Annotated in this window: 55 protein-coding genes, 1 other RNA gene and 1 pseudogene (1 of these 57 running past the window's edge); 27 read left to right on the forward strand and 30 right to left on the reverse strand. The window is 73.4% G+C overall.

Annotated elements, in window-relative coordinates:
* Positions 1-78: 78 nt before the first annotated feature.
* The 4 genes and pseudogenes from ACIGO8_RS23495 to ACIGO8_RS23510 form a co-directional block, all read left to right on the forward strand.
* The gene (locus ACIGO8_RS23495) at positions 79-897 is read left to right on the forward strand and encodes a Nif3-like dinuclear metal center hexameric protein (RefSeq protein WP_399733919.1); all 819 of its coding nucleotides are present in this window, start codon (positions 79-81) and stop codon (positions 895-897) included.
* Positions 894-1,637, forward strand: coding sequence for a zinc ribbon domain-containing protein (locus ACIGO8_RS23500; RefSeq protein ID WP_399734275.1), 744 nt, complete (start codon positions 894-896; stop codon positions 1,635-1,637). Before ACIGO8_RS23495 ends, ACIGO8_RS23500 begins: the two co-directional genes overlap by 4 nt.
* Before the next feature lie 12 nt (positions 1,638-1,649).
* Positions 1,650-3,293 carry a bifunctional RNase H/acid phosphatase gene (locus ACIGO8_RS23505; protein WP_399733922.1) on the forward strand — a complete coding sequence of 548 codons (1,644 nt, stop codon included), beginning with the start codon at positions 1,650-1,652 and terminating at the stop codon, positions 3,291-3,293.
* A 448-nt stretch (positions 3,294-3,741) separates the two neighbouring features.
* Positions 3,742-4,167 (forward strand): annotated as a pseudogene (locus tag ACIGO8_RS23510) (GNAT family N-acetyltransferase); the annotation flags it as partial.
* Positions 4,168-4,220: 53 nt separating this feature from the next.
* On the opposite strand, the gene eda reads toward ACIGO8_RS23510, so the two are convergent.
* The gene (gene eda / locus ACIGO8_RS23515; RefSeq protein ID WP_399733924.1) at positions 4,221-4,862 is read right to left on the reverse strand and encodes a bifunctional 4-hydroxy-2-oxoglutarate aldolase/2-dehydro-3-deoxy-phosphogluconate aldolase; all 642 of its coding nucleotides are present in this window, start codon (positions 4,860-4,862) and stop codon (positions 4,221-4,223) included.
* 72 nt (positions 4,863-4,934) lie between these two features.
* Complete coding sequence (gene yaaA, locus ACIGO8_RS23520; protein WP_399733927.1) at positions 4,935-5,702, reverse strand: peroxide stress protein YaaA; 768 nt, start codon at positions 5,700-5,702, stop codon at positions 4,935-4,937.
* A gap of 445 nt (positions 5,703-6,147) precedes the next feature.
* Here yaaA and ACIGO8_RS23525 point away from each other — a divergent pair, with 445 nt between their 5' ends.
* Entirely contained in the window at positions 6,148-7,590 is a 1,443-nt protein-coding gene (locus tag ACIGO8_RS23525; RefSeq protein WP_399733929.1) for an RNB domain-containing ribonuclease, read from the forward strand.
* On the opposite strand, the gene ACIGO8_RS23530 is transcribed toward ACIGO8_RS23525, so the two are convergent.
* A complete protein-coding gene (locus ACIGO8_RS23530) occupies positions 7,535-8,419 on the reverse strand; it encodes a hypothetical protein (protein ID WP_399733932.1) in 885 nt (294 codons plus the stop codon). The two genes, ACIGO8_RS23525 and ACIGO8_RS23530, sit on opposite strands and share 56 nt — an antisense overlap.
* Positions 8,416-9,303 carry a MerR family transcriptional regulator gene (locus ACIGO8_RS23535; RefSeq protein ID WP_399734278.1) on the reverse strand — a complete coding sequence of 296 codons (888 nt, stop codon included), beginning with the start codon at positions 9,301-9,303 and terminating at the stop codon, positions 8,416-8,418. Before ACIGO8_RS23535 ends, ACIGO8_RS23530 begins: the two co-directional genes overlap by 4 nt.
* Positions 9,304-9,463: 160 nt before the next feature.
* Here ACIGO8_RS23535 and ACIGO8_RS23540 point away from each other — a divergent pair, with 160 nt between their 5' ends.
* Positions 9,464-10,042 carry a Uma2 family endonuclease gene (locus ACIGO8_RS23540; protein WP_399734281.1) on the forward strand — a complete coding sequence of 193 codons (579 nt, stop codon included), beginning with the start codon at positions 9,464-9,466 and terminating at the stop codon, positions 10,040-10,042.
* 44 nt (positions 10,043-10,086) lie between these two features.
* Positions 10,087-10,485, forward strand: an RNA gene (gene rnpB, locus ACIGO8_RS23545) — RNase P RNA component class A.
* A 69-nt stretch (positions 10,486-10,554) separates the two neighbouring features.
* On the opposite strand, the gene ACIGO8_RS23550 is transcribed toward rnpB, so the two are convergent.
* Positions 10,555-10,881 (reverse strand): hypothetical protein, encoded by a 327-nt coding sequence (locus tag ACIGO8_RS23550; protein ID WP_399733935.1) that lies wholly within the window; start codon positions 10,879-10,881, stop codon positions 10,555-10,557.
* Positions 10,882-11,106: 225 nt separating this feature from the next.
* Positions 11,107-11,487: a MazG-like family protein gene (locus ACIGO8_RS23555; protein WP_399733937.1), complete on the reverse strand. Its 381-nt coding sequence runs from the start codon at positions 11,485-11,487 to the stop codon at positions 11,107-11,109.
* A 34-nt stretch (positions 11,488-11,521) separates the two neighbouring features.
* Here ACIGO8_RS23555 and ACIGO8_RS23560 point away from each other — a divergent pair, with 34 nt between their 5' ends.
* Positions 11,522-11,851 (forward strand): nuclear transport factor 2 family protein, encoded by a 330-nt coding sequence (locus tag ACIGO8_RS23560; RefSeq protein ID WP_399733938.1) that lies wholly within the window; start codon positions 11,522-11,524, stop codon positions 11,849-11,851.
* Between the two features lie 159 nt (positions 11,852-12,010).
* Here ACIGO8_RS23560 and ACIGO8_RS23565 read toward each other — a convergent pair whose 3' ends face one another.
* Entirely contained in the window at positions 12,011-12,754 is a 744-nt protein-coding gene (locus ACIGO8_RS23565) for an SDR family oxidoreductase (RefSeq protein WP_399733941.1), read from the reverse strand.
* A 135-nt stretch (positions 12,755-12,889) separates the two neighbouring features.
* Here ACIGO8_RS23565 and ACIGO8_RS23570 point away from each other — a divergent pair, with 135 nt between their 5' ends.
* From ACIGO8_RS23570 to ACIGO8_RS23580, 3 genes are read left to right on the forward strand one after another with little or no spacing between them, the layout of a single operon-like run.
* On the forward strand, positions 12,890-14,521 hold the full coding sequence (locus ACIGO8_RS23570) for an alkaline phosphatase D family protein (protein ID WP_399733944.1): 1,632 nt from the start codon (positions 12,890-12,892) through the stop codon (positions 14,519-14,521).
* A 44-nt stretch (positions 14,522-14,565) separates the two neighbouring features.
* Entirely contained in the window at positions 14,566-15,870 is a 1,305-nt protein-coding gene (locus ACIGO8_RS23575; RefSeq protein WP_399733947.1) for a multidrug effflux MFS transporter, read from the forward strand.
* A 9-nt stretch (positions 15,871-15,879) separates the two neighbouring features.
* Positions 15,880-16,860, forward strand: a complete 981-nt coding sequence (locus ACIGO8_RS23580; RefSeq protein WP_399733949.1) for a small ribosomal subunit Rsm22 family protein — start codon at positions 15,880-15,882, stop codon at positions 16,858-16,860.
* Between the two features lie 8 nt (positions 16,861-16,868).
* On the opposite strand, the gene ddaH is transcribed toward ACIGO8_RS23580, so the two are convergent.
* A complete protein-coding gene (ddaH, locus tag ACIGO8_RS23585) occupies positions 16,869-17,699 on the reverse strand; it encodes a dimethylargininase (protein ID WP_399733952.1) in 831 nt (276 codons plus the stop codon).
* 186 nt (positions 17,700-17,885) lie between these two features.
* On the opposite strand from ddaH, the gene ACIGO8_RS23590 reads away from it, so the two are divergent.
* Together ACIGO8_RS23590 and ACIGO8_RS23595 are read left to right on the forward strand one after the other, a co-directional pair.
* A complete protein-coding gene (locus tag ACIGO8_RS23590; protein WP_399733955.1) occupies positions 17,886-18,512 on the forward strand; it encodes a TetR/AcrR family transcriptional regulator in 627 nt (208 codons plus the stop codon).
* 98 nt (positions 18,513-18,610) lie between these two features.
* Entirely contained in the window at positions 18,611-19,381 is a 771-nt protein-coding gene (locus ACIGO8_RS23595; RefSeq protein ID WP_399733958.1) for a bifunctional DNA primase/polymerase, read from the forward strand.
* A gap of 96 nt (positions 19,382-19,477) precedes the next feature.
* Here ACIGO8_RS23595 and ACIGO8_RS23600 read toward each other — a convergent pair whose 3' ends face one another.
* The 4 genes from ACIGO8_RS23600 to efeO are packed head-to-tail and all read right to left on the reverse strand — an operon-like array spanning position 19,478 to position 23,875.
* A complete protein-coding gene (locus ACIGO8_RS23600) occupies positions 19,478-20,488 on the reverse strand; it encodes a hypothetical protein (RefSeq protein WP_399733960.1) in 1,011 nt (336 codons plus the stop codon).
* Positions 20,448-21,332, reverse strand: a complete 885-nt coding sequence (gene efeU / locus ACIGO8_RS23605) for an iron uptake transporter permease EfeU (protein ID WP_399733963.1) — start codon at positions 21,330-21,332, stop codon at positions 20,448-20,450. The genes ACIGO8_RS23600 and efeU overlap by 41 nt, the downstream gene beginning before the upstream one ends.
* Positions 21,333-21,367: 35 nt before the next feature.
* Positions 21,368-22,699 carry an iron uptake transporter deferrochelatase/peroxidase subunit gene (gene efeB, locus ACIGO8_RS23610; protein ID WP_399733966.1) on the reverse strand — a complete coding sequence of 444 codons (1,332 nt, stop codon included), beginning with the start codon at positions 22,697-22,699 and terminating at the stop codon, positions 21,368-21,370.
* A gap of 18 nt (positions 22,700-22,717) precedes the next feature.
* Positions 22,718-23,875: an iron uptake system protein EfeO gene (gene efeO, locus ACIGO8_RS23615; protein WP_399733969.1), complete on the reverse strand. Its 1,158-nt coding sequence runs from the start codon at positions 23,873-23,875 to the stop codon at positions 22,718-22,720.
* 317 nt (positions 23,876-24,192) lie between these two features.
* Here efeO and ACIGO8_RS23620 point away from each other — a divergent pair, with 317 nt between their 5' ends.
* Entirely contained in the window at positions 24,193-24,861 is a 669-nt protein-coding gene (locus tag ACIGO8_RS23620) for a PhzF family phenazine biosynthesis protein (protein ID WP_399733972.1), read from the forward strand.
* Positions 24,862-24,961: 100 nt separating this feature from the next.
* Here the strand turns inward: ACIGO8_RS23620 and ACIGO8_RS23625 are convergent, their stop codons facing one another.
* A complete protein-coding gene (locus tag ACIGO8_RS23625) occupies positions 24,962-25,615 on the reverse strand; it encodes a heme oxygenase (biliverdin-producing) (RefSeq protein ID WP_399733975.1) in 654 nt (217 codons plus the stop codon).
* A 126-nt stretch (positions 25,616-25,741) separates the two neighbouring features.
* Complete coding sequence (gene map, locus ACIGO8_RS23630; RefSeq protein ID WP_399733978.1) at positions 25,742-26,599, reverse strand: type I methionyl aminopeptidase; 858 nt, start codon at positions 26,597-26,599, stop codon at positions 25,742-25,744.
* 58 nt (positions 26,600-26,657) lie between these two features.
* Between map and ACIGO8_RS23635 the strand changes: the two genes are divergently transcribed.
* A complete protein-coding gene (locus tag ACIGO8_RS23635; protein WP_399733981.1) occupies positions 26,658-26,927 on the forward strand; it encodes a hypothetical protein in 270 nt (89 codons plus the stop codon).
* Between the two features lie 45 nt (positions 26,928-26,972).
* Here ACIGO8_RS23635 and ACIGO8_RS23640 read toward each other — a convergent pair whose 3' ends face one another.
* Positions 26,973-27,680, reverse strand: coding sequence for an anti-sigma factor family protein (locus ACIGO8_RS23640; RefSeq protein WP_399733984.1), 708 nt, complete (start codon positions 27,678-27,680; stop codon positions 26,973-26,975).
* A complete protein-coding gene (locus tag ACIGO8_RS23645; protein ID WP_399733987.1) occupies positions 27,677-28,276 on the reverse strand; it encodes an RNA polymerase sigma factor in 600 nt (199 codons plus the stop codon). The genes ACIGO8_RS23640 and ACIGO8_RS23645 overlap by 4 nt, the downstream gene beginning before the upstream one ends.
* Positions 28,277-28,410: 134 nt before the next feature.
* Between ACIGO8_RS23645 and ACIGO8_RS23650 the strand changes: the two genes are divergently transcribed.
* Positions 28,411-28,872, forward strand: a complete 462-nt coding sequence (locus tag ACIGO8_RS23650; protein ID WP_399733990.1) for a plastocyanin/azurin family copper-binding protein — start codon at positions 28,411-28,413, stop codon at positions 28,870-28,872.
* A gap of 22 nt (positions 28,873-28,894) precedes the next feature.
* A complete protein-coding gene (locus tag ACIGO8_RS23655) occupies positions 28,895-29,383 on the forward strand; it encodes a hypothetical protein (RefSeq protein ID WP_399733992.1) in 489 nt (162 codons plus the stop codon).
* Here ACIGO8_RS23655 and ACIGO8_RS23660 read toward each other — a convergent pair.
* Together ACIGO8_RS23660 and ACIGO8_RS23665 are read right to left on the reverse strand one after the other, a co-directional pair.
* Complete coding sequence (locus tag ACIGO8_RS23660; RefSeq protein WP_399733995.1) at positions 29,373-30,668, reverse strand: MFS transporter; 1,296 nt, start codon at positions 30,666-30,668, stop codon at positions 29,373-29,375. The genes ACIGO8_RS23655 and ACIGO8_RS23660 overlap by 11 nt on opposite strands.
* A 257-nt stretch (positions 30,669-30,925) precedes the next feature.
* Positions 30,926-31,531, reverse strand: coding sequence for a hypothetical protein (locus ACIGO8_RS23665; protein WP_399733998.1), 606 nt, complete (start codon positions 31,529-31,531; stop codon positions 30,926-30,928).
* A gap of 101 nt (positions 31,532-31,632) precedes the next feature.
* On the opposite strand from ACIGO8_RS23665, the gene npdG reads away from it, so the two are divergent.
* Together npdG and ACIGO8_RS23675 are read left to right on the forward strand one after the other, a co-directional pair.
* On the forward strand, positions 31,633-32,325 hold the full coding sequence (gene npdG, locus ACIGO8_RS23670; RefSeq protein WP_399734000.1) for an NADPH-dependent F420 reductase: 693 nt from the start codon (positions 31,633-31,635) through the stop codon (positions 32,323-32,325).
* A 77-nt stretch (positions 32,326-32,402) separates the two neighbouring features.
* Complete coding sequence (locus tag ACIGO8_RS23675) at positions 32,403-32,591, forward strand: hypothetical protein (protein ID WP_399734004.1); 189 nt, start codon at positions 32,403-32,405, stop codon at positions 32,589-32,591.
* Between the two features lie 29 nt (positions 32,592-32,620).
* On the opposite strand, the gene ACIGO8_RS23680 is transcribed toward ACIGO8_RS23675, so the two are convergent.
* Complete coding sequence (locus tag ACIGO8_RS23680) at positions 32,621-33,415, reverse strand: site-2 protease family protein (protein ID WP_399734006.1); 795 nt, start codon at positions 33,413-33,415, stop codon at positions 32,621-32,623.
* A gap of 188 nt (positions 33,416-33,603) precedes the next feature.
* Between ACIGO8_RS23680 and ACIGO8_RS23685 the strand changes: the two genes are divergently transcribed.
* Positions 33,604-36,957, forward strand: coding sequence for a BTAD domain-containing putative transcriptional regulator (locus ACIGO8_RS23685; protein WP_399734009.1), 3,354 nt, complete (start codon positions 33,604-33,606; stop codon positions 36,955-36,957).
* Between the two features lie 97 nt (positions 36,958-37,054).
* Here ACIGO8_RS23685 and ACIGO8_RS23690 read toward each other — a convergent pair whose 3' ends face one another.
* The 3 genes from ACIGO8_RS23690 to panB form a co-directional block, all read right to left on the reverse strand.
* The gene (locus tag ACIGO8_RS23690) at positions 37,055-37,915 is read right to left on the reverse strand and encodes an ABC transporter permease (protein WP_399734011.1); all 861 of its coding nucleotides are present in this window, start codon (positions 37,913-37,915) and stop codon (positions 37,055-37,057) included.
* Positions 37,912-38,913, reverse strand: a complete 1,002-nt coding sequence (locus tag ACIGO8_RS23695; protein WP_399734284.1) for an ATP-binding cassette domain-containing protein — start codon at positions 38,911-38,913, stop codon at positions 37,912-37,914. Before ACIGO8_RS23695 ends, ACIGO8_RS23690 begins: the two co-directional genes overlap by 4 nt.
* Positions 38,914-39,135: 222 nt before the next feature.
* Positions 39,136-39,999 carry a 3-methyl-2-oxobutanoate hydroxymethyltransferase gene (gene panB, locus ACIGO8_RS23700; protein ID WP_399734014.1) on the reverse strand — a complete coding sequence of 288 codons (864 nt, stop codon included), beginning with the start codon at positions 39,997-39,999 and terminating at the stop codon, positions 39,136-39,138.
* A 207-nt stretch (positions 40,000-40,206) separates the two neighbouring features.
* Between panB and ACIGO8_RS23705 the strand changes: the two genes are divergently transcribed.
* From ACIGO8_RS23705 to ACIGO8_RS23715, 3 genes are all read left to right on the forward strand, one after another.
* Positions 40,207-41,835 (forward strand): MFS transporter, encoded by a 1,629-nt coding sequence (locus ACIGO8_RS23705; protein WP_399734017.1) that lies wholly within the window; start codon positions 40,207-40,209, stop codon positions 41,833-41,835.
* 36 nt (positions 41,836-41,871) lie between these two features.
* Complete coding sequence (locus ACIGO8_RS23710; protein WP_399734020.1) at positions 41,872-42,858, forward strand: TetR/AcrR family transcriptional regulator; 987 nt, start codon at positions 41,872-41,874, stop codon at positions 42,856-42,858.
* 166 nt (positions 42,859-43,024) lie between these two features.
* On the forward strand, positions 43,025-44,041 hold the full coding sequence (locus ACIGO8_RS23715; protein ID WP_399734287.1) for an endonuclease/exonuclease/phosphatase family protein: 1,017 nt from the start codon (positions 43,025-43,027) through the stop codon (positions 44,039-44,041).
* A gap of 82 nt (positions 44,042-44,123) precedes the next feature.
* Here ACIGO8_RS23715 and ACIGO8_RS23720 read toward each other — a convergent pair whose 3' ends face one another.
* Positions 44,124-45,887 carry an NAD+ synthase gene (locus ACIGO8_RS23720; protein WP_399734023.1) on the reverse strand — a complete coding sequence of 588 codons (1,764 nt, stop codon included), beginning with the start codon at positions 45,885-45,887 and terminating at the stop codon, positions 44,124-44,126.
* Between the two features lie 68 nt (positions 45,888-45,955).
* A complete protein-coding gene (locus ACIGO8_RS23725; RefSeq protein WP_399734026.1) occupies positions 45,956-46,801 on the reverse strand; it encodes a DUF4190 domain-containing protein in 846 nt (281 codons plus the stop codon).
* 343 nt (positions 46,802-47,144) lie between these two features.
* On the opposite strand from ACIGO8_RS23725, the gene ACIGO8_RS23730 reads away from it, so the two are divergent.
* Together ACIGO8_RS23730 and ACIGO8_RS23735 are read left to right on the forward strand one after the other, a co-directional pair.
* Complete coding sequence (locus ACIGO8_RS23730; RefSeq protein WP_399734029.1) at positions 47,145-47,933, forward strand: DUF998 domain-containing protein; 789 nt, start codon at positions 47,145-47,147, stop codon at positions 47,931-47,933.
* Between the two features lie 11 nt (positions 47,934-47,944).
* Positions 47,945-48,760, forward strand: coding sequence for an alpha/beta fold hydrolase (locus ACIGO8_RS23735; protein ID WP_399734032.1), 816 nt, complete (start codon positions 47,945-47,947; stop codon positions 48,758-48,760).
* A 33-nt stretch (positions 48,761-48,793) separates the two neighbouring features.
* On the opposite strand, the gene ACIGO8_RS23740 is transcribed toward ACIGO8_RS23735, so the two are convergent.
* The 4 genes from ACIGO8_RS23740 to ACIGO8_RS23755 all read right to left on the reverse strand — a co-directional run bounded on the left by ACIGO8_RS23740 (position 48,794) and on the right by ACIGO8_RS23755 (position 51,111).
* A complete protein-coding gene (locus ACIGO8_RS23740) occupies positions 48,794-49,216 on the reverse strand; it encodes a CBS domain-containing protein (protein WP_399734035.1) in 423 nt (140 codons plus the stop codon).
* Between the two features lie 129 nt (positions 49,217-49,345).
* Positions 49,346-49,975, reverse strand: a complete 630-nt coding sequence (locus ACIGO8_RS23745; RefSeq protein WP_399734290.1) for a DUF305 domain-containing protein — start codon at positions 49,973-49,975, stop codon at positions 49,346-49,348.
* 2 nt (positions 49,976-49,977) lie between these two features.
* On the reverse strand, positions 49,978-50,655 hold the full coding sequence (locus ACIGO8_RS23750; protein WP_399734038.1) for a DUF3105 domain-containing protein: 678 nt from the start codon (positions 50,653-50,655) through the stop codon (positions 49,978-49,980).
* A 69-nt stretch (positions 50,656-50,724) separates the two neighbouring features.
* Entirely contained in the window at positions 50,725-51,111 is a 387-nt protein-coding gene (locus ACIGO8_RS23755; protein ID WP_399734041.1) for a hypothetical protein, read from the reverse strand.
* 293 nt (positions 51,112-51,404) lie between these two features.
* Here ACIGO8_RS23755 and ACIGO8_RS23760 point away from each other — a divergent pair, with 293 nt between their 5' ends.
* The gene (locus ACIGO8_RS23760; protein ID WP_356700555.1) at positions 51,405-52,766 is read left to right on the forward strand and encodes a glutamine synthetase family protein; all 1,362 of its coding nucleotides are present in this window, start codon (positions 51,405-51,407) and stop codon (positions 52,764-52,766) included.
* A 142-nt stretch (positions 52,767-52,908) separates the two neighbouring features.
* Here the strand turns inward: ACIGO8_RS23760 and ACIGO8_RS23765 are convergent, their stop codons facing one another.
* Together ACIGO8_RS23765 and ACIGO8_RS23770 are read right to left on the reverse strand one after the other, a co-directional pair.
* On the reverse strand, positions 52,909-53,070 hold the full coding sequence (locus ACIGO8_RS23765) for a hypothetical protein (RefSeq protein ID WP_399734044.1): 162 nt from the start codon (positions 53,068-53,070) through the stop codon (positions 52,909-52,911).
* A gap of 151 nt (positions 53,071-53,221) precedes the next feature.
* Positions 53,222-53,713, reverse strand: coding sequence for an SgcJ/EcaC family oxidoreductase (locus ACIGO8_RS23770; RefSeq protein WP_399734047.1), 492 nt, complete (start codon positions 53,711-53,713; stop codon positions 53,222-53,224).
* A 129-nt stretch (positions 53,714-53,842) separates the two neighbouring features.
* Between ACIGO8_RS23770 and ACIGO8_RS23775 the strand changes: the two genes are divergently transcribed.
* Positions 53,843-54,265: the 5' portion of a MarR family winged helix-turn-helix transcriptional regulator gene (locus tag ACIGO8_RS23775; RefSeq protein ID WP_399734049.1), read on the forward strand. Its footprint extends 6 nt past the window's final position; the window shows 423 of its 429 coding nt (coding positions 1-423); the start codon lies at positions 53,843-53,845; its stop codon lies off the right edge, out of view.

Raw genomic sequence — 54,265 nt, forward strand, 5'->3', positions numbered from 1 at the left:
ACAGGCGGCGAGGGTGCGGGGACCGGGTTGTCCACAGGTCAGGACGGCGGGGCGCGCGGGACGGGTAGCCTTTCCTCCGTGCCCCGTCTGTCTGAAGTCATCGCCGAGCTCGACGCCCTCTGGCCGCCGGAGCGGGCCGAGCAGTGGGACGCCGTCGGTACGGTCTGCGGCGATCCCGACGCCGAGATCCGCCGCGTCCTCTTCGCCGTCGACCCCGTCCAGGAGATCGCCGACGAGGCGATCCGCCTCGGCGCCGACCTGGTCGTCACCCACCACCCGCTCTATCTGCGCGGCACCACCACCGTCGCCGCCTCCCACTTCAAGGGCCGCGTCGTCCACACGCTGATCAAGCACGACATCGCCCTGCACGTGGCGCACACCAACGCCGACACCGCCGAGCCCGGCGTCTCCGACGCCCTCGCCGGCGCCCTCGACCTGCGGGTCACCGGACCGCTCGTGCCCGAGAACGGCCTCGGCCGGATCTGCGAGCTGGACCATCCCGAGACCCTCGCCGAGTTCGCCGCCCGCGCCGCGAAGCGGCTGCCCGCCACGGCGCAGGGCATCCGGGTCGCCGGCGACCCCGGCATGACGGTCCGCCGGGTCGCCGTCAGCGGCGGCTCCGGCGACAGCCTCTTCGACGCCGTGCGGGCAGCCGGTGTGGACGCCTTCCTCACCGCCGACCTGCGCCACCACCCCGTCTCCGAGGCCACCCAGCACTCTCCGCTCGGGCTCGTCGACGCCGCCCACTGGGCCACCGAATGGCCCTGGTGCGAGCAGGCCGCCGCCCAGCTCGACACGATCTCCGACCGCCATGGCTGGGACCTTCGCGTCCACGTCTCGAAGACGGTCACCGACCCCTGGTCCTCCCACCACACCTCTTCTGGAGCCCCCAACTGAACGCCGCGCCCGCCGACCAGATCCGACTCCTCGACGTCCAGGGCCTGGACGTGCGCCTCCAGCAGCTCGCGCACAAGCGCCGTTCGCTGCCCGAGCACGCCGAGATCGAGTCGCTGAACAAGGACCTCACCCAGCTGCGCGACCTGCTCGTCGCCGCGCAGACCGAGGAGAGCGACTGCGCCCGCGAGCAGACCAAGGCGGAGCAGGACGTGGACCAGGTGCGCCAGCGCGCCGCCCGCGACCAGCAGCGCCTCGACTCCGGTGCCGTCTCCTCCCCGAAGGACCTGGAGAACCTCCAGCGCGAGATCACCTCGCTCGCCAAGCGCCAGGGTGACCTCGAGGAGGTCGTCCTGGAGATCATGGAGCGCCGCGAGTCCGCCCAGGAGCGGGTCGCCGAGCTGACCGAGCGGGTCTCCGCCGTCCAGGCCAAGGTCGACGACGCGACCGGCCGCCGGGACTCCGCCCAGGCCGAGCTGGACTCCGAGAGCGCCTCGGTCGCCAAGGAGCGCGAGCTGGTGGCGGGCTCGGTCCCGGCCGACCTGATGAAGCTGTACGAGAAGCTGCGCGAGCAGCAGGGCGGCGTCGGCGCGGCCCGGCTCTACCAGCGCAAGTGCGAGGGCTGCCACATCGAGCTCAACATCACCGAGCTCAACGAGGTGCGGGCGGCCGCGGCCGACGCGGTGGTGCGCTGCGAGAACTGCCGCCGGATCCTGGTCCGCACGTCCGAGTCCGGCCTGTAGGGCACGCGGGTCATGACGACGTCGAGGGAGCTGATCGTCGAGGCCGACGGCGGCTCCCGGGGCAACCCGGGACCCGCCGGATACGGCGCGGTCGTCCTCGACCCGGCGACGGGCGAGACCCTGGCGGAGCGGGCCGAGTACATCGGCGTGGCGACGAACAACGTCGCCGAGTACAAGGGCCTGGTGGCCGGCCTGCGGGCCGCGTACGAGCTCTTCCCGGACGCCGCGGTGCTCGTGCGGATGGACTCCAAGCTGGTCGTCGAGCAGATGTCCGGCCGCTGGAAGATCAAGCACCCCGACATGAAGCCGCTCGCCGCGGAAGCGGCGCGCGTCTTCCCGCCGGGCCGGGTCCGTTACGAGTGGATGCCGCGCGAGCGCAACAAGCACGCGGACCGGCTCGCCAACGAGGCGATGGACGCGGGGCGGCGCGGCGAGCAGTGGTCGCCGGCCGCGTCCGACGCCGCCGCGGCCCGTGCCGTCGCCGTCCTGCCGCCGGCCGGCCCGGCCGGCGACGCCACCGCGGGCGCGGCCAGGGCCCGGGCGGCCCTGGCGGGCGCGAGCCCGACGGGCGGCTCGCCCACGCCGGCCGACGACGGCCTCTTCGCCCCCGACGAGGCGCTCGCCGCCCAGGCCCGCGCCTCGCTCTCCGCGGCGGCGACGGCCGACCGCGAAGCGGCCTTGGGCGACTTCGAGGCCGAGGCGGGCCGCCTGGCCCGGACCGGTCCGGACGCCCGCGTCGCGCCGACGGCGACGGGTCCGGATGCCGGGACCGCCCACCGCCCGGCCGCCACGGAGGCGGGCTCGTCGCCCCAGCCCGCGACGGAGACCACCGCGCCGAGCACGCCCCGTGCCGGTGGGCCGACGGGCCTCGCCCCTGCCGGTAAGCCGGCCGGGGCTGAGACGGCCGGGCCGGGCACCGCTGCGGCGCTCGGCGCCCCTGGCGCCGGGCCCGCCGCCCCCGCGTCGGTCGGCGGCACCGCCGGCGCGCCGGGCCGGACGGCCGCCCCGCAGGGGTGGGCGGGGCCCGATATGGGGGCGCCGGCGACGTTTGTGTTGTTGCGGCACGGGGAGACGGCTCTGACGCCCGAGAAGCGGTTCTCGGGCAGCGGCGGTGCGGATCCCGAGCTGTCGGAGGCCGGGCGCCGGCAGGCCGAGGCCGTCGCCGCGGCGCTCGCCGCGCGCGGCACCATCCAGGAGATCGTCAGCTCGCCGCTCACCCGCTGCCGCCAGACCGCCGAGGCCGTCGCCTCCCGCCTCGGACTGGACGTGCGGATCGAGAACGGGCTGCGCGAGACGGACTTCGGCGCCTGGGAGGGCCTGACGTTCGCCGAGGTCCGCGAGCGGTACAAGGACGACCTGGACGCCTGGCTGGCCTCCCCGAAGGCCGCACCGACCGGCGGCGGCGAGAGCTTCGCGACCGTCTCCCGCCGCGTCGCCGCCACCCGCGACCGCCTGACCGCCGCCTACGCGGGCCGCACGGTCCTGCTCGTCACCCATGTGACGCCGATCAAGACCCTGGTCCGTCTCGCCCTCGGCGCCCCGCCGGAATCCCTGTTCCGGATGGAGCTGTCGGCGGCGTCCGTCTCGGCGGTCGCCTACTACGCGGACGGCAACGCCTCCGTCCGGCTCCTCAACGACACCTCCCACCTGCGGTAGCCGCCGGCACCGCGGGGCGCGGCCGGCGCGCCGGAAAACGGCTGGACCCGCGCCCCCGGGGCCGTACAGCATCACGGGCATGACCTGGCATGTCACCGAGGACCCGGACGTCTTCCGGCGCGCCGCGCTGCCCGCGCTGAGCGCCGAACCGGCCCGGAACACCGGCCTGCTCACCCTGCTCGACGGCGCCGGTGCCACCGGCGCTGCCACCGGCGGCGGGCTGCGCGGCTGGTGGGACGGGCCGGGAGGCGGGGCCTTCCTCCTGGCGCCGCGGGGCCTGCTGGTGCTCGGCGCGATGACCGACGGGCCCGCGCGGGCGCTGGGCGCCGCGCTGGCCGACGCCGGCGGGCGGGGGCTGACCTCCGTACGCGGGGAGTCGGGGCCCACCGAGGCGTTCGCCGCGGTGTTCGCCGAAGCCACCGGCCGCACCTGGACCACCGAGCGCCGGATGCGGCTGTTCCGGCTCGGCGAACCGACGCCGCCGCCCGCGCCGCCGGGCCGGGCACGTCCCGCCGGTACGGCCGCGGACCTCGCGCTCGCCGTCGCGTGGACGCGCGCCTACGCCCGCGACATCGGCGAGGACCCGGACGCCGACTACGCGCCGGGCGTGCGGGCGCGGCTCGCCGAAGGCCGGCTCCACTTCTGGCAGGACGCGGCCGGCCGCCCCGTCGCGACGGCCTCCGCCTCCCGGCTGATCGCCGGTCAGGTCCGCGTCTCGTTCGTCTACACCCCGCCCGCCCACCGCAGCCGTGGCTACGGCGGCGCGGTGACGGCCGCGGTCGGCGAGGCCGCCCTCGCGGCGGGCGCCGGACAGGTGCTGCTCTTCACCGACCTGGCGAACCCGACGAGCAACGCGCTGTACCAGCGCCTCGGTTACCGGCCGGTCGTCGACCACACCGCCGTGACCTTTGACGGCCGGCGCGGTGGTCAGCGGGCCGCCGGCCGGCCGGCCAGCGCCGCCGCCTCGCGGGCCAGCGACTCCACCCGCGCCCAGTCGCGGGCCGCGAGCGCGGCCGGCGGCAGCATCCACGTACCGCCCACGCAGGAGACGTTGGGCAGCGCCAGGTAGGACGGCGCCGAGGCGGGACGGACGCCGCCGGTCGGGCAGAAGCGGGCGCGGGGGAGCGGTCCGGCGAGGGACCTCAGATACGGGACGCCGCCCGCCGCCTCGGCCGGGAAGAACTTCATGTCCGTCACGCCGCGTTCGAGCAGTGCCACGACCTCCGAGGTCGTCGAGACGCCCGGCAGGAACGGCACGCCCGAGCCGCGCATCGCGTCGAGCAGCCCGTCCGTCCAGCCGGGGCTGACCAGGAACCGGACCCCGGCGCCGACCGCGTCCGCGACGTCCGCCGCCGACAGGACCGTGCCCGCGCCGACGACCGCCTCGGGAACGGCGTCCGCGACGGCCCGGATCGCGTCGAGGGCGGCCGGCGTACGGAGCGTGATCTCGATCGCGGGCAGGCCGCCGGCGACGAGGGCGCGGGCCAGCGGTACGGCATCGGCGGCGTCGTCGATCACGACGACGGGGACGACGGGGGCGGCGGAGGCAAGGTCGAGCACGCTCGTCATGGCCTCATCCTGCCGACGGCGGGCAGGCCGTGCAACGAGCGTTGCGCATGCTGCAATGCGCCCGCGGCGGGCTCAGTGGATCTCGTCCACCAGGACGTCGAGCACGCCCGGCTTGCCGCCCTCCTCCACGACATGGCCCAGGTCCCGCAGCGCCTCCACCAGCTCCGCCCGGCCCGCCGGCTCGGCGCCCGCCTCCAGCAGGCTGCGCACGATCCGGCCCTTCGTCGCCTTGTTGAAGTGACTGACCACCTTCCGCGTCGGCGCGTGCAGCACCCGTACCGTCGCCGTCCGCTCCGCGACCTCACCCTTCGGCTTCCACGCCGACGCGTACGCCGACGAGCGCAGGTCCAGGACGAGACCGTCGCCGGCGACCTCCGGCAGCACCGAGGCCATCGCCCCGCGCCAGTGCGCGACCAGGGCCCCGATCCGCGGCAGCTTCACTCCCATCGAGCAGCGGTACGAAGGGATCTCGTCGGTCACCCGCACGGCGCCCCACAACCCCGAGAAGACCAGCAGCGCGCGGCCGGCCCGCTCCCGGGCGGCCGCGTCGAGCGTGGCCAGGCCCAGCGCGTCGTACAGGACACCGGTGTAGATCTCCCCGGCGGGCCGCGCGCCGGCCGTGCGCAGCTCGGCGTTCTTGGCGACCTCGCCGCGCAGGCCCTCGCTCAGGCCGAGCACCTCGCGCGCCTTCTCCTCGTCGGCGACGCACAGCTCGACCAGCTCGTCGAGCACCGCCGCCCGCGCCTGCGCGAGCCCGGCCAGCGACAGCGCCTCCGCCTTGAGCGGCGCCCCGGCCCCCGAGGAGGCCTTTCCTTCGGAGGGCGGCAACAGGACGAGCACGGCGGTTCTCCTTCGTACGTACGGGGATGGGGGTGCGGCCCCAGGTAGCCAGCGTACGAGGTCGGGGCACAGGCCCCGGCCGGCCCGGGTCCCGCGCAGGCCGGGGGCGCGGGGCGTGGGGCCCGGGGCGCGGACCCCGGTTGGCCCCGGGTCCCGCGAAGGCCGGGGGCGCGGGGCGTGGACCCCGGCCGGCCCCGGGTGGCCGCCCGACGAGTCGCCCGACGGGCCGCCGCCGTCCGCCGAGGTCCGCCGCCGTCCCGCGTCCCGCGAAGGCCGGGGCGCGCGGACGGGGACGGCCCTTCGGCCCTTCCCGCGTCCCGGCATCCCGGCATCCCGGCATCCCGGCATCCCGGCATCCCGGCATCCTGGCATCCCGGCATCCCGGCATCCCGGCATCCCGGCATCCCGACATGCCGGGCTCCGTGCGGCGGCCTACGCTCGGGCCATGCCCCGCCGCCACATCCATGTGACCGCCGCAGCGGACGATCCGCTGCGGGCCGCCCTGCGTGCGCTCCGCGACGAGCTGGCGATTCCCGAGGCCTTCCCGCCCGCCGTCCTCGCCGAGGCCGACGAAGCCGCCACGACACCCGACCTCCCCGCGGACGACGCCACCGACATCCCCTTCTTCACCATCGACCCGCCGGCCTCCCGGGACCTCGACCAGGCCATGCACCTGGCCCGCCGGCCCGGCGGCGGATACCGCGTCCACTACGCCATCGCCGACGTCGCCGCCTTCGTCACGCCCGGCGGCGCGGTCGACACCGAGGCCCACCGGCGTGCCACGACCCTCTACCTCCCCGACGGCAAGGTGCCGCTGCACCCGGCCGTCCTCTCCGAGGGCGTCGCGAGCCTGCTGCCCGGCAGCACCGTGCCCGCCCTGCTGTGGCGCTTCGACCTCGACGCCGACGGCCGCCCCGTCGGCACCGACCTGCGCCGCGCCCTCGTCCGCAGCCGCGCCAAGCTGGACTACGCCGGCGCCCAGGCCCAGATCGACGCCGGCACCGCCGAGGAGCCGCTCGCCCTCCTCCCGTACGTGGGACGGCTCCGCGAGGCACTGGAGATCGAACGCGGCGGCGTCTCGCTCAACGTTCCCGAGCAGGAGGTCGTCGAGAGCGGCGGCAGCTACTCCCTCGCCTACCGGGCCCCGCTCCCCGTCGACGGCTGGAACGCGCAGCTCTCGCTGCTCACCGGCATGGTCGCGGCCGACCTGATGATCGCCGCCGGCACCGGCATCCTGCGCACCCTGCCGCCCGCCCCGGACGGCGCCGTCGCCCGGCTGCGGCGCTCCGCCAAGGCCCTCGGCATCGACTGGCCCCACCACGTCTCGTACGCGGCGCTCATCCGCACGCTCGACCCGCACAACAGCCGGCACGCCGCCTTCCTCCAGGACGCGACCACACTCCTGAAGGGCTCCGACTACACGCCCTTCACCGGCGGCCACGTGCCCACACCCGCCGTTCACGCCGCCGTCGCCGACGAGTACACCCACTGCACGGCGCCGCTGCGCCGCCTCGTCGACCGCTACACCGGCGCCCTGTGCCTCGCGGCCGTCGCCGGCACCGCGCCGCCCGAGTGGGTCCTGGCCGCGCTTGACGGACTGCCCGAGGACATGGCGAAGGGCACCAGGCTCGCCGGCAAGGCCGAGCGCGAGTGCGTCGACATCGTGGAGGAGGCGCTGATGAGCGGCCGGATCGGCGAGACCTTCGACTCGGTCGTCATCGACGTCAAGGACCACGAACCCGACGTCGGCACCGTCCACCTGGAGGACCCGGCGGTGATCGGCCGCGTCCTGGCCGACGGGGCCGCGCTGCCGCTCGGGGACCGGCTCCTGGTCAGGCTGACGCAGGCGGATCCGGGACGGGCGAAGGTGCAGTTCGCTCCCGCGTGACGGCCTGGGCCGCAGGCCTGTTGGGCGCCCGGTTCAGCGCCGTGCTCAGCGCCCGGTGCAGCGCCTTGGAGTCGTCGGCGTGCAGCCGTACGGTCCGTACGGGCCGGGGCGCGCCGAGCAGCCGGGGCGCGTCGACCGGCTCGGTGAGTTCGAGGGTGAGGGAGGTCTGCGAGCCGACGGCCAGGTTCAGCTCGCCGGCCTTCTCCTCGTGCGTGAAGAGCGACTCGTGGCGCACGGCGGCGATCCGGTCCAGCGGTATCCGCACGTCCACGTGGGCCGCCCGGCGCACCCGCAGCGCGTCGGCGGTCAGCACGTGCGGCCGGGTCACGGAGGCGGCGTGCAGACCGAGGACGAACAGCACGGTGTAGACGTCGAGGACGAGGACGACGGCGTGGGCCACCGGCCAGTCGGCGAGCAGGTACGACATGCCGACGGTCTCCACGCAGCACACGAAGGCGAAGCCGTACATCAGGGCCGCCTGGTCCCGGGCGTGCGCGAACGCCTCGGTGCCCGGCGCGTCCACACCGTGCGGCCGCCGCGCCACCCACCGCCCGAGCCCGGCCAGCAGCCGCAGCTCATGCCGTACGAGCCGCAGCGCGGGCTCCGGTACGAGCGCGCGCACGGCCTCCCGGCGGGACAGGCCGCGCCGCCGCAGCCTCAGACAGGCGACGCCGTGGGCGAGCAGCAGCAGGCTCACGGCCGCCTCCGCGCCGGCGAGGACGGCCGGGGGGATCCGCACACCGGCCACGAGACACACGGCGAGGACCAGCTCGGCGGTGACCAGCGCGCACGCAAGCCAGGTCGACAGCCGGGTCGACAGCCGCCTCACCGCGCACGCTCCGCCACGAGACGGACGGCCTGCCGTACGGCGGCGGCCTGGGCAGGCGCCAGATCGCCAAAGAACACGTCGGCGAGCCCGCCCTCGGGCATCTCCCCTCCCGCCTCGTCGGGCAGCACGGCGGCGAGCGCCGCGGCCGCCTCCGCCACCCGGGGATCGTCGGGCGCGGCCTCGGCCAGGTCGTCGAGCCGGGCGTAGATCTCGGAGGCGTGCCCGGAGGCCGCGCGCATCATCTCCATCAGCCTCGCCCGCTCCTCGGGCGGCACGACGGTGTCGAGCAGTGTCAGCAGCTCCCGGTCCTTCGCGGCCATCGGCGACGCGGCCGCGCCCCCTCCGGGCCTGCCTGCCGGACCAGACCCGCCGGGCCCGCCGAGGCCGCCGGGCCCACCTGCCGGACCAGACCCGCCTGCCGTGCCCGACCCGCCTGCCGTGCCCGACCCTCCGGGCCCGCCAGACCCGCCCAGCCCGCCGGGTGCGCCCAACTCGCCCAGGTCCGCGAGCAGCGCGGCCAGCTCCGGCGACACCGGTCCGTCGGCCGCGAGCCGCCCCTCCCGCGCCTGCGCGAGCAGCTCCGCGAGCCGCGCCCGCCGCTCCCGGATCACCCGCTCCTGCCGCACCAGGTCCTCGTCCAGCTCCTCGAGCACCTCCACCAGCTCCCTCCCCGCCTCGTCCGCGAGCACCGCCGCCACCTCGTCGAGGCCGAGCCCCAGCTCCGTGAGCCGCCTGATCCGCGCGAGCAGCACGGCGTCCCGGATCCCGTACTCCCGGTACCCGTTCGCCCGCCGCGCGGGCTCGGGCAGCAGCCCGAGCCGGTGGTAGTGCCGCACGGCCCGCGGCGTCACCCCGACGAGCCCGGCGAGCTCGCCGATCCGCATGCCCTTGCCGCCGTTGCCGATAGCCATGCCCTCAGTAGAAACGTTGACGCTGCGACAAGGTCAAGCGCGGTCCGTGGCCGCGTCCGGATCATGTGCCACGATCGAGGGAACGACCCCGATCACAGGGACGGCGGGTGCCTTGATGTCCGACGATCACGACATGACTGCCATGCCGCACGCGCCACTCACGCAGGAGGACGTCCTGCTGGAGGGCTTTCTGGCACTGGACACGCCAGAAGGTTTCCGGGCGGAGCTGATCGAAGGGGAGATCGTCGTGACGCCGCCGCCGGACGGGGACCACGAGGACTACATCGGACTGATCGTCGGCCAGGTCCTGCGCCGGTCCCGGGTCGCGATGCAGTTCTCCGGGAACAAGGGGCTGACCCTGAAGGAAGTCTCCGGTGCCCCGAGAGACCATGTCATCCCCGACGGAACCTTCGCAGCGGAGAAGCGCCGCCTCTTTCGCGGCGCCGACCCGTGGATGCCGTGCGAGGGAGTGGCGATGGTCCTCGACGTCACCTCCACCCGCGCGAACGCCGACCGCGACGTCAAGCGCCGCTGCTACGCCCGCGGCGCGATCCCTCTTTACCTGCTGGTCGACCGCGACGATTCCACGGTGTCGCTCTTCACCGACCCGGAGAACGGCGACTACCGCGAGCAGCACCGCGTGCCCTTCGGCAAGACCCTCTCGCTGCCCGAGCCCTTCGGCTTCGACCTCGAGACGGCCGACTTCCTCTGATCCGGCCCGGCCGGAACGCCAGGTAGCATGGTCGGCACGGCAGACGAGCCGGGCGGGCGGCCGCGTGAGGGTCTTCGGATCCTCCCGAGGAACGTCCGGGCTCCACAGGGCAAGGTGGTGGCTAACGGCCACCCGGGGTGACCCGCGGGACAGTGCCACAGAAAACAGACCGCCGGGGATCTCGGTCCTCGGTAAGGGTGAAACGGTGGTGTAAGAGACCACCAGCGCCTGAGGTGACTCAGGCGGCTCGGTAAACCCCACCCGGAGCAAGGTCAAAAGGGGACACCTCGGTGTCCCTGCGCGGATGATCGAGGGCTGCCCGCCCGAGTCCGCGGGTAGACCGCACGAGGCCGGCGGCAACGCCGGTCCTAGATGGATGGCCGTCACCCCGACGACCGCGAGGTCCCGGGGTACAGAACCCGGCGTACAGCCCGACTCGTCTGTCGGCAGTCGTGGAAGGGCCCCTGGTCAGGCGTTTTGCCTGGCCAGGGGCCCTCCTGTCGTCCCGGGGCCTACTTGTCCGGCCAGGCTGCGCGGTTGACCGCCTGGATGACCTGGGCCTGCGTGGCCTGCTGCTGGAACATCCGGGCCTGGACCTGCAGCGCGCTCATGTAGGCCGCGTAGGCCTGCGCGCTGCAGGGAGTCGTGCCGCCGCCGCTGCCCTGGGTGACGAGGTCGCCGGCGGGCGCGACCGGCAGGCCGTGGGCCTTGCACCAGGCGAGCGCCTTCTGGTAGCGGTCGTAGGCCGGATTGCCTGAGGCGGTGGCGCTGCCGGTGGTCCCCGCGACGCAGACGGCGGCCAGCACGGCGCTTCCCACCGCGAGACGTACCTTGCGCATGAAGCACTTCCCTCCGTTTTGGCGTCTGCCACGCCGTGAGCCCGGCCCGGCAGACAAGGTCGGCGCCACTCTCGCAAGCCTGGGCGAGCCCGTGCGGGTGTCGTCGGCGTTCGCGATCGGGTCTGGCTCGAAACATCGGTGAACTGTCCCGAATCGATGGCCTGTGCGACGAGAAGCCCTCCCGCGCGCCCCACCCGCCCCACCCGTCCCAGGAGCCTCACCTCGTCAGGGCGCGCTCACGACCCCGGCACCGGCCCCGGCCTCGGGCTCCGGCAGGGACCGCTCCGCGACCCTGCGGAGGTGGCGGGCGAAGACCTCCGCCGCGTCCGGCGTCAGCGTGCGCAGGGCGACCATCGCCGTGATGACGACGTCGCAGAGTTCGGCCTCCACGTCCTGCCAGGTGTGGCTGCGGCCCTTGCGCGGGTTCTGGCCGGTCGCGCCGATCACCGCCTGGGCGGTCTCGCCGACCTCCTCGGAGAGTTTGAGGACGCGGAGCAGGATCTCCTGGTCCGGCGGCAGTTGCTGATGCTCCGTGAGCCAGGCCTGGAGGCGGCCGACGGTGGTCCAGATGGGCTCGCTCGCGGTGCCGCTCGTGGTGTCGGTCATGAGGGAAGACTGCCCGACCGGGTACGGGTAGGGCATGACCATTCCAGTGGACCGGCTCAGCCAACCCGCGGTGCGGGCCTTCGTCACCGCCCTCAACGCCAACGACCGGCAGGCCTTCTTCGAGGCCCTCACCCCCGACGCCACGATGTCCGACGACGGGTCCGAGCGGGACCTGAAGGAGTGGACCGACCGGGAGATCTTCTCCGCGAACGGGCGGATGGAGGTCGAGGCCGAGACCGACGGCGGGCTGGCGCTCGTCGCCGCCTTCACCAACGACACCTGGGGCTCGATGCGCACCGCCTGGCGGTTCGCCGTCGACGGCGGCAAGGTCTCCCGCTTCGAGACCGGGCAGGCCGGCGACTAGGAGAGGGGGGAGGGGAGAGAGGGGAGAGAGGGAAGAGGGGGAGGGGGCAGAGGGCGGGCCCGAGCCGGGCCTCGCGGCCCGCCCCGCCGGCCCGGGCCCCCGCCGGCCCGCCCGCCCGCGGCCCCGAAGCCGCCCCGCCCGGCCGCGCCGCCCGCCCGCTCAGCCCCGCCCGATGTACGGCATCGTCGTCGCCATCACCGTCGCGAACTGCACGTTCGCCTCCAGCGGCAGGGCCGCCATGTGCACCACCGTCGCCGCCACGTCCGCCGCGTCCATGACCGGCTCCACCGCCAGCTCGCCGTTGGCCTGCAGGATGCCGGTCTGCATGCGGGCCGTCATGTCCGTCGCCGCGTTGCCGATGTCGAGCTGACCGCAGGCGATCCGGTACGGACGGCCGTCCAGGGACAAGGACTTCGTCAGGCCCGTCATCGCGTGCTTCGTGGCCGTGTACGCGATCGAGTGCGGGCGCGGTACATGCGCCGAGATCGAGCCGTTGTTGATGATCCGGCCGCCCTGCGGCGACTGTTCCTTCATCGCCCGGAAGGCGGCCTGCGCGCAGAGGAACGCGCCCGTCAGGTTGACGTCCACGACCGCCCGCCAGGTCTCCGGGTCCAGGTCCTCGACCGGGACGCCGCCGCCCGCGAACGTGCCCGCGTTGTTGAAGAGCAGGTCGACCCGGCCGAACCGGTCCCGTACGGCGGAGAAGAGGGCCGCGACCTGTTCCGCCGACGTCACGTCCGTCGGGACGCACAGGACGCGCTCGGCCGGCAGCGACGCCGCCGTCTCCTCCAGCGCCTCCGCCCGGCGGCCCGCGAGCGCCACCGACCAGCCGGCCTCCACCAGGGCCCGAGCCACGCTCCGGCCGATGCCCGATCCCGCTCCCGTCACCACTGCGATGCTCATGGGCGCGCAGCGTACGGCAGACGCGTGCCCCACGAACTCATCCGTCCGACACATGGATGTTCTGTACCCGACAACGTGAGGTCGTCCCGGCCCCCTGCACTGACGGAAGGACACCATCCGTCAGGGGAGGGGACCATGACCGCCGCACCCACGTATGTCGACGAACTCCACGCCGTCGCCCGCCACCTGGGCCGACGTCGCTTCCTCACCGGCACCGCCGCGGCCGCCGCGCTCGCGTTCGCCGTGAACCTCCCGGCCGCCGGAACGGCCGCCGCAGCCGAACTCGACGCCCGCCGCATCACCGACAACCCGTTCACCCTCGGCGTGGCGTCCGGCGACCCGCTGCCCGGCTCCGTCCTCCTGTGGACCCGGCTCGCGCCGCGCCCGTACGAGGCCTCCGGCGGGCTGCCCGCGAGCCGGGTCGCCGTCGGCTGGGAACTCGCCCACGACGAGCGCTTCACCAAGGTCGTCCGGCGCGGCACCGCCACCGCCCACCCCGAGTACGCCCACACCGTCCACGTCGAGGTCGAGGGCCTCGCCCCCGGCCGCGTCTACTTCTACCGCTTCCGCGCCGGCGCCTGGACCAGCCCCGTCGGCCGCACCCGCACCGCGCCCGCGCCGGGCGCCCTGCCCGCCGCCGTCAGACTGGCCGCCGTCTCCTGCCAGGCCTACCCGGACGGCTACTTCACGGCCCACCGGCACCTGGCGCAGGAGGACCTGGACGTCGTCTTCCACCTCGGCGACTACATCTACGAGTACCCGGTCGACTCCACCGCCGGCGACCGCGCCTACAAGGTGGGGACCCTTCCCGCCGTCTTCAACCACGAGACCACGACGCTGGAGGACTACCGGCTGCGCTACGCCCTCTACAAGTCGGACGCTGACCTGATGGCCGCCCACGCCGCCCATCCCTTCGTCGTCACCTGGGACGACCACGAGACCGAGGACAACTACGCCGACGACGTCCCGCAGAACGGCGTGCCGCGCGAGGAGTTCCTGATCCGCCGCGCCGCCGCGTACCGCGCCTACTGGGAGAACCAGCCGCTGCGCCGGCCCCAGCGGCCCACCGGCCCCGACATGAAGCTCTACCGGCGGCTGTCGTTCGGGCGGCTCGCCCAGTTCGACGTGCTCGACACCCGCCAGTACCGCTCCGACCAGGCGTACGGCGACGGCTGGCAGGTCCCGGGCCCGGAGTCGGAGGACCCGAGGCGCACGCTGACCGGCGCCACCCAGGAGCGCTGGCTGATCGACGGCTGGCGCGCCTCGCACGCGCGGTGGAACGTCCTGCCGCAGCAGGTGATGTTCGCCGAGCGCCGCAGCCTGCCGACCGCCGCGTACAAGCTGTCCATGGACGCCTGGGACGGCTACCCGGCCTCCCGGCAGCGCGTCCTGGCCGGCGCCGCCGCGGCCGGCGTCGAGAACCTGCTGGTGCTCACCGGAGACGTACACGTCTCCTTCGCCCTCGACATCAAGGCCGACTTCCGCGACCCGTCCTCGCGCACCGTCGGCACCGAGATCGTCACCACCTCCGTCTCCAGCGGCCGCAACGGCGCCGACCGGCCGGCCAACCACGCCACCCTGATGCAGGCCAACCCGCACATGCGCTTCTACAACGGGCGGCGCGGCTACGCGAAGGTCACGCTCGGCCGCGACAGCGCCCGCGCCGACTTCCGTACGGTGTCCGCCGTGACGACGCCCGGGGCGCCGGTCACGACGGCCGCGTCCTTCGTCACCGAGGCCGGAAGGCCCGGGCTCCACCCGGCCTGAGCCCCCTACCATCTGGGAGAGGATTCAACGAAACGGAGCAGTCGATGCCGGAGAGCGGCCGGACCACCAGAGCCGAGTCCGAGACCGAGACCGAGACCGAAGGTCACATAGCGAGCCCACCGGCCACCGCCTCCGTACCGAGGACCGGGCTGCTCATCACCCTGGTCCTCGGCGGGCTCACCGCCCTCGCGCCGCTCTCCATGGACATGTACCTGCCTGCCTTGCCGGAGGTCACCGGCGCGCTCCGCTCACCCGCCGCCACCATCCAGCTCACCCTGACCGCCTGCCTCGCCGGCATGGCCGTCGGCCAGCTCGTCGTCGGCCCCATGAGCGACAAATGGGGCCGGCGGCGGCCGCTGCTCGCCGGCATGACCGTGTACGTCCTCGCCACCGCCGTCTGCGCCCTCGCGCCGTCCGCCGCACTCCTCGTCGGCTTCCGGCTGCTCCAGGGCCTCGCGGGCGCGGCCGGCATCGTCATCGCCCGCGCCGTCGTCCGCGACCTCTACGACGGCGTCGCCATGGCCCGCTTCTTCTCCACCCTCATGCTCGTCTCCGGCGCCGCGCCGATCGTCGCGCCGCTCATCGGCGGCCAGATCCTGCGGATCACCGACTGGCGCGGCGTCTTCTACGTCCTCACGGGCGTCGGACTCGCCCTCACCCTGGTCGTCTGGCGCTTCCTGCACGAGACGCTGCCGCCCGAGCGGCGCCACGCCGGCGGCGTCGGCGCGGCCCTGCGCACGATGCGCGGACTGCTCGCGGACCGGGTCTTCACCGGCTACATGCTCACCGGCGGACTCGCCTTCGCCGCCCTCTTCGCCTACATCAGCGCGTCTCCCTTCGTCATCCAGGAGATCTACGGCGCCTCGCCGCAGACCTTCAGCCTGCTCTTCGGCCTCAACTCGGTCGGCCTCGTCGCCGTCGGCCAGATCAACGGCAAGCTGCTCGTCGGCCGGGTCAGCCTGGACAAGGTCCTCGGCTGGGGCCTCGGCGTCATCCTGCTCGCCGCCGCCGCGCTGCTCGTCATGACCAGCGGCGTCCTCGGCGACCCGGGCCTGCCGGCCGTGGCCGCCGGCCTCTTCGTCCTCATGTCGGCGATGGGCACCGCGATGCCCAACACCAACGCCCAGGCCCTGATGCGCACCCCGCACGCCGCGGGCTCCGCCTCCGCCCTCCTCGGCACCTCCTCCTTCCTGGTCGGCGCCGTCGCCTCGCCGCTCGTCGGCATCGCCGGCGAGAGGACCGCCGTCCCGATGGCCCTGGTCCAGCTGACCTGCGCCCTCGCCGCCCTCACCTGCTTCCTCCTGATGTGCCGCCCCTGGCGGACCTCGGCTCCCCAGGCGGACGCCTAAAATGTGCAGGTGAACGACTCCGTGCCCTCCGCCGACACTCTGCGGGCCGCTCTCGGCGCCGTCCTCGACGGGCTGCCGCCGCGGCAGGCCGCGCAGGCCGTCGAGCGGCTGATCGCCAACTACCGGGGCGCCACCCCGACCGACGCGCCCGTGCTGCGGGACCGGTCGGACGTCGCCGCCTACGCCGCGTACCGGATGCCCGCCACCTTCGAGGCGGTGCGCGCCGCCCTGGACGCGTTCGCGGCCGCCGTGCCCGGCTGGACGCCGCTCACGCACACGGACGTGGGCGGCGGCACCGGCGCGGCGAGCTGGGCGGTGGCGGAGGCCTGGGAGGGCGCGGCCCGCACCACCGTCGTGGACTGGGCCGAGCCGGCGCTGACGATCGGCGCGGAGCTCGCCCGCGGGGTCTTCGACGCCGAGTGGCGCCGGGAGCGGATCAGCGGGGCACTGAAGCTCGCCGACACCGACCTCGTCACCGTCTCGTACGTGCTCAACGAGCTCACCGAGGCCGACCGGACCGCGCTGGTCACCGAGGCCGCCCGCGCCGCGCAGGCCGTCGTGATCGTGGAGCCGGGCACGCCCGACGGCTACGAGCGGATCATCGCCGCCCGCACCCTGCTCGTCGAGGCGGGCTTCGCCGTCGCCGCGCCCTGCCCGCACAGCGGCGCCTGCCCGATCGTGCCGGGCACCGACTGGTGCCACTTCGCGGCCCGGGTCAGCCGCTCCTCGCTGCACCGGCGGGTGAAGGGCGGCTCGCTGCCGTACGAGGACGAGAAGTACGCGTACGTCGCCGCCACCCGCCTCCCCGTGGCCCCGGCGCCCTCCCGCATCACCCGCAAGCCGCAGATCCGCAAGGGCCAGGTGCTGCTCGACCTGTGCGGCCCGGACGGGCTGGCCCGGCAGACCGTCACCAAGCGGCACGGGCCCCTGTACAAGCAGGCCCGTGACGCCGACTGGGGCGATGCCTGGCCCACGGCCGAGGAGGACTGAGGACCGGCCTAGGGCCGCAGCTCCTGCGTGCAGCACTTCACGCTGCCGCCGCCCTTGAGCAGCTCGCCCAGGTCCATCCCGACCGGTTCGAAGCCCCGCTCCCGCAGCGGCTCGAACAGGCCGACGGCCGCCTGCGGCAGCAGCACGTGCCGCCCGTCGCTCACCGCGTTCAGGCCGAGTACGGCGGCGTCCTCGGCCGAGACGGTCAGGGCGTCGGGGAAGAGCCGCTCGAGGACGGCCCGGCTGCCGGGCGAGAAGGCGCCCGGGAAGTACATGATCTCGTCGCGGGCGTCGTCCAGGACCGACAGCGCCGTGTCCAGGTGGTAATAGCGCGGGTCCACCAGCTCCAGGCCGATCACCGGCCGGCCGAAGAACTCCTGGGCCTCGTCGTGCGACAGCGGACTGGACCGGAAGCCGCGGCCGGCCAGGATCCAGGAGGCGGTGACGGCGAAGTCGCCCTCGCCCTCGTTGACGTGCTCGGGCGCCCGTACGTCCGCGTCCGCCCAACCGTGTTCGCGGAACCAGGCCAGATGCGCCGCCGCCTCCGCGGAGCGCTCCGGGTAGGCGAACCGCGCGCCCAGGACACGGCCGTCGACCACGGTCGCGCCGTTCGCGGCGAAGACCATGTCCGGCAGGCCGGGGAGCGGCTCGAGCAGTTCGACGGTGTGTCCGAACGCGAGATAGCGGTCGCGGAGGTCCTCCCACTGCGCGAGCGCGAGCGGCAGGTCGACCGGCTTCGTGGGGTCCATCCAGGGGTTGATGGAGTACGTCACCGTGAAGTGCGTGGGTGCGCACATCAGATAACGGCGGGGCGCGGCCTCGCGCGGGGTGTGGCGCAAAGAGGGCTCCTCTACGGTCGCTGGACGTTGAGCCCATGGTCCGCTTTCCGGGGGCCGCGCGCAGTGGACCGTTCGGGTGGTTCGGACGAAGAGCGGGCTACCGGACATGTGGAGGGAAGGACGGGTGGTGCGAGGGAGTCGCCAGGTGGCGAGACGTGGCGTCTCGTCACCTGGTAGCGTGGCCCCATGCCCGACACCAAGGCGCCCGACTCCTCCCGCCGCAGCGACCGTTCCCGCCGCGCCATCTACGCCGCCGCCCTCGACCTCGTCTCCGAGCAGGGCTACGCCCGGACCACCGTCGAGGGCATCGCCTCCCGCGCCGGCGTCGGCAAGCAGACCATCTACCGCTGGTGGCCCGCCAACTCCAAGGCCGCCGTCCTCATGGAGGCCTTCCTCGACCTCGCCGAGCAGGCGAACGAGGCCGCCGGCGGCACCTCCGGCAGTGAGATCCCCGACACCGGCGACCTCGCCGCCGACCTCAAGCTCGTGCTGCGCGCCACCGTCGACGAGCTCGACAACCCGGTCTTCGACCGGCCCACCCGCGCGCTCGCCGCCGAGGGCATGGTCGACCCGGCCCTCGGCGCCGAGTTCACCGCCAAGCTCCTCGAACCCCAGCTCCAGCACTTCGTACGCCGCATCGAGGCCGCTCAGGCCGCCGGCGACATCGATCCCGGCGTCGACCCGCGCACCGCCGTCGAGCTGCTCGTCGGCCCGCTCCACCACCGCTGGCTGCACCGCACCCTGCCGCTCACCCACGCCTACGCCGACACCCTCGTCGACCTCGCCCTGCGCGGCCTGTCCGCCAAGAGGTGAGACCCCGGTTCCCGAGTCCGGTCACCCGAGGCGCAGGATGGTGGGACCATGGAGAGCCCGTGGGACCGAACGGGCGAGCATGAGGTGTGAGGGGATAGATGGGCGACGGCATCGGCCGCTACCGCGGCACGGAGAGCAAACTCGCACAGTGGCTGCGCAGGCGCCCCAGGCGGACCGCGGCCGACATCGAGAACGACCGCGAGAAGGCGCTCCTGGCCGTCGCCGCCGCGGGGATGCCCCTCGCCCCCGCCGCGTACCCGGTCGGCTACCGGTGTTCCTGTGAGCGGATCGGCTGTCCCACGCCCGCCCGCCACCCCGTCTCCTTCGCCTGGCAGACCCAGTCGACCACCGACCGCGCCCAGATCGAGCGCTGGGCCAAGGGACAGCCCGAGGCGAACTTCGTCACCGCCACCGGCATGGTCCACGACGTCCTCGACGTGCCGCTCGCCGCCGGCCGCGCCGCCCTGGAGCGGCTGCTCGCCGAGGGCGTCGACGTCGGCCCCGTCGCCGTCTCCGGCGCCGCGGAGGACCGGGCCGACGAGGGCCGCATGCTGTTCTTCACCGCCACCCGCGGCACGCCCGAGGACGAGGACGAGTGGTGGCCCTGCGAGCTGGACTGCCACCCGGAGACCATGGACGAGCATCCGGGCCTGCGCTGGCACTGCCGCGGCTCCTACGTCCTCGTACCGCCGTCCCGGCTGCCCGGTGACGAGGGCGCCCAGCCGGTGCTCTCCTGGCTCCGCGGCCCCGAACACGCGCTGCCCGAGCCGCTGAACCTCCTCGAGGCCCTCACCGACGCCTGCGCCCGCCACGCGGCCGCCCAGACGGACCACGGCGAGCCCGCGAACCACGAGATCGCCTGGCGCTGAGTCCGGTCGGGCGGGCCGGTTACGTTCGCCGAGCCGGGCCCCTGCCGGGCCCGCAGCGCCGTCGCCCCGGCACGGCCCGGGCCCCCGGCCGGAGGGTTACGAGCCCTCCGCCGCCGTCACGCCCTGGAGGCGGCCCACGATCACCGCGCCGTCGGCCTTCGTGCCGGCCGGCTTCACCAGGGCCGCCTGGCTGGACACCCAGCGCTTGGTGACCGTGTTCGTCACGACGCCGGTCATCAGGGCCTTCACGTCCGCGCCCACCTTCGGGCGGTAGCCCGGGGCGGCCGTCTGGCGCTCGAAGTAGCGGGTGGCGAAGAAGACCAGCGCCCCGCCGTCCTCGGTCGCGAGGCCGACCGGCGCGAAGTCGCCCCGGTTGTCGACCTGGTCGACGTACTGGGTCGCGAGTCCGGGCCGGTTGGCCGCCTTCTGCCGCTCGGTCCGCCACTCGGTGGTGTGCGGCCCGGCCGCGAACGGCCCCTGCTGGCCGTCCTTCAGGAACGCCACGTACCGCTCGCCCAGGTCCTCCGGCGCGACCGCCAGGTCCTCGGTGTCGGCGGCGACCGGCACCGCGTATCCGGCCTCCGTCCTGAACGCCGGGACCTCGTCCGGGCTCAGGATCGACAGATGGGCCACCTGCCAGGGCCGGCCGGCGGCGTCACGCACGAAGACCAGGACCCAGCGGGTGTCGCCAGGGCCCTGGTCGGTGTCCCGGTTGGAGTCGGTGTCCGCGACGAAGAAGCGCGGCCAGCCGGCCTTGCGCGGTATGACGAACTTCGCGTCGGTCAGCTCCAGCGGCCGGTGGTTCTCGTTGCCGTCCGGGTCGGTCACCTGACGCGACTTCAGGCCCGCCTGGTTGATCTCGCCGAGCGGGCCGGTGACCCGGTCCCTGTCGAGGGCCGGGTCGTAGGCCTTGTCCGCCTTGTTGAAGGCGTCCGTGAACTCCTTGAGCGCCTGCGCGGCCTCGCCCGGCGTCGTCGCCGGGATCAGCTCACGCTCGCCGTGCACCGTCACGCAGCCGCTCGCGGTCAGCGCGAGGCCGGCCGCCGTCAGCGCCGCGAGCAGCGTCTCAGCCGGCCGCTTCCGCCCGGTTCGCCTCAGCCTTCTCATCGGTCTCGGTCGCCTTCTGCTTCTCCACCCGCTTGGACGGACCCGACCCTACCGGGGCCAGGAAGATCGCGAGCGTCGGGATCAGATAGAGCAGCCAGACCGTGAGCTGAACGACCGTCGGATCCGGCTGGAAGTTGAACACGCCCTTCAGGAGCGTGCCGTACCAGCTGTCCGGCGGGATCGTGGCGGAGATGTCGAAGGCCTTGTTCTCCAGGCCGCCCAGGAAGCGCGCCTCCTGCAGGTCGTGCACGCCGTACGCGAGCACGCCCGCGGCCACCACGACCAGCATGCCGCCGGTCCAGGTGAAGAACTTCGCCAGGTTGATCCTGAGCGCGCCCCGGTAGAACAGCCAGCCCAGGAGCACCGCCGTCAGCAGGCCGAGGACCACGCCGACCAGCGGCGCGTACGTGCCGTCCGAGGAGGCCCGCACCGACGCCCACACGAACAGCGCCGTCTCCAGGCCCTCCCGCCCGACCGCGAGGAACGCCGTCGCGACCAGCGCGCCGGTGCCCATCCGCAGGGCCGCGTCCAGCTTGCCGTGCAGCTCCGCCCTCAGATGGCGGGCGGTGCGCCGCATCCAGAAGACCATCCAGGTCACGAGCACGACGGCGAGGATCGACAGCGAGCCGCCGAGCAGCTCCTGCGCCTCGAAGGTCAGCTCCTGCGAGCCGAACTCCAGGCCGGCGCCGAAGGCGAGCGCGAGCCCGACCGCGACACCGATGCCGATCCAGATCGGCCGCAGGGCGTCCCGGCGCCCCGTCTTCACCAGGTAGGCGATGAGGATGCAGACGACGAGGCTGGCCTCCAGCCCCTCGCGCAGGCCGATCAGATAGTTCCCGAACACGTCGGTTCCCTTCCTGGGTTACGAAAAGTTCCGAGCTACGCGAACAGCGCCCGGCCCCACCAGTCGTCCTTGTCGCGGACGCCCGGCGGGATCGCGAAGATCGCCGAACCGACGTGCTGGGTGTACTCGTTGAGCGCGTCGTTGCGGGCCAGCGAGGTCTGCACCGGGATGAAGCCGGTACGGACGTCCCGCTGGTACGCGAGGAAGAACAGGCCCGCCTCCAGGCGGCCCAGACCGTCGGTGCCGTCGGTGAAGGAGTAGCCGCGGCGCAGGATCGTCGCTCCGCCGTTGGTGTCCGGGTGCGCGAGGCGCACGTGCGAGTCCGGCTTCATGGCCTTGAGGAACGGCTCGTCGTGCTCCTTGGCCTTGCCGACCGGAGCGCCTTCCTTCTTGTCGCGCCCGAAGATGTCCTCCTGCTCGGAGAGCGGGGTGCGGTCCCAGGTCTCGACGTTCATCCGGATGCGGCGGGCGACGAGGTAGGAGCCGCCGTCGATCCAGGCCGCCGGGCCCTCGGCGGCCTTGCCGGACACCCACACGTGCTTGTCGAGCCGCGCGGTGTCGGTGCCCGCGATGTTGCGGGTGCCGTCCTTGAAGCCGAACAGGTTGCGCGGGGTCTGGGCGTCGGGAGTCGTCGAGGACGTCTTGCCGAAGCCCAGCTGCGACCAGCGCACGGCGACCTTGCCGAAGCCGATCCGGGCGAGGTTGCGGATGGCGTGCACGGCGACCTGCGGGTCGTCCGCGCAGGCCTGGACGCACAGGTCGCCGCCGCTGCGGGCCGGGTCCAGGTTGTCGCCGGGGAACTTGGGCAGGTCCACCAGGGCGGCGGGCCGCTTGTCCGCGAGCCCGAAGCGCCCGTCGAAGAGCGAGGGGCCGAAGCCGATGGTGAGCGTGAGCCGGGACGGCTTGAGGCCGAGCGCCTCGCCGGTGTCGTCCGGCGGGGCCTCCGGCAGACCGCCGTACGCGCCCTCGCCGACCTCGTGACCGGCCGTCATACGCTCGGCGGCCCGGGTCCAGTCCTTGAGGAGCTGGATCAGCTCCGCCCGGTCCTTCGTCTTCACGTCGAAGGCGGCGAAGTGCAGCCGGTCCTGGACGGCGGTGGCGATGCCGGCCTGGTGGGCGCCGTGGAAGGGAACGGCCGCGCCGCTCTCGGCGACCGGCACGGTGGCGTCCTCGCGGCCCCGGGTCAGGGCGACGGCGCCGCCGGCCGCGGCGGCCCCGAGCGCGATCCCGGCGCCGCCCCAGCCGATGACGCTGCGGCGGGAGGGCGCGGAGCCCGCGGAGGGCGCGGAGTCCGCGGAGGTCTCCGTGCCCGGGCGCTCGGACGCGGTGGTCCCGGGCGTGGTGCTCTCGCCGGCGTTCTCGCTCATCTCGGCTTCCCCCTTTTCTTACTTCACGACCGCGGCGGCGAGCTTGGAGAGCGGCTCGGCCAGCGCGTTGACGCCGTCCGACAGCTCCTTGCGCTGCTCCTTGCCGACCTTGTCGTACGAGGTGAAGACGTAGCCGGACGTGTCGGCGCGGTACTTGTCGAGCAGCGCGTTCAGGGCGGCGAACTGCTTGTCGAGGTCGGCGACCAGCTTCGGGTCGTTCTTCTGCGCGACCGGCTTGAGCAGCTCGAAGGACTTCTGGGCGCCCTCGACGTTGGCCTTGAAGTCGACCAGGTCGGTGTGGGAGTAGCGCTCCTCCTCACCGGTGACCTTGCCGGTGGCGACCTCGTCCAGCAGCTCCTTGGCGCCGTTGGCCATGGAGGTCGGCGTGATGTCGGCCTTGCCGACCCGCTTCTGCCAGTCGGCGAGGTCCTTGTCGAGGAGGTCGGCGAGCTGCTTCTCGCGGTCGCCGATCTTCTTGTCCTGCCACAGCGCCTTCTCCAGGCGGTGCCAGCCGGTCCAGTCCTTCGCCGGGTCCTGGCCGGCCTCCAGGCCGTCCTCGCGGACGTCGACCTTCGGGTCGATGTCGCCGAAGGACTCGGCGACCGGCTCGGTGCGCTCCCAGCCGATGCGGGAGTCGGCGTACGCCTTCTTGGCGGCCTCGACGTCACCGGCGCGGACCGCGTCGGTGAACAGCTTCACCTTGGGGAGCGTCTCGTCGGCCTGGGCCTGCACGTACTGGCGGTAGGCGGCGACGGCGGCGTCCATCTCGGGCGAGCGCTTGGCGGCGGCCTTGCCGCCGGTGGCGGTGACCTTCTGGCGGATGCCGTCGCCCTTCATGCCGGGCTTGCAGGCGATCTCGTAGTCGCCGGCCTTGATCTCGGCGGTGACGGTGGCCTTGGTGCCGGGGCCGATGTTCTCGCGCTCGGTGACGATCCGGTCGTCCGGGTAGAGGACGTAGACCTCGGTGACCTTGCTGCCGCGGTTCTCGACGTTCAGCTTGAGGTGGCCGGCCGGGAACTCCTTCTTCGAGACCTCGCAGGAGTCGTCCTTCGCCACCACCTGGACGGCGCCGTCGTCGGCCTTGGCGTCGCTTTTCTGGGTGCAGCCCGTGACGGCGGCCAGGGTCGCCGCGGTCGCGGCGGCGGTGACGACGGAGAGACGGACTGCGGCTCGCATGAATGCTCCACTCGGGGACGGGCGGCGGGGACGGGGTGAGGCGGACCTAACTTAACCGAGGCTTACCTCAGCCATACCCACCCGTCCAGTGATTCAGCTCTCAGCTCCGGCACGCCGGACACGGCCGGATCACAGCCGACTCATGAGGATTTCATGGCTTGGTCAAGGACTGGTAAAGCAGGGTGAATTGCCCCGATTTCGATTACGTGTGAGTAGTGTGGGCGGCGTCTTCCGGCGGCCGCTCCGACGCGGCACGCCTACCCGGCCGATTCCCGGCGAACCCGCCGGGCGGGACGCCTGGATGGTTGAATTCCGCCATGAACACGACCGCCACTGACATCGACGTCCTGCGGGTCTTCTGCGCGGGCGACGGCCGGTACGGCAACGCCCTCGGCGTCGTGCGCGACGGGCGCGGGTATCCGGACGAGGCCTCCCGGCAGGCCCTCGCCAAGGAACTCGGCTTCAGCGAGACCGTGTTCGTGGACGACCCGGAGCGCGGTGACGTCGACATCTACACCCCCGGCCTGCGCCTGCCCTTCGCCGGGCATCCGCTCGTCGGCGCCGCCTGGCTGCTCGACCTCCAGGTGATCTGCCCGCCGGCCGGCGAGGTGTGGGTGCGCGGGGACGGCGAGTTCACCTGGATCGAGGCCCGCGCCGAGTGGGCCCCGCCGCGCACCCTGCGCCAGTACGGCTCCGCCGCCGAGGTCGAGGCCCTCGACGTGCCCGAGCCCGGTGAGTGGATCTACGCCTGGGCCTGGGAGGAGGAGGCCGCGGGCCGGATCCGGGCGCGGGCGTTCCCGGGCCGCGGCGACGGGATCGACGAGGACGAGGCGACGGGCGCGGCGGCGCTGCTGCTCACGGCGCAGCTGGACCGGGCGCTCAACATCACCCAGGGCCTGGGCTCACAGCTGCTCACCGCGCCCGGCCCCGACGGCATCGTGGAACTCGGCGGCCGGGTCCGCCTGGAACGGACGCTGACGGTCTGAGCCGCCGCGCGCCGGGCCCTCGGGGCGCGGGCGCCCGGCGCGGGCCCGGCGTCAGACGTCAGGCGTCAGGCGTCAGGCGTCAGATGTCAGGTGGCAGGCGTCAGGCGGCGGTGAGCGGGAACTCGCCCGCCAGCTCCCGGAACACCGCGCCGTTGAAGTCGAAGGCGCGCTTGCACTCGTCGACGATCCGCTGCTTCTCCAGGTCGTCGGCGTTCACGCCGTCGAGCAGCTCCCGATAGGCCCGCTTGAAGGCGGCCGGGTTGGCGATGTTCTCGAAGACGTAGAAGCGCACGCCGTCGCCCTTGCGCGCGAAGCCCCAGGCGCGCTCGGCCCGGTCGCGGATGATCTGGCCGCCCGACAGGTCGCCCAGATAGCGCGTGTAGTGGTGCGCGACGTACCCGGCGGGCCAGTCGCGGGCGCAGTCGGCGATCCGCGCCGCGTACGCCCGCGTCGCCGGGAGCGCGGAGAGCCCGGCGCGCCAGCCGGGCCCGCGCAGATGGGCGAGGTCCTGCTCCAGGGCGGCGGTGCGGAACAGCTCCGGCTGTATGAAGGGCCCGGCGACCGGGTCGGTCTTCAGCGCCTCGGCGCCGTCCTCCAGGGCGCGGTAGACGAACCAGAGCTGCTCCGTGTAGCGCGCGTAGGCGTCGACGTCGAGTCGTCCGCCGAGGAGGTCGCTCATGAACGTCGACGACTCCGCTTCCGTGTGCTGCTCGTGCGAGGCGGTGCGGATCAGCGTCGAGAAGGGCGTGGCCAAGGCGTGCCTCCGGGACCGTCGGGGACCGTAGGGGTCGGGAACCACGGTCGATCCTGCCCACTTAGGCTTACCTAAGTCAACCGGTTCCCGACGCCCTGTCGGTAAAGACGCTACCCGTCCGGGGCGTCAGGGCAACGTGAGAATCTCGGCCCCGTTCTCGGTCACCACCAGCGTGTGCTCGAACTGGGCCGTCCGCTTGCGGTCCTTGGTCACCACGGTCCAGCCGTCGTCCCACATGTCGTACTCGTGCGTGCCGAGCGTCAGCATCGGCTCGATCGTGAACGTCATGCCCGGCTGCATGACCGTGGTGTGGTGCGGCGAGTCGTAGTGCGGAATGATCAGCCCGGAATGGAAGGACGAGTTGATGCCGTGCCCCGTGAAGTCCCGGACGACGCCGTAGCCGAAGCGCTTGGCGTACGACTCGATGACCCGGCCGATGACGTTGACCTGGCGGCCCGGCTTGACCGCCTTGATCGCCCGGTTCAGCGACTCCCGCGTGCGCTCGACGAGCAGCCGGGACTCCTCGTCCACGTCGCCGCAGAGGTAGGTGGCGTTGTTGTCGCCGTGGACGCCGTTGATGTACGCGGTCACGTCCAGGTTCACGATGTCGCCGTCCTTCAGGACGGTCGAGTCGGGGATGCCGTGGCAGATGACCTCGTTGACCGACGAGCACAGCGACTTCGGGAAGCCGCGGTAGCCGAGCGTGGACGGGTAGGCGCCGTGGTCGCACATGAACTCGTGGGCGACCCGGTCCAGCTCGTCCGTGGTGACACCCGGCGCGATGTGCTTGGCGGCCTCCTCCATCGCCTGCGCGGCGATGCGGCCGGCGATCCGCATCCGCTCGATGGTGTCGGAGTCCTGCACCTCGGGGCCGGAGTAGGGAGTGGGGGCGGGCTTACCGACGTACTCGGGGCGACGGATGGACCCCGGAACGGAACGGTGGGGGGACAGCTCCCCCGGTACGAGAAGCGACTGGCCAGACATGTCAGCGAGTCTAACGACCGCGTCTGGGGCAGCATGGTGACGGAGGAAGGAGCCGAGGATGGCCCTGTTCAAGAAGCGTACGGTCGGCAAGCCGGGCGAGTGGTTCTACTGCCTGAAGCACCAGAAGGTCGAGGAGGGCCCCGACTGTCCGGCCAAGGACCGCTTCGGGCCCTACGGCAGCCGTGAGGAGGCCCTCCACGCCATGGAGACCGCCCAGGAGCGGAACCAGGAGTGGGACACCGACCCGCGCTGGCACGACCGGACGGCCGACGACGAGCGGGACGGGCGGGCGGACGACGACGAGGGCGAGAACGAGCGGACCGACTAGCCACGACCGGTGCGGGACGGGGCGGGCCGGGGCGGGACGAGGCGGTCAGCCCGGGAAGCGGGCCTCGGCCAGCACATGGCCGTCCTGGGCCACCAGACGGGCGCCGGTCACCGTCCCGGCCCCGGAACCCAGGTCCGCGACCGGCGCTCCCCAGTACCCGTAACCGTCCTTGAGCGGGAACGAGCCCACCGGGAACGCCGAACCGTCCGCCCGTACGAGCAGACAGCGCACCGGCCCGCCGCCCGCGCCGTCCAGGTCGACGGACATGTACACCCAGCCGCCCGCCCCGGTCCCGGTGCCGGGGTGGGCGTAGATCCGGCCCACCTCGTGGCCGCCGGCCAGCAGCGCCGCCTCCCTCAGCTCGGTACGCTGCGTGACCGCCGCCGGCGCGCTCCCGACCACCGTCGAGCCGACCGCCCAGCCGCCGAAACCGCAGGCCAGCGCCGCGGCCACGGCGGCCGCCGCGAGCCGCAGCCGGCCTGCCCGCCCACGGCGGCCGCGGGCGGCCGGCGCCGGCGCCATCGCCCGTACGACCCGGCTCTCGAAGCCGACCGGAGGCTCGGCGCCCGGCAGCAGCCCGAGCAGCCCGTCGCCGACCGCCGTCAGCCGCCGCACGTGCTCCCGGCAGTCCGGGCAGCGGTCCAGATGGGCGAGCGCCTCGGCCCGCTCCCGGGCGGGCAGGGCCCCGAGCGCCAGCTCGGCGCCGAGCTCCCGCAGCCGCCCGCAGTCCATGCCGCCCACCGTGCCGCTCACCGCTCCTCCTGGTCCTTGTCCGCCTGGTCCTCGGCCTCCTCCTCGGCGCCGAGGAGGACCCGCACCTTGGCCGTGCCCGCCCGGATCCGGGTCTTGGCCGTGCCCAGCGGAATGCCCTCGAAGCCGGCGATCTCCCGCGCCGTCATCCCGTAGATCCCCGCCATGACCAGCGCCCGCGCCTGCCCCGCCGGCAGCCGCGCCACGGCCCGCCGCACCCGCTCCGCGCTCTCGTCGGCCACCGCCCACCGCTCGGGCGTCTCGGTCACCAGGCCCAGCAGCGCGTCCAGGTCCTCCGGCGCGACCGGGCTCGCACGGCGCGCCCGCACCGCGTCGATCGCCAGGTTGTGGGCGATGGCCGTCAGCCAGGTCCGTACGGAACCGCGCCGCGAGTCGTAGACCTGGGCGTGCCGCCAGGCCCGCTCGAAGGTCTGCTGCGCGACGTCCTCGGCGAGCTGGGGATCGCCGACGACGGCTACGGCGACGCCGAAGACCGTGCGCTGGAAACGGCGCACGAACGCGACCGCGATCTCCGGATCGCCCGTCGTCAGCCCGGAGAGCAGTGCCTCGTCGGACGCCCGCCCGAGGGAAAGGCCCATGCGTCGCACAACCGTGGATACGTTCCGCAGTCCCGAAGGGATTGCCTCATGTCCATTCTCCGCGCCCGTCCGCCGCGCGCCGGGGCGCAATCCCATCCGGCGGCTGCGCCGTATCTCCTGCGGAGGACCGAACCATGACGTATCCACGACCACGACCACGCACGCGCAACCGCGTCGCCCTCGGTCTGTCGGCCGCCGCGCTGGCCGCCTTCCTGGCCGCCTGCGGCGGTGGCGACGACAACGGCGGAGGCACCGGGACCACGGCCCCGCCGCCGAGCGCCACCACGGCGGCGCACCAGGTCGACGCGGCGCTGTCCGACTTCCACATCACGCTCTCGCAGAAGACGTTCGAGCCCGGCGACTACACCTTCACCCTGAAGAACGACGGGCACCACGACCACGCCCTGGAGGTCGAGGGACCCGGCGGCGAGACCCGCAGCAACACGATCGGGCCCGGCGAGTCCACCACCTTCAAGGTGACCCTGAAGTCCGGCACGTACGAGGTCTACTGCCCGGTCGACGGCCACAAGGACCTGGGCATGAAGACCGAGATCACCGTGGGCGGTGGGGGCGGTGCGCCCACCAACGGCTACTAGCGGATCGGCCACCAGCCCGCCGGTGACGGCCGTCCTGCGCGTGACGTCCGCCGGCCTGACCGGGGCGATGGCCGGCATCCATCTGTACCTCTGGGCCACGGGCTATCAGGACCTGGCCACCGTCGGCGCGCTCTTCCTGCTCAACGGCATCGTCGGCGCCGTCCTGGCCGTGGCCCTGCTCGTCACGCCCGTGCGGTGGCTCGGGCCGGTGGCCGCCGTCACGGCGCTGTTCACGGCGGGCACGCTGGGCGCGCTGTTCCTGAGCCTGACGACGGGCCTGTTCGGCTTCGACGAGTCCCTGGACGCGGAGCTGGTGCGGCCCACGCTGGGTGTGGAGACGGCCGGAGTGATCGTCCTGACCACGCTGGCCGTGGCCGCGCTCAGCCACCGCTACCACCTCCCTCACCTGCACCACGGACACCACCGGCAGCGCGGGCGGCACGAGGACCACGGGCGCCCGGCGCGCCCCGGGGACGACGGCGCTCAGGGCTCGCGCCACCTCAGGAGGTGACCGGCTCGGCCCGGCCGGTCCCCTCCGCCCGGGCCGCCTTGCGGGCCAGCGCGTCCTCGTCCGTCTCGGCGTCGTACGCGAGCAGCTTCGGCAGCGCCAGGCACAGCAGGCCCACCGACGCCACGCACGCGACGCCGCCCGACCAGATCGCGGCCCGGGTGCCCGTCCAGCCGGCCGTCGTGCCCGCCCGGACCTGCCCGAGCTGCGGGCCGACGCTGTACGAGAGGACCTCGATGCCCGCGAGACGGCCGCGCAGCTCCTCGGGGATCGTCTGGTTCCAGATGGTGGCGCGGCCGAGGCCGCTCAGCATGTCGCCGGCGCCCGCGAAGGCCAGGCACAGCAGGACCGCCCACACGTTCCCGAACCAGCCCGCCGCCGCGATCGCGAGGCCCCAGCCGGTCGCCCCGGCCACCACGAGCAGTCCGTGCCGCCGCACCCGCGAGGTCCAGCCGCTGGTGAGCCCGAGCACGAGCGAGCCGACCGAACCGGCCGCGTACATCAGGCCCAGCGACCAGTCCGCGCCCAGGTCGTCCGCGAGGAACGGGAAGATCGTGTTCGGGAACGCGAAGAACATCGCGGCGAGGTCGATCGCGTACGTGCCGAGCAGCACCGGCCGCGACCACGCGTACCGCGCGCCCTGCGCGATGCCGCGGAGCGACGGCTTGTCGGCGTCGTGCGCGGGCGGCGCGGGCGAGAGCCGCCGGCACAGCGCGACGGACACCAGATAGCCGGCGAGCGTCACGCCGTACGCGGCCGCGTGCCCCGCGTACGCCACGACCAGGCCCGCGAGGGCGGGCCCGGCGATGGACCCGATCTGCCAGCGCAGCGCGTTCAGCGCGGCGGCGGCCGTCTGCTGCTCGTGCGGCACGATCCGGGCGAGGAGCGAGTCGAGCGCGGGCCGCTGGAGTCCGGCCAGGGCGGAGACGCCGGCGGCGACGACGTACAGCGGCCACAGCAGCGGGTGCGGCAGCGAGGCGTTGACCAGCAGCACCAGCGCGAGCAGCCCGAGCCCCGCCTCGGTGGCGAGGATCACCTTGCGCCGGTCGACGGCGTCGGCGAGCGCCCCGCCGTACAGGCCGAACACCACCAGCGGCACCAGCTCGACGGCCCCCATCACACCGACGGCGAACGGCGACCCGGTCAGCTCCTTGATCTGCAGCGGCAGCGCGACCAGCGCCATGAACGACGCGAAGACGGTGACGGCTCCCTGCACCCACAACAAGCGGAAGTCGAAGGACGCACGCCAGGGCGCGAGATCGGGCAGCAGCCGGGCGAGGGTTTTCACGAGGGGCCATGGTGGGCGGACCGCGTGCCCGGGGCAACCGAATTACCGGGCCGGCGGGGCGGACGCGCAGGCCGGAGGAGCGGGTCGCGCGGGCTGGCGGGGCGCTGGCGCGGGCCGGGTGGGGCGGATCGCGCTGGCCGGCGAGGCCGACCGCACAGGCCGGCGGGCCCGGTCGTGCCGGCCGGCGCGCTGGTCTCCGCGGTCGGTGGGCCCGCCCGCGCAGGTCGCCGAGCCCGATCGCGCGTCGCGGCCTCGCGTCACCAGCGCGGTGGCGGCGGTGCCGTCAGCTGGTCGGCGAGGCGCGAGAGCCGGTCGCGGAAGCGCAGGCGGCCGCGGGGTGCGGGCGGCAGGCAGTTCTCCCCGGTGGCCGCGCTCACCAGGTGCTGAACGGTGTCGAGGTCGACCTCGGCGTCCGGCGCCACCGTCAGCGACTCGTGCGCGAGGCCGAGCAGCTCGGCGTCGCCGCCGTCCAGGGACAGCACCGTGGCGCCCGCCCGCCGGGCGTCGTGGACCCGTTCGAGCAGCGCCTCCTCCGGCCGCGACGGCGCGACCAGCAGCAGCGTCGCCCCGCGCCCCGCCGACTCGATCCTGCCGAGCCCGACCGACAGGTGCGCCGCGTCGCCGGGCCGTACCCGGTGGCGCACCAGGGTCGGCGCCAGCTCGGGACGGCCCGACCAGGCCGACTCGTCGACGAGGTGCGCGGCCAGGTGCCACGGCTCGTACTCCTTCGTGCCGACGAGCAGCAGCCCGCCTCCGTGCGAGACGACCGAGGAGCGCAGCGAGCCCGCGAAACGGCGGGCGGCGCCCGGCCACTCGGTCCCGGCGAGCACCTCGCGCAGTGTGGCGACACGTACGGCGTCCATGGGTCCGCATGGTGCACCGGCGAGACGGCCGCCCGCGGCCGTTCGGCCCGGACTCACCCGGACGGGGTCCTCCGCACCGACCGGCCAGTAATGTCGGGGCCATGACTTCCTCTACCCCTGCACCCAAGGACCCCTGGGACCTGCCGGACGTCTCCGGCCTCGTCGTCGGCGTCCTCGGCGGCACCGGCGACCAGGGCCGCGGCCTCGCCTACCGCCTCGCCAAGGCCGGCCAGAAGGTGATCATCGGCTCGCGGGCCGCCGACCGCGCCCGGACCGCCGCCGCGGAGCTGGGCCTCGGCGTCGAGGGCGCGGACAACGCCGAGTGCGCCCGCCGCAGCGACATCGTGATCGTCGCCGTGCCGTGGGAGGGCCACGCCAAGACCCTGGAGTCGCTGCGCGGGGAACTCGCCGGCAAGCTCGTCGTGGACTGCGTGAACCCGCTCGGCTTCGACAAGAAGGGCGCCTACGCGCTCAAGCCGGAGGAAGGCTCCGCCGCCGAGCAGGCCGCCGCGCTGCTGCCCGACGCGCGCGTCACCGCCGCCTTCCACCACCTGTCGGCCGTCCTCCTCCAGGACGCCTCGATCGACGAGATCGACACCGACGTCATGGTCCTCGGCGAGGTCCGCGCCGACGTGGAGATCGTCCAGGCCCTGGCCGGCCGCATCCCCGGCATGCGCGGCGTCTTCGCCGGCCGGCTGCGCAACGCCCACCAGGTCGAGTCGCTCGTCGCCAACCTGATCTCGGTCAACCGCCGCTACAAGGCCCACGCGGGCCTGCGGGTCACCGACGTCTGAGCCGGTCCCGGCACGGACCGGGGCATGGGGGACACTGGACGGGCACGAAACGCCGTAACCGGACAGGAGCCGACCCCATGCCCCGCCTCGCCCTCTACGCCCTTGTCGTCTGCGCGCTCGCCGTCGCCGCGGCCGTCGTCTCCTTCGCCCAGGGCAGCTTCATCGGCATCGTGTGGGTGCTGCTCGCGGGCCTGTCGTCGAACATGGCCTGGTTCTACGTCAAGCGCGCCCGCCTGTCCGCCGCCCCGGCCGACTCCGAGTCCTAGACCGGCCGGACCGGATCGGGTCCGGTGGGTCAGATCTCGCAGATCTCCGGCGTGCCCCGCCAGAACCGGAACAGCTCCGAGCCGCAGTAGCGGGACAGCTCCGGCACGCCGAGCGCCCGCATGAGCGCGTCGATCGCGTCGAAGAAGGCCCCGTTGATCGCCGGGACGAAGAGCAGCGCGATCACGACGAAGAAGCCGTACGGCGCGTAGGGCTCGATCTGCCGCTTGACGTTGTACGACAGCCAGGGCTCGATCACGCCGTAACCGTCCAGGCCCGGCACCGGCAGCAGGTTCAGCAGGGCCGCCGTGACCTGGAGGAACGCCAGGAAGGCGAGCGCGTACTGGAAGGTGACCGGGACGCCGTCGAGGGCGCCGAGCCAGAACGGCGCGGTGCAGACGAGGGCGAACAGCACGTTCGCCAGCGGCCCCGCCGCCGAGATGAGGCTGTGCTTCCAGCGGCCCCGGACCCGGTCGCGCTCGATGAACACGGCGCCGCCCGGCAGACCGATACCGCCCATGATCACGAAGAGCACCGGCAGCACGATGCTGAGGACGGCGTGGGTGTACGCGAGCGGGTTGAGGGTCAGATAGCCCCGGGCGCCCACCGTGATGTCGCCGCCGTGCAGGGCGGTGCGGGCGTGCGCGTACTCGTGCAGACAGAGCGAGACGATCCAGGCCGAGGTCACGAAGAGGAACACGGCGAGCCCGGGCACGGTCGCGAAGTCCGTCCAGACGGCCCAGCCGGTGACGGCCATGACCGCGAGGATCGCCAGGAAGACGGGGCTGATCCGCCGGTCGTGGTGGCGGTGGGTGGTCGTGGACATGATGAGGCTCCCGGTGCGGTTCGGCGCGGACGTCTTCGGGCAACGTACCGACCCCCGCCCCCGGTTCCTCCTCCGGGTGGGCCACGGGACCCCGGAGGCCAACCCGGGGCCAACCCGGGGCCAACCCGGGGCCAACCCGGGGAGGTGGAAGGGCGGGTGGGCGATCGGCGATCGCGGAGAATGGGGGCGTGCGCTACTGCCTCCTCGGCCCGACCCGGGCCCACACGCCGCAAGGCCCCGTCGCCGTCGGCGGCCCCCGAGTGCGCGCGCTGCTCACCGTGCTCGCGCTGCGGGCCGGGCGGGCGGTGCCCGTGGGCGTCCTCGTCGACGAGGTGTGGGGCATGGAGCCCCCGGCCGACGCCGTCGCCGCGCTCCAGGCCCTGGTGGGCCGGCTGCGCCGGGCCCTCGGCCACGAGCGGGTGGAGTCCGTCGAGGGCGGCTACCGCCTCGCCGCCGCGCCCGACGACGTCGACGCCCACCGCTTCGTACGCCTCGCGGCCGAGGGCGTACGGGAGCTGGACGCGGGCCGTCCCGGGCCCGCCGCCGCGCTCCTCGACGAGGCCCTCGCCCTGTGGAAGGGACCCGCGCTCGCCGATCTGCCCGACCGCGAGGCCGAGGCCGCCCGTTGGGAGGCCCGCCGGCTCGACGCCCGCCGGGCCCGCCTGACCGCGGCGCTCGCGCTGGGCGAGGCGGCCGCGGCGCTGCCCGAACTCGACGCCCTGTGCGTCGCCCACCCGCTGGACGAGCCGCTCCAGGCGCTGCGCATCCGCGCCCTGCGCGACACGGGCCGGCCCTCCGAGGCGCTCGCGGCGTACGAGACCACGCGCCGCACCCTCGCCGACCGGCTCGGCGCCGATCCGTCGCCCGAACTGCGCTCCCTGCACGCCGAGTTGCTGCAGGCACCGGCAGCGCCGCCGGCCGGCGCGCAGGCCCCGGCCGCCGCCGTCGGCAACCTCCGCGCGCGCCTCACCAGCTTCGTCGGGCGCGAGGACGACATCTCCGCCGTCCAGGACGACCTGCGCACCGCGCGCCTGGTCACCCTGCTCGGGCCCGGCGGCGCCGGCAAGACCCGGCTGTCCCAGGAGGCCGCCGAGCGGGCCGGCTCCGCCGCCGACGGCGCGTACCGCGACGGCGTCTGGCTCGTCGAACTCGCTCCCGTCACCGACCCGGAGGCCGTCACCGAGGCCGTCCTCGCCGCGGTCGGCGCCCGCGAGACCGTGCTGCGCGGTGCGGGCGCCGAGGAACTCCGCCTCGGCGAGGACCCGACGGGCCGCCTCGTCGAGCACTGCGCCCGCCGGCGGATGCTGCTCCTGTTGGACAACTGTGAGCATGTGGTGGGTGCTGCGGCGGCTGTGGTGGCGGTGTTGCTGGAGCGGTGTCCGGGTGTGTCGGTGCTGGCGACGAGTCGTGAGCCGTTGGGTGTGCCGGGTGAGGTGGTGCGGCCGGTGGGTCCGTTGCCGCCGGAGACGGCGGTGCGGCTGTTCGGTGAGCGGGGTGCGGCGGTGCGGCCGGGTTTCCGGGTGGAGCGGGACGCGGAGGCGGCGGCGGAGATCGTGCGGCGTCTGGACGGTCTGCCGCTCGCGATCGAGCTGGCGGCGGCGCGGTTGCGGGTGTTGTCGCCGCGGCAGATCGCGGACCGGTTGGACGACCGTTTCCGTCTGTTGACCTCGGGTGCGCGGACGGTGTTGCCGCGGCAGCAGACGTTGCGGGCGGTGGTCGACTGGTCGTGGGACCTGTTGGACGAGGGCGAGCGGGCTGTGCTGCGCCGGTTGTCGGTGTTCACGGGTGGCTGTGACCTGGAGGCGGCGGAGGCGGTGTGCGGCGGGACCGATCCCGGTGCCGCGGGCGCGGGAGCCGTGGGCGCGGGTGCCGCGGGCGAGGGCCTGGGTGGGGGAGCGGTCTCGGGTGACGTCCTCGATCTGCTCGGTTCGCTCGTCGACAAGTCGCTCGTGGTGGCCGCGCCGGTGGAGACCGGCATGCGCTACCGCCTGTTGGAGACCGTCGCCGAGTACGCCGCCGAGCGGCTCGACGAGGCCGGTGAGCGTGCGGTCGTCGAACGGCGGCACCTCGTCCACTACCGCGAACTCGCCCGCCTCACCGACCCCGAACTGCGCACCGGCCGCCAGGTCGCCGCCGTCGCCCGCTTCGGCACCGAGTACGGGAACCTGCGCACCGCGCTCCGGCGGGCGGTGGACGCGCGCGACGAGCACGAGGCGCTGGTGCTCGTGCACGCCCTGCTCTGGTACTGGACCATGCGCGACCTGCGGGCCGACGCCCTGCACTGGGCCGAGAGCGTCGCCGCCCTCGGGCCCGACCCGTTCGGACCGGCCGCCGGCCCCGTCGTACCGCTCTACGAGCCGGTGACCGCCGCGCCTCCGCCGCTCGGCGAGGACCAGCTGTGGGAGGCCAGGCGCGGGGTGCGGCTGATCGAGCTGCTCAACATGGACCACGAGACCGGCCGGTGGACCACGCCCGAGGGCGTCGAGCGGCTGCGGCGCATCAACGACTGCTATCCGCCCGGCCTTCCGCAGACCTGCCGGTTGCCCGGCTCGTTCACCGTCTTCGCCGTGCTCCTCATCGCCGAACCCGGCCTCATGGGCAAGGCCCTGGACGCCCACGTGGAGGCCTGCCGCCACTACGGCTACGAGTGGGAGCTCGGCAACGCCCTCCAGCTGCGCGCCAACATGCTCGCCAACCGCGCCGACCTGGCCGGGCAGGCCGCCGCCGACGCCGAGGAGAGCCTGGAGATCTTCGTACGGCTCGACGACGCCTGGGGCGCGGCCGAGGCGCTGTCGTCCCGGGCCGAGGCCCGCGAGCGGCGGCTGGAGTTCCACGGCGCCGCCGAGGACTTCGAGGCCGCGATCGGCTTCGCGCGCCGGATCGGCGCCCAGTCCCAGATGGCGCTGCTGCGCGCCCGCTACGCCGACATGCTGATCGAGACCGGCCGCGGCGAGGAGGCCGAGCGGATCCTGCGCGAGGTCGTCGAGGGCGAGCACGGGCGCGGGCACGAGCCGATGCTCGCGGCCCGGATCTTCCTGGCGCTGCTGCTCGGCAGGACCGGCCGCACCGCCGAGGCGCGGACGCATCTGCGGCGGCTGCTCGAGGAGTTCAGCTCGGAGACGTTCTCCATCTTCGAGGGCTTCACGCTCGGCAGCCTGGGCTGGGTGGAGAACCTGGACGGGCGGTACGCCGAGGCCTTCGACCTCGCCCGGCGGGCCTTCGAGCGCTCGCTCGGCGGCCTGTCGATCATGGTCGCGCCGCAGATGCCGGCGGTCCATCTGATCACGGCCGCGTGGGCGCTGGCCGGCCTCGGCGGCCCGTCGGCCCGTACGGCGGCGGTCCTGCTCGGCGCGTACGAGGGGCTGCTGCCGCCTGGGCATCTGCCGCCGCCCATGGAGCGGGAGAACCGGGCGCGGGCGACCGAGCTCGCGCGCGCCGCGCTCGGCGACGAGAAGGAGTTCGAGGCCGCGTACGCCGAGGGCGGCGGCCTCTCCTTGGAGGAGGCCGCCGCCCTGCTCGCACGCGCCGCCGACGCGATCTGAGGCGCGCCGAGTACCGATTCCCCGGTCCGGTTCGGTCCGGTCCGGTCCGGTCCGTTCCGGTCCGGACCGGTCCCGGCCGGCTTTCGCCGGCGGGCCGTCAGGTCTTGTTGCGGAACTTGGCGACCGCGAGCGGCGCGGTGACCACGGTGATGCCGACCGCCCAGGCGAGCGTCATCCACACGGAGTGGGCGACGGGACCGCCGTTGATCAGGGCGCGGGCGGCGTCGGCGAGGTTGGACAGCGGGTTGTAGTCGGTGAAGGACTGCAGCCAGCCGGGCATCGTGGTCGGCTTGGCGAAGATCGAGGAGCCGAACTGCAGGGGCATCAGGACGAGCATCGCCATTCCCTGGACCGCCTGGGCCGTCTTCAGCGTGAGACCGAGCAGGATGAAGATCCACATCAGGGACGCGCCGAAGACCATGGACAGGCCGACGGCGGCGAACAGGTCGAGGACCGAGGTGTGGATCTCCAGGCCCAGCAGGAAGCCCATGCCCAGCAGGATCGCGGTGGCGATCAGCATCCGGCCGACCTCGACGACGATCTTCGCGATGAGGACCGAGGAACGGGCGATCGGCATGGTCCGGAACCGGTCCATGACGCCCTTCTTGAAGTCGTCGTTGATGCCGGTGCCGACGGCCATCGCGATGTTCATGCCCATCATGGCCATCAGGCCGGGCACCAGGTAGTTCACGTACTCCTGCTGATTGCCCTTGCCGGCCACGGCGCCGCCGAAGACGTACACGAACAGCAGGATGAAGATGATCGGCATCAGGACGGCGTCGAACATCGACTCCGGGTCCTGCTTGATCTGGAGCGCGTTGCGCCGGGCGAGGGCGCCGATGTGGCGGAGGTTGGCCCGCAGGCCGATCCGTCCGTCCGCGCCGCCGGCGGCGGGCCGCCGGGCGGGGCCGGAGCCCGGGGCGTCCACGGAGGACTGGGGAAGGGTGGTGGTGCTCATGCGGCGACCTCCTCGGTGATCGTGTCGGAGACGGTGGCCTTCTCGCCGGTGATGGCGAGGAACACCTCGTCGAGGCTGGGCAGATGGGTGCCGATGTGGGCGATGCCGAAACCGCGGGCGCCGAACACGCCGACGACGGCGGTCAGCTGCTCGTCGCTGAGGATCGGCACGTACAGCGCGCCCTCGTCGGGTACGACACTGGCGCCGCCGATCCCGTCGAGACCGGTCTCGCGGAGGACCGCCGCCATGGCGGGCAGCTCGGCCGGGTCGGCCGGGCGGACCTTGAGGGTGCGGCCGCCGACGCGGGCCTTGAGATCGTCGACACCGCCCTTGGCGATGACCCGGCCCCGGTCGATGACGGTCAGCTCGGAGGCGAGCTGCTCGGCCTCCTCCATGTACTGGGTGGTGAGCAGCACGGTCGCGCCCTCGGCGACCATCCGCTGCACCTCGTCCCACACCTCGTTGCGGGTGCGCGGGTCGAGACCGGTGGTCGGCTCGTCCAGATAGAGCACGGCGGGCCGGCCGATCATGGAGGCGGCCAGGTCGAGACGGCGCCGCATGCCGCCGGAGTAGTTCATCGCGGGGCGCCTGGCGGCCTCGGTGAGCGAGAAGCGCTCCAGGAGCTCGTCGGCGCGGGAGCGGGCCTCCTGGCGGGAGAGGTCGAGCAGCCGCCCGATCATGTAGAGGTTCTCCCGGCCGGACAGCTTCTCGTCGACCGAGGCGTACTGGCCGGTGAGGCCGATGGTGCGGCGCAGCTGGCGGGGCTGGCGCACCACGTCGTAGCCGGCGACGGTGGCGGTCCCGGCGTCCGGGACGATCAGGGTGGACAGGCAGCGGACGAGGGTGGTCTTGCCGGCGCCGTTGGGGCCGAGGACCCCGAGCACCGTGCCCTCCCGGACGTCCAGGTCGACCCCGTCGAGGGCCTTGGTGTCGCCGAAGTGCTTCACGAGGCCCCGGACCTCGACGGCGTTGGTGTGTGATCGCGTCATGTCCACCATGGAACAGGTGGCCACCGACAGCGCACCGACAGCCGACCGACAGCACCGCCTACAACCACCGACAGCCGCCTACAGTCACCGACGGTCGACAGCCCGCCGACGGTCACCGACGGCGGCGGGCGGACGCCGGGGCAGGGAGAGAGACGTCGCCGCGCATGTCGACAGCCCGCCGACGGGGGACGGTCGGCGGGCTGTCGTCTTACCGCTGTGGCTGGTGGGCGATCAGTGGAAGGTGTGCTCCTCGGCGGGGAACGCCCCGCCGCTGACGTCCTCCGCGAAGGCGCGCGCGGCGTCGCCGAGCGTCTCGCGCAGGTTGGCGTACTGCTTGGTGAAGCGCGGCACCTTGCCGCCGGTCAGACCGGCCATGTCGGTCCAGACGAGGACCTGCGCGTCCGTGCCGGGGCCGGCGCCGATGCCGATGGTGGGGATGTGCAGGGAGCGCGTGACCTCGGCGGCCAGCTCGGCCGGGACGAGCTCCAGGACGACGGCGAAGGCGCCCGCGTCCTGCGCCGCCTTGGCGTCGCTGAGCAGCCGGTGGGCGGCCTCGTCGCTGCGGCCCTGCACCCGGTAGCCCATGGTGTTGACGGACTGCGGGGTCAGGCCGAGGTGGGACATGACCGGGATGCCGGCCTGGACGAGGAGTTCGGTCTGCGGCAGCGACCGCTCACCGCCCTCCAGCTTGATCGCGCCGACGCCCGCGTCCTTGACCAGCCGGGTGGCGCTGCGCAGGGCCTGGACGGGCCCTTCCTGGTACGAGCCGAAGGGGAGGTCGCCGACGACGAGGGCGCGCTTGGTGCCCCGGACGACGGCGGCGGAGAGCAGCGTCATCTCGTCCATCGTGACGGGCACGGTGGTGTCGTAGCCGAGGTGACAGTTGCCCATGGAGTCGCCGACGAGGATCACCGGGATGCCGGCCTCGTCGAAGACGGAGGCGGTCATGGCGTCGTAGGCGGTGAGCATGGGCCACTTTTCGCCGCGGACCTTGGCGGCGGCGATGTCGTGGACGGTGATGCGGCGGGTGCCCTTCCCTCCGTACAGCGCCTTGCTGCTGTCGGCGGGCGGTTTCTGGGCAGCCTGAAGCGTCATGGTGAACGGCTCCTCTGTGTCATCTCGAGGCGCCCTGTGGCGTCCCCGGACCACATCCATGGTGGCACTTCCGCGGGCGGGCGGGGAAGCAGGCCGACGAGTGGGGCGAAGTGGCGCTGTTCACACCGGGCCGCGCACTTCGTAAAGAGATCGTCAGCTTTTTCAATACGAGACGGTCTCGTATCGAAATGGTCGTAGGGTGGAGGCATGTCTCAGCCGTCCCCTGTCTCCGCCGCCTCCGCAGCGCCCCGCACGCCGGGCGTTCCCGAGGCCGTGCACCGCCGCCGCTGGGCGATCCTCGGCGTGCTCATGCTCAGCCTGCTGATCGTCGTCCTCGACAACTCGATCCTGAACGTCGCGGTCAAGACGATCGCCAGCCCGGCGCCCACCGGCATCGGCGCCACCCAGAGCGAGCTGGAGTGGTCGATCAACTCCTACACGCTCGTCTTCGCCGGACTCCTCTTCACCTCCGGCCTGCTCGGGGACCGGCTCGGCCGCAAGAAGGTGCTGCTCTTCGGCATCACGGTCTTCGGCGTCGGCTCGGCGCTGGCCGCGTTCTCCGGCGGCCCCGGCGAGCTGATCGCGTACCGGGCCGTGATGGGCTTCGGCGCGGCGTTCGTCATGCCGGCCACCCTCGCCGTCCTCATGAACGTCTTCGAGCGCAACGAGCAGCCCAAGGCCATCGGCATCTGGGCCGGCGGCGTCGGCCTCGCCATCGCGGTCGGGCCCATCACCGGCGGCGTCCTCCTGGAGCACTTCTGGTGGGGCTCGATCTTCCTGGTGAACGTGCCGGTGGTGCTGCTCGCCTTCGCGCTCATGGCCTGGCTCGTGCCCGACTCCAAGGACCCCAAGCCGGGCCGCATCGACCTGCCCGGTGTGCTGCTGTCGGTCCTCGGGCTCGTCCTGCTCGTGTACGGCATCATCCGCGGCGGCGAGCTGGCCAGCTTCACCGACGTCAGCGTGCTGCTGCCGGCGCTCGCCGGGCTCGCGGTCCTGGTCGGTTTCGTGCTGTACGAGAAGCGCAGCGACCATCCGGCGCTGGACGTCTCCTCCTTCCGCAAGCCCGCCTTCTCCGCCGCCGTCGCCGCGATCGCGCTGGTCTTCTTCGCCCTCATGGGCGTGACCTTCTTCTCCGCGTTCTACCTGCAGAGCGTCCGCGGCTACAGCGCGCTGGACTCCGGGCTGCTCATCCTGCCGCTCGCCATCGCCCAGATGGTCTTCGCGCCGCGGGCCCGCTTCGTCGTGGAGCGCTTCGGCGCGCGCGCCGTGTGCACGGCGGGCATGCTGGCGGTGGCGCTGGGCCTGGGCGCGTTCGCCTTCTTCGAGGCGGACACGCCGGTGTGGGTCCTGGAGGTCGTCTTCTTCCTGCAGGGCGCGGGCATGGCGCACATCATGACGCCGGTCACCGTCTCCGTGATGCAGTCCCTGCCGCGCGAGCGGGCGGGCTCCGGCTCCGCCATCAACAACACCTTCCGGCAGGTCGGCGGCGCGCTCGGCGTGGCGGTGCTCGGCTCGGTCCTGTCCAGCACCTACCGCGGCGAGATCGAGGGGCACCTGGGCGCCGTCCCGGCCGGCCTGCGCGAGGCGGCGGGCGAGTCCGTCGAGGCGACCCTGGCCGTCGCGGAGAAGCTCGGCCCGTCGGGCCGCGGCCTCGTCGCCCCGGCCTACGACGCCTTCCTCGACGCGATGCACGTCACCGCCATCGGCTCCGCCGCCGTCGCCGTCCTCGGCGCCGTCGTCGTCGCCCTCTTCCTCCCGGGCCGCCCGCCGGCCGGCCCCGAGGGACCCACGGTCGAGGACGCCCCGGCCGAGGCGGGAGAATCGGTCGCGAAATAGGGGGTGTCCGGCCCCACGGAACGAAAGGCGGATCCCGTGTCGCACCACCCGGCCCCACCGCCCGATTCCGCCCTGCCCGCCCCCGCGGCGGCTGCCACGCCGTCGGCGCGGGCGGGCGAGGGGCCGTCGGGCCCGCAGCACGAGGAGCGGCCGCCCGCGCCGCCCGGGCCGCCCGCCCCGGCCGGCGGGCTCGGCCCGCTGCTGGCCGGATGCGCCGCGCCCGGCGTCGCCTTTCCTGCTGGTCGGGCCGCCGGCCCGCAGGCGGCGGCCTCGCCCGGCGCGGCCGCCGGCGGCACCGCTCCCGGCCCGGCCGGTTCCGCTCCGGCCGGTCCCGGCCCGGCCGGTTCCGCTCCGGCCGGTCCCGCCTCGGCCGGTCCTGGCCCGGCCGGGTCCACCTCGGCCGGTTCCGCTCCGGCCGGGGGCGCCCCGGCCGGGGGTGGCCCGCGGCGAGGGCGGCCGCGGGCGCAGGGCGTCGAGGAGGCGATCTTCGAGGCGGCCGTCGGGCTGCTGGAGAAGGGCGTGCCCCTGGCCGAGCTGTCGATCGAGAAGATCGCTCGGACGGCCGGCGTCGGGAAGGCGACGATCTACCGGCGGTGGGCCGGCAAGGAGGACCTCTTCGTCGACCTCCTCCGGTCGGTCGAGCCGCCGGACCCGGTGCTGCCCGGTGTGTCCGTGCGGGACGACCTCGTCGCACTCATGGAGTCGATCCGGCAGCGCGGGCTCGCCAAGCGCAATTCCGCCCTCCTGCACAACGTCTTCTCGCAGATGCAGCTCTATCCGAAGCTCTGGGACGCCTACCACCACACCGTCATCGAGCCCCGCCGCCGCCTCGGCATCGACGTCGTACGGCGCGGCATGGAGCTCGGCGAGATCCGTGACGACCTCGACGTCGAACTCGTCAACGACCTCTTCACCGGCCCGCTCCTCCTGCGCAGCATCATCCGCCCCGGTGCCACCCTCGAGCCCGGCCTCGCCGAACAGGTCGTGGACGCCGTCCTGGAGGGGCTGCGGCCGCGCGACTGACAGAACGTACGAATGTGCGCGTTCTGTCACAGCCGTCCGCCCCGCGCGACCTGCAGGAACCCGCCACGGGCGTGTGTCGTCCCTCGATGAGTACGACCGACCCGGAATCGCCTAGTGTCGAGACCGGGTCGCACAGCAAGGCAGTAAGGCAGTGAGGACGGCAGCGATGGCGCGGGTGGACATGACGGAGACCGAGAACGGCGGAACCTCCGGGCCCCGACCAGGGCTCGGCGCCCGCCTCGCCCGGCTCCGCCGCGACCCCGGCATCTGGCGGCGCGGCATCGTCCTCGCCCTGTGCGCCGTCGTACTGGCGCTCCTGATGGTGCTTCACGCCGACATCCCCAACCGCATCGGCAACCTCGGCAGCCTCACCGAAACCTTCCTCCCCTGGCTCGGCCTCTTCGTGCCGGTGCTCCTCGTCCTCGCCCTGCTGCGCCGCTCCGCGACCGCGCTCGTCGCGCTGCTCGTGCCGGTCGTGGTCTGGCTGAATCTGTTCGGCGGGCTGGTCGTCGACAAGTCCGAGGCCGGCGGCGACCTCACCGTGGTGACCCACAACGTCAACGCCGACAACCCCGATCCCGAGGGCACGGCCCGTCAGGTCGCCGCCTCCGGCGCCGACGTCGTCGCCCTGGAGGAGCTCAAGGGCGACATGGTCCCGGTCTACGAGCGGGTCCTCGCCGAGACGTACAAATACCACTCGGTCCAGGGCACGGTCGGCCTGTGGAGCACCTACCCGCTGCGCGACGCCCAGCCCGTCGACATCCGCCTCGGCTGGACCCGTGCGATGCGGGCCACCGTGGCCGCCCCGGCCGGCGAGGTGGCCGTCTACGTGGCCCACCTGCCCTCCGTACGCGTCAAGCTCAACGCCGGCTTCACCGCCAACCAGCGCGACGACAGCGCCAACGCCCTCGGCGAGGCCATCTCCCACGACCCGCACCAGCGGATCGTCCTGCTCGGAGACCTCAACGGCACCATGAACGACCGCTCCCTCAACGCCGTCACCTCCCAGCTCCGCTCCACGCAGGGCGCGGCGGGCGACGGCTTCGGCTTCAGCTGGCCGGCGTCGTTCCCGATGGCCCGCATCGACCAGATCATGGTGAAGGGCGTGGAACCGACCTCCTCCTGGTCGCTGCCGGAGACGAAGAGCGACCACCTTCCGGTGGCCGCCCGCGTCAAGCTCTAGCGCGAGCGCGTCGCAGGCCTCGACCGTCTCGCCGGTCTCGACGGTCTCGCCGGTCGCTCCCGCCGCTCCCGCGTCTTCGCGCTCAGGAGCGCGTCTCCCGCCACCGGTTGGTGATCGGCAGACGGCGGTCCTTGCCGAAGCCCTTCGCCGAGATCTTCGTGCCCGGCGGGTACTGGCGGCGCTTGTACTCGGCCGTGTCGACCATCCGCAGGGTCTGCGTCACCATCGCGTCGTCGTAACCCGCCGCCACGATCTCGTCCTTGCCGCGGTCGCCGTCCACGTACAGCGCCAGGATCCGGTCCAGGACGTCGTAGTCCGGCAGCGAGTCGGTGTCGACCTGGCCCGGCCGGAGTTCGGCGCTCGGCGGCTTGGTGAGGGTGTTCTCCGGGATCGGCGGGGCCTGGCCGCGCTCCTCGGCGGCGCGGTTGCGCCAGCGGGCGAGCCGGAAGACGTCCGACTTGTAGACGTCCTTGATGGGTCCGTACGCGCCGACGGAATCGCCGTACAGCGTCGAATAGCCCACCGCCAGCTCGGACTTGTTGCCGGGCGCGAGGACGATGTGGCCCTCCTGGTTGGACAGCGCCATCAGGAGCGTGCCGCGCAGCCGGGACTGGAGGTTCTCCTCGGCGAGGCCGGTGAGGCCGAGCGCGCCCATGTAGGCGTCGAACATCGGCTCGATCGACACCGTGCGGAAGTGGAGTCCGGTGCGGCGGGCCAGTTCGGCGGCGTCGTCGCGCGAGTGCCCGGAGCTGTACTTCGACGGCATCGACACGCCGTACACGTGCTCCGGCCCGAGCGCGTCGCAGGCGATCGCGGCGACCAGGGCCGAGTCGATGCCGCCGGACAGGCCGACCAGCACGGAACGGAAGCCGTTCTTCTTCACGTACGCCCGCAGGCCGACCACGAGCGCCGAGTAGACCTCCTCGTCGTCGTCGAGCCGCTCCGCCTGACCGCCGGTCACCTCCGGCTCGTACGCGGGCAGCGGCTCCTCCGACAGCACGACCCGGTCGATCCGCAGCCCGTCGTCGACGACGGTGCCGCTCGGGGGCGCCTGCGGGTCGGCGGCCGGCAGGTCGAGGTCGAGGACGACGCAGCCCTCGGTGAACTGCGGGGCGCGGGCGACGACCTCGCCGGCCGCGTCGACGACGATGGAGTCGCCGTCGAAGACCAGGTCGTCCTGACCGCCCGTCATCGCGAGATACGCGGTGGTGCAGCCGGCCTCCTGGGCCCGCTTGCGGACGAGTTCGAGCCGGGTGTCGTCCTTGTTCCGCTCGTACGGCGAGGCGTTGACCGACAGGAGCAGCCCGGCCCGGGCGCTGCGGGCCGCCGGGACCCGGCCGCCCTCCTGCCACAGGTCCTCGCAGATGGCGAGGGCCACGTCGACGCCGTGGACGCGGACGACGGGCATGGTGTCGCCCTGGACGAAGTAGCGGTACTCGTCGAAGACGCCGTAGTTGGGCAGGTGGTGCTTGGCGAAGCGCAGCACCACCTCGCCGCGGTACAGCACCGCCGCCGCGTTCTCCGGCGACCCGGCGGGCCGGCCGAGCCGCGGCTGGGCGCGCTCGGAGCGGTCGAGGTAGCCGACGATCACGGGAAGGTCGCCGAAACCCTCGTTGGCGAGCCGCCGCCCGAGCGCCCGCAGGGCGGCCCGGGAGGCCTCGACGAACGAGGGCCGCAGCGCCAGGTCCTCGACGGGATAGCCGGTCAGCGCCATCTCGGGGAACGCGACGAGGTGCGCGCCCTGCTCGGCGGCGTGCCGGGTCCAGGTGACGACGGCCTCGGCGTTGTGGGTGAGATCGCCGACGGTGGAGTCGATCTGATTCAGAGCGAGGCGTAGTTGAGGCACGCTCCCCAGTCTAATCGTCAATTCGACGCGATGTCCTGGGGAACGTGCCTCGGCCGGCTCGGTGGCGACTACTTCGTCGGGCCGGTCCAGATCTGCGCGTCGTGCTCGAGGATCGTCGGCGAGAGCTCGACCTGCAGCTCACCGGCCGCGGCCGGGGCCAGCGAGAAGGTGTACTGGGCCGTGGCCTGCTTGCCGGGCAGCACCTTGCCCTGGAACGGCTTGGAGGCGTAGCTGCCGTCGAAGACCATGTCGGCGGCGGCGCCCTGGGCGTCCTTGGCGTCCGGCAGCGCGCCGGCCACGTCGAGCGGCTTGTCGCTGCCGTTGACGATGGTGATCGTCACCTGGAAGGCCTTGTTGCCCTTGGTGTGGCCCGCGGCGAACCCGTCCGGGGTGTGCGCCTTCGGCTGGGAGACGGTGACCTTGATCCCGTCGTCGTACGTGAAGGTGTCGCCGAACTTCAGCGCCGCGGGAGCCTTCTCGCCGGTGTCCTTGGAGGGCGCGTCGGTGGCCTCGCCGCCCGGCGCGGCGGAGGCGCTCGGCGTGCCGTCCACCTTCACCTTGTCCAGCTCCTCGGCGACGTCCTTGACCGCCGTGGCGAGGACGATCACCCAGATGACCGCCACGACGACCGAGAGGCCGCCGAGGACGGTGCCGGTGATCGCCATGCCCTTGTTGGTCGCCAGGCCCTTGCTCGCCCGGGAGGCGCCGATGATGCCGAAGATCAGGGCGAGCACGCCCAGGATCGCGCCGAGCCAGAAGAAGATCGGGATGATCGCGAAGACCAGGCCGACGATGCCCAGGACCAGAGCCGTGACGCCGAGGCCGTTGCGGGGCTGCGGAAGCGGGGCCTGCGGCATGCCCGGCATCCCGGGCGGACCGTAGGGCTGGGCGGGCGAGGGGCTGGGCATGGTCATGCGGGTGTCCTTCGTGAGACGGCCGTGAGACGGCATGGGGTACCGGCACGTCGCCCCACCCCTGGAGATCATGACCGTAAAGCAGGCGTAAGGTCGCGGGCCAGGGAATTGTGGAGACGGCAGGTGTTTCGTGGGCGAAATGTGATCACCGCTGACGACCGGTCAGGAGTTTCCTCCGGCTACGTGCCGACATGGGAGACCTGTCCGCCCCGTCCGCCCTGCCTGCCCTGTCTGTCCTGCCTGCCCTGTCCGCCGGATGCCGTGTGCCGTGTGCCGTGTGCCGGGGAACCTCGCGCCGTGGCCCGACGTTCGACCCACTGTGTCCAGGGTGTCCAGAGTGTCCATGGTGTTCACGAGCGTCGGGCGGGCCGCAGCCGTGCTGCTGGCGCTCGGCGCGCTCGCGTACACCGCCTGGGTCCTCGAAGTCGTCCTGCGCACCGGTCTCGACCCGGTCCGCACCTACGTCTCCGAACTCGCCGCCGCCGACCAGCCCCTCGGCGGCCTCTTCCGCGCCACGGACCTGACGGCCGGTCTGCTGGTCCTGGCCGGCGCGACGGCCGGGCTCGCGGCGACGGCCCGCCGCGCGGACGCCCGCCCGGTGCCGCGCCGGCCCTGGCTGCGCGGCGGCCTGCTCGCCCTCGCCCTCTTCGGCGCCGCCACCGTCGCCGACTCGCGGCTGCCGCTCAGCTGCGCCCCGACCGTGGACCCCGAGTGCGCCGCCCGCGAGACCGCCGGGCTCGTGCCCGCCACCCACGCCGCGCACGCGGTCAGCTCCACCCTCGCCATGACCGGGGCCCTGGCCGCGATGCTCGCGCTGACCGTGGCCGCCCGGCGCTACGGGATCTGGGCGCCGCTCGCCCGGCTCGGACCCGCCCTCGTCGTCGCCGAGTTCGCGGCCACCGCCTGGACGCTCGCCGCCGTCGCCGCCTTCGAGGCGGGAGGCGGCACCTCCTCGCTGGGCGCCGGCCAGCGGCTGCAGGTCCTGGTGGTGGCGCTGTGGCTGGGGCTCCTGGCCCACTCCGTACGACAGGAGGAGACGGCGCGGCGGCGGTCCGTACGGGAGCGGCCGCGGTCGGAGGAGCAGGGCCGGGCCGGGGCGCGGGCCGGCGAACGGGAACGGGGTCAGCGGTGACGGGGACAGCGGTGACGGCGGCACGCTTCGTACGGCTCGGCGGCGTCGCCCATCACGTCGTCGTCGACGGCTCCGGGCCCGTCTGCGTCCTCGCCGCCGGGCTCGGCATGAGCTGGTTCGACTGGGACCCGGTCGTCCGGCTGCTCGCCCCGCACCGCACCGTCGTCCGCTTCGACCGGCCCGGCCACGGCCTCTCCGAGCCCGCCGCGGCCCCGCCCACCGCCGCCGGCGAGGGCGACCGGATCGCCGGTCTGCTCGACGCGCTCGGGCTGCCCGGGCCGGCCACCGTCGTCGGGCACTCGATCGCCGGCTTCCACGCCGAGGCCTTCGCGCGCCGCCACCCGTCCCGTACCGCCGGCCTCGTCCTCCTCGACTCCTCCGTGGAGGAAGTGGAGCGACGCCCTCGCGCCTCGCGCACCGCACCGGCGCTCGCCCGCGCGCTCGGCACGCTGCTGTGCGCCGCCGGGATCCCGGCCGCGCTGGGGCCGGCCGCCCGCCGCCTGGCCGTGCGGCGCGATCCGGCGCCGCCCGCGCTCGTCCGCCGGGTCTACCGCACCTCCCGCGTCCTGCGCGGCACCCTCGACGAGAACGCCCACTACGGCGCCGTCGCCGCCGGACTGCTCGCACTGCGCGAGCGCGCCCCGCTGCCGCCCGGCCTGCCCGTCACCGTGCTCGCTGCGCCGGACGGATCCGCCCGCTGGGAACGCCGCCAGCGCGCGCTGGCCCGGCGGCTCGGCGCCCGCTACGAGGCGGCCGAACCGTCGGGCCATCTGGTCATGCTGGACCGCCCGGAGCTGGTGGCCGGGGCGGTGCTGGAACAGCGCTGAGGCGGCGGCGTACCGCGCGAGGACCGGGAGCGGTCAGGACGCGGCGTAGACGCTCTCGCAGAACGACTTCAGCTGGTCGTCCGTGAGCTGCCGGGCCAGGTCGGCCTCGCTGATCATGCCGACCAGGCGCTTGTCCTCGTCGATGACGGGCAGCCGGCGGATCTGGTGGCTCTGCATCTCCTCCAGCACCGCGCTGACGTCCGCGCCGGCCTCGATCCAGCGCGGCGTGCCCTTGGCCATCTCGCCGCACGTGACCTTGGCGGGGTCGTGGCCCATGGCCACACAGCCGACGACGATGTCACGGTCCGTGAGGATGCCGCAGAGCCGTTCGTTCTCGTCGGCGATGGGCAGCGCGCCCACGTTGAGGTCGCGCATCAGCTGGGCGGCGCGGTCGAGCGTCTCGTGTGCCGGGATCCACTGGGCCCCCGGGTGCATGATGTCCTTCGCCGTGGTCATGGGGTGCGTACCTTTCGTAGAAGAACGTCGTCCGTACGTCCCCGAGCGCTCCCATTGTCCGTTCGCGGCGAGGCCCCCGCGACCGCAGGGTCACGGGGGCCGTCGCCTCGACGGCGTAGAGGACAGGCGTCAGGCGCCGCGCGCCTTGAGCATGTCCGCCATCAGCGTGATCTCGGACGCCTGGGCGTCGACCATGCCCTGCGCGAGGTTCCGCTCGACGCCGGGCGCGCACCGCTCCACACAGCCCTGGGCCATGTGGATGCCGCCCTTGTGGTGCTCGGTCATCAGCTTCAGGTAGAGCACCTCGGCCTCCCGGCCGGAGGCCCGGCGCAGCCGGTCGAGCTCGGCGCGCGTCGCCATGCCCGGCATCAGCTCGCCGTCCTCGCCGCCCAGGTCGACGCCCATGCCCATCCAGGTCATCGGCGCCACGCCGGACTGCACCTTCGGCAGGCCCCACAGGTCGAGCCAGCCCAGCATCATGCCGCGCTGGTTGGCCTGGGTGTTGGCGATGTCGTACGCGAGGCGGCGCACCTCCTCGTCCTTCGTCCGGTCCCGGACGATGAACGACATCTCGACGGCCTGCTGGTGGTGGACGGCCATGTCGCGCGCGAAGCCCGCGTCCGCCGACTCCGCGGCCGGCGTCCTCGGCGCCTCGGCCGCCGCGTCGTCGCGGTCGGCGGAGGCGACGGTGACCGCGCCGCCGGCGAACAGCAGCGCGAGGACCACGGCCGTGACCGAGGCCCACTGCGTCCGGTTCAGCGTCACTGGCCCATCCCGGCGCCGCCCTGGCCGTCGGCGCCGACGCCGCCGGTGCAGGCGGCGCCCGGCTCCGGCGTCTGCGGGCCGCCCACGTACTTCGTGAAGAAGGCGTCGACCCGCGGGTCGCTCGCGTTGTCCACGGTCACCTGCTTGCCCCAGGCGCTCAGCATGATCGGGCCGGCCTGGTCCTCGTACGGGCTCATGAGCGAGTACGGCGTCTTCTTGACCTTGGCGCTCAGCTTCTCGACGTCACCGGCGGCGGCCTTCTTGGTGTACGTCACCCACACGGCGCCGTGCTCGAGGGAGTGCACGGCGTTGGTGTCGTTGACCGGCTTGTCGTAGACGTCGCCGTTGCAGTTCTGCCAGACCGGGTTGTGGTCGCCGCCGACCGGCGGCTTCATGTCGTACTTCACCGGCGTGGTGACGTGGTTGCGGGTCAGCTTCTTGGCGTCCCAGGACTTCTCGCCCTGGATGGGGGCCTTGGCGGTGGCCTCCTGCTGCTCCTTCTTGTCGTTCTCCTTCGACAGCACCCAGCCGCCGAAGCCGACGAGGCCGAGCACGACGACGGTGGAGAGACCGATGGTCAGGAAGCGGTTGCGGCGCTCGCGGGCCTGCTCGGCGCGGCGCATCTCCTCTATGCGGGCGCGGCGGTCGGCGGTGGCGGAGCGGTTGGCGGCCATGGTGGTCGTCCTTCTGGTGTGGGTGAAGAGGTGCGAACGGAAACGAACGTGACGGAAGAGCCCGGCCGCTTACGTCCGCAGGACTTGAAGGACGTGGAGGTCCGGCGCACGGGGCCGGGCGCCGAGGAGGGACGTCCCGAGGCCGGCGGGCGACACCTCGGGCCGCGGGAGCCGGCCGGCCGCGTGCAGCGGCGGGTCCAGCGGCGGTGCGCTGAGCACGGCGGGGGAGAGGGACGGGAAGAGCGAGCAGTCGCCGCGGTCGAAGGGACAGACGTACCGGTCGGCGGCGTGGAGCACCTCGGCGGCCCGCAGCCCGCCGGAGCCGGCATCCGCCGAGGCGGCGCGGGCGCTCGCCCGCTCGTGGTGGGCCCGCTCGCCCGGGCCGGTGCCCGCGCCGGTGCCCAGACAGAGGAAGAGCGCGCCGAGGAGCGTCGCCACGGCACTCGCCAGTGCCACGGGACGCGGGTACCGGGACAGGCCCTCGGGCCGGGTGCCCCCCATGGCCCGAGATCGTAGTGGCAGAACGGGGCCGATGGGCCGTACGGGGTACCACTCGGTACCGGGAATGGCGCGGGAACGCTGCGGGAACGCTGCGGGAATCGGCCCTTCCCCCGTTACCCGCGTCACAGCGGAGCAGGCAGTATGGGTGTGCAACGTGCACGAAACCATGTGGTGGGATGCTCAGGTGCCCCCCGATGTGCCCGAGGCGGTGGGATCAGGCGGCCTGACCAGCGAGGATGGGTGTGGAAATGGACAAGCAGCAGGAATTTGTGCTCCGTACGCTCGAGGAGCGCGACATCCGCTTCGTGCGTCTGTGGTTCACCGACGTGCTCGGCTTCCTCAAGTCGGTCGCCGTGGCACCCGCCGAACTGGAGCAGGCCTTCGACGAGGGCATCGGCTTCGACGGCTCCGCGATCGAGGGCTTCGCCCGCGTCTACGAGTCCGACATGATCGCCAAGCCGGACCCGGGCACCTTCCAGATCCTGCCGTGGCGCGCCGAGGCACCGGGGACCGCCCGGATGTTCTGCGACATCCTCATGCCGGACGGCTCGCCGTCCTTCGCGGACCCGCGCTACGTCCTGAAGCGGGCCCTCGCCAAGACCTCGGACCTGGGCTTCACCTTCTACACCCACCCCGAGATCGAGTTCTTCCTGCTGAAGGACAAGCCGCTGGACGGCACCCGCCCGACGCCGGCCGACAACTCCGGCTACTTCGACCACACGCCGCAGAACGTGGGCATGGACTTCCGCCGCCAGGCCATCACCATGCTGGAGTCGATGGGCATCTCGGTGGAGTTCTCCCACCACGAGGGCGCGCCGGGCCAGCAGGAGATCGACCTGCGCTACGCGGACGCGCTGTCCACCGCCGACAACATCATGACCTTCCGTCTGGTCATGAAGCAGGTGGCGCTCGAGCAGGGCGTGCAGGCCACGTTCATGCCGAAGCCGTTCTCCGAGTACCCCGGCTCGGGCATGCACACCCACCTCTCCCTCTTCGAGGGCGACCGCAACGCCTTCTACGAGAGCGGCGCCGAGTACCAGCTGTCCAAGGTGGGCCGCTCCTTCATCGCGGGCCTGCTGCGCCACGCCGCGGAGACGGCGGCGGTCACCAACCAGTGGGTCAACTCCTACAAGCGCATCTGGGGCGGCTCCGGCCGCACCGCCGGCTCGGGCGGCGAGGCCCCCGCCTACATCTGCTGGGGCCACAACAACCGTTCCGCCCTGATCCGCGTCCCCATGTACAAGCCCGGCAAGATGGGCTCCTCCCGCGTCGAGGTCCGCTCCATCGACTCCGGCGCCAACCCGTACCTGACCTACGCGGTGCTGCTCGCCGCGGGCCTGAAGGGCATCGAGGAGGGCTACGAACTCCCGGCCGGCGCCGACGACGACGTCTGGGCCCTCAGCGACGCCGAACGCCGCGCCATGGGCATCGAGCCGCTCCCGCAGAACCTGGGCGAGGCCATCGCCCTGATGGAACGCAGCGAACTGGTCGCGGAGACCCTCGGCGAGCACGTCTTCGACTTCTTCCTCCGCAACAAGAAGCAGGAGTGGGAGGAATACCGCTCCGAGGTCACCGCCTTCGAGCTGCGCAAGAACCTGCCGGTGCTGTAGGCGCAGGTCAGAGCGGGTAGAGCCGGAAACCGGCGCTCGGGGCCGACGGTGGCGAACCGTCGGCCCTGAGCCGTCTCATGAGCCCTGGGCCGTCTCTGGGCCGTCCGGCGTCGACGACGTTCCGGCAGCTCCGGGCCGTGAATCAGAACAGCGCCACGATCACGCTCACCACTTGCATGACCCGGTACTTCAGCCGGTGCCAGTTGCTGCAAAAGCGCTTCGGCGTCCACCACCGGTGCTGTTCGAGCAGGTGCCCGCACCACTTGCACGGCAGCGGATCGACCTCGATCTCTATGACCCCCACGCCGCGACTCTAGCGGCAACTGAGCTGGGAGAACGACGAGAGCACATCTCTGCTAATTGTGATCGTGTGACATCGGCGGCGGGGCAGGTCACGGCCTTCGAGCTGCGCAAGAACCTGCCGGTGCTGTGACGGGGCGTCGCCGGGACGCTCGTTAGGACGCCACCGCCGCGCGGGGCCGGGGGCGGGGCCGGGTGGTGGGCTGGGCGCGGAAGGAGAAGGCCTCCATCAGGGGGCGGTGCCTGGTCTTCTGGACGGCGGCGATGCGCCAGGTGCTGGCCGGGGTGCGGACCAGGGTGTAGGTGGCGAGCTTGCCGAGGCGGCGGGGCCGGCGGCCCTTGTGGACCTCGCCGCGGGTGACGGCGACGGCCGTGGCCGGGCCGTGGAAGCGGAGGTCGAGGACCTCGAGCGTGAGCCGGGTGCCCTTGAGGAAGCTGTCGAAGAGGGCCTGGTGGGCGCGGCCGATCTCGTCGGCGCCGTGATAGACGGTGCCGACGAAGGTGACGTCGGTGGCGTCCTCGGTGAAGTGGGACCCGTACGCGGCGCCGTCGCCGCGGCCCCAGGCCTCGGCGCTCGACTCCAGCAGGGCGCGGATCGCGGTGCTCTCGGCGTTCTCGGAGGGCTCGGTCGTCTCGGTGGCGCTCATGGTGGTGCTCCCTTCCATGGTACCTTCCCCGGAGATGAGGATTCTCGAAGGAAGTATCTTCTCTGGAGAAGTCTCTTCCTTGAGGAAGAGAATAGGGAGTGAGGGAGAGCGGTGTCAACGTCGTCCTCGATGCCGTCCGACGCGAGCGAGATCTACCGCCGCTATCTCAGCGCCGTGATGCTGCACGGCCACGCCGGCGCCCGCGCCGTCGACCTCGGCGCCACCGACCTCTACGCGCTCAACATCCTCGATCTCGCGGGGCCCATGACGCCCGGTGAGCTCGGGGCGCGGGCCGGGCTGACCACCGGGCCGACGACACGGCTGATCGACCGTCTGGAGAAGGCGGGATACGTCCGCCGGGCGGCCGATCCCGACGACCGCCGCAAGGTGATCGTCCAGCCCGCGGGCCGCCCCGCCGACCTCGACCGGGCCCTCGCGCCCGCCCGCCGCCGCATCGCCGAGATCCTCGGCGGCTATCCGCCCGAGCAGCTCGCCGTGCTCTTCGACTACTTCACCCGCGCCGCCGAGGCCTACCGCGAGGCCGCCGAGGAG

It is taken from the genome of Streptomyces sp. NPDC053493 (assembly GCF_044544825.1).
GTDB lineage: Bacteria > Actinomycetota > Actinomycetes > Streptomycetales > Streptomycetaceae > Streptomyces.

What these genes read in the sequence shown, in the direction of transcription:
- ACIGO8_RS23505 (WP_399733922.1), top strand. Translation starts at nt 1,650, where the DNA reads ATGACGACGTCGAGGGAGCTGATCGTCGAGGCCGACGGCGGCTCCCGG.
- eda (WP_399733924.1), bottom strand. Translation starts at nt 4,862, where the DNA reads ATGACGAGCGTGCTCGACCTTGCCTCCGCCGCCCCCGTCGTCCCCGTC.
- ACIGO8_RS23525 (WP_399733929.1), top strand. Translation starts at nt 6,148, where the DNA reads ATGCCCCGCCGCCACATCCATGTGACCGCCGCAGCGGACGATCCGCTG.
- ACIGO8_RS23535 (WP_399734278.1), bottom strand. Translation starts at nt 9,303, where the DNA reads ATGCGGATCGGCGAGCTCGCCGGGCTCGTCGGGGTGACGCCGCGGGCC.
- ACIGO8_RS23540 (WP_399734281.1), top strand. Translation starts at nt 9,464, where the DNA reads ATGACTGCCATGCCGCACGCGCCACTCACGCAGGAGGACGTCCTGCTG.
- ACIGO8_RS23550 (WP_399733935.1), bottom strand. Translation starts at nt 10,881, where the DNA reads ATGCGCAAGGTACGTCTCGCGGTGGGAAGCGCCGTGCTGGCCGCCGTC.
- ACIGO8_RS23555 (WP_399733937.1), bottom strand. Translation starts at nt 11,487, where the DNA reads ATGACCGACACCACGAGCGGCACCGCGAGCGAGCCCATCTGGACCACC.
- ACIGO8_RS23560 (WP_399733938.1), top strand. Translation starts at nt 11,522, where the DNA reads ATGACCATTCCAGTGGACCGGCTCAGCCAACCCGCGGTGCGGGCCTTC.
- ACIGO8_RS23565 (WP_399733941.1), bottom strand. Translation starts at nt 12,754, where the DNA reads ATGAGCATCGCAGTGGTGACGGGAGCGGGATCGGGCATCGGCCGGAGC.
- ACIGO8_RS23570 (WP_399733944.1), top strand. Translation starts at nt 12,890, where the DNA reads ATGACCGCCGCACCCACGTATGTCGACGAACTCCACGCCGTCGCCCGC.
- ACIGO8_RS23575 (WP_399733947.1), top strand. Translation starts at nt 14,566, where the DNA reads ATGCCGGAGAGCGGCCGGACCACCAGAGCCGAGTCCGAGACCGAGACC.
- ACIGO8_RS23590 (WP_399733955.1), top strand. Translation starts at nt 17,886, where the DNA reads ATGCCCGACACCAAGGCGCCCGACTCCTCCCGCCGCAGCGACCGTTCC.
- ACIGO8_RS23595 (WP_399733958.1), top strand. Translation starts at nt 18,611, where the DNA reads ATGGGCGACGGCATCGGCCGCTACCGCGGCACGGAGAGCAAACTCGCA.
- ACIGO8_RS23600 (WP_399733960.1), bottom strand. Translation starts at nt 20,488, where the DNA reads ATGAGAAGGCTGAGGCGAACCGGGCGGAAGCGGCCGGCTGAGACGCTG.
- efeB (WP_399733966.1), bottom strand. Translation starts at nt 22,699, where the DNA reads ATGAGCGAGAACGCCGGCGAGAGCACCACGCCCGGGACCACCGCGTCC.
- efeO (WP_399733969.1), bottom strand. Translation starts at nt 23,875, where the DNA reads ATGCGAGCCGCAGTCCGTCTCTCCGTCGTCACCGCCGCCGCGACCGCG.
- ACIGO8_RS23620 (WP_399733972.1), top strand. Translation starts at nt 24,193, where the DNA reads ATGAACACGACCGCCACTGACATCGACGTCCTGCGGGTCTTCTGCGCG.
- map (WP_399733978.1), bottom strand. Translation starts at nt 26,599, where the DNA reads ATGTCTGGCCAGTCGCTTCTCGTACCGGGGGAGCTGTCCCCCCACCGT.
- ACIGO8_RS23635 (WP_399733981.1), top strand. Translation starts at nt 26,658, where the DNA reads ATGGCCCTGTTCAAGAAGCGTACGGTCGGCAAGCCGGGCGAGTGGTTC.
- ACIGO8_RS23645 (WP_399733987.1), bottom strand. Translation starts at nt 28,276, where the DNA reads ATGGGCCTTTCCCTCGGGCGGGCGTCCGACGAGGCACTGCTCTCCGGG.
- ACIGO8_RS23650 (WP_399733990.1), top strand. Translation starts at nt 28,411, where the DNA reads ATGACGTATCCACGACCACGACCACGCACGCGCAACCGCGTCGCCCTC.
- ACIGO8_RS23665 (WP_399733998.1), bottom strand. Translation starts at nt 31,531, where the DNA reads ATGGACGCCGTACGTGTCGCCACACTGCGCGAGGTGCTCGCCGGGACC.
- npdG (WP_399734000.1), top strand. Translation starts at nt 31,633, where the DNA reads ATGACTTCCTCTACCCCTGCACCCAAGGACCCCTGGGACCTGCCGGAC.
- ACIGO8_RS23675 (WP_399734004.1), top strand. Translation starts at nt 32,403, where the DNA reads ATGCCCCGCCTCGCCCTCTACGCCCTTGTCGTCTGCGCGCTCGCCGTC.
- ACIGO8_RS23680 (WP_399734006.1), bottom strand. Translation starts at nt 33,415, where the DNA reads ATGTCCACGACCACCCACCGCCACCACGACCGGCGGATCAGCCCCGTC.
- ACIGO8_RS23690 (WP_399734011.1), bottom strand. Translation starts at nt 37,915, where the DNA reads ATGAGCACCACCACCCTTCCCCAGTCCTCCGTGGACGCCCCGGGCTCC.
- ACIGO8_RS23695 (WP_399734284.1), bottom strand. Translation starts at nt 38,913, where the DNA reads ATGGTGGACATGACGCGATCACACACCAACGCCGTCGAGGTCCGGGGC.
- panB (WP_399734014.1), bottom strand. Translation starts at nt 39,999, where the DNA reads ATGACGCTTCAGGCTGCCCAGAAACCGCCCGCCGACAGCAGCAAGGCG.
- ACIGO8_RS23705 (WP_399734017.1), top strand. Translation starts at nt 40,207, where the DNA reads ATGTCTCAGCCGTCCCCTGTCTCCGCCGCCTCCGCAGCGCCCCGCACG.
- ACIGO8_RS23715 (WP_399734287.1), top strand. Translation starts at nt 43,025, where the DNA reads ATGGCGCGGGTGGACATGACGGAGACCGAGAACGGCGGAACCTCCGGG.
- ACIGO8_RS23725 (WP_399734026.1), bottom strand. Translation starts at nt 46,801, where the DNA reads ATGACCATGCCCAGCCCCTCGCCCGCCCAGCCCTACGGTCCGCCCGGG.
- ACIGO8_RS23730 (WP_399734029.1), top strand. Translation starts at nt 47,145, where the DNA reads ATGGTGTTCACGAGCGTCGGGCGGGCCGCAGCCGTGCTGCTGGCGCTC.
- ACIGO8_RS23740 (WP_399734035.1), bottom strand. Translation starts at nt 49,216, where the DNA reads ATGACCACGGCGAAGGACATCATGCACCCGGGGGCCCAGTGGATCCCG.
- ACIGO8_RS23750 (WP_399734038.1), bottom strand. Translation starts at nt 50,655, where the DNA reads ATGGCCGCCAACCGCTCCGCCACCGCCGACCGCCGCGCCCGCATAGAG.
- ACIGO8_RS23760 (WP_356700555.1), top strand. Translation starts at nt 51,405, where the DNA reads ATGGACAAGCAGCAGGAATTTGTGCTCCGTACGCTCGAGGAGCGCGAC.
- ACIGO8_RS23770 (WP_399734047.1), bottom strand. Translation starts at nt 53,713, where the DNA reads ATGAGCGCCACCGAGACGACCGAGCCCTCCGAGAACGCCGAGAGCACC.